The following is a 55,871-nucleotide window of genomic DNA, read 5'->3' as shown; positions in this document are numbered from 1 at the left end:
CAGCAAACCGTCTCAGTCGCCGCCCGGATTCCGACGGGCGATCATTCCGTGGGCGATCCAGGAGATGACGACGTCGCCGTCCTGGGTGATCCCCTCGAGACGGCTGTCGACGTACCCCCGATTCGGATCGCTCTCGGAGACCTGTTTGTCGATGATTTCCGTCCGGATCGAGAGCGTATCACCGGGTCTGACGGGCTGTTTCCAGCGAAGGTCGTCGACGCCGCTGGCACCCATGCTGGCCCGGTCTTCCAGCGGGCCGTCGACGAGCAGCCGCATACACATCGCGGCGGTGTGCCAGCCGGAGGCGACCAGTTCGCCGAACGCGGAGTCGCCCGCAGCCTCCTCGTCGACGTGAAACGGCTGGGGATCGTACTGCTCTGCGAACTCGATGATTTCGTCTTTCGTCACGTGATACTCGCCGAACTCCTGGGTGTCGCCGACCTCGATGTCCTCGTAGTACTGCATTGTCGTGTGGTGTGAGACGATCAATCAAGAACCTGTGGGACGGGGCAGGATCGACTGGCGACGGTGGGATTCGCTGCCGGGAGATGACAACACCTATGGATTGCCGAATAGGGGTTCCTGGTATGACTCTCGAGGCGCAATCCGTCCTCGTCACCGGGGGTGCGGGATTTATCGGGTCGAATCTGGCGAACCGGCTCGCCGAGGACAACGACGTGACCGTCGTCGACGACTGTTATCTGGGGACGCCCGAGAACCTGTCCGACGACGTCGAATTCGTCGATACGAGCGTGCTGGACGACGATCTCCCGACGGACGTCGACGTGGTGTTCCACCTGGCCGCGCTGTCGTCCTATGCGATGCACGAGGAGGACCCGACGACCGGTGCCAGGGTGAACGTGGAGGGATTCGTCAACGTGGTCGAGCAGGCTCGACAGGACGGCTGCGAGACGGTCGTCTACGCCTCGACGTCGTCGATCTACGGGAGCCGTACCGACCCGTCGCCCGAAGACATGGACGTGCACGTGAACACGGGATACGAGGCCTCGAAACTGGCCCGGGAACGCTACGGCGAGTACTTCTCGAACCACTACGACATGTCGATGGCCGGAATGCGGTTTTTCTCGGTTTATCAGGGCTACGGCGGTGCCGAGGAACACAAAGGCGAGTACGCCAACGTGATCGCACAGTTCGCCGACGACATCGCCACCGGCGAGTCGCCCGTCCTCTACGGCGACGGCACGCAGACGCGGGATTTCACGCACGTCTCCGACATCGTCCGCGGGCTCGAGGGCGCTGCCGACGCCGAACTCGACGGGATATACAATCTGGGAACGGGCGAGGCGTACGATTTCAATACGGTCGTGGAGATGCTCAACGACGAGCTCGGAACGGACGTCGAGCCCGAATACGTCGAGAACCCGATTCCCGATTCGGTGTACGTCCACGACACCTGTGCCGATGCCTCGAAGATTCGCGAAGCGATCGGCTGGGAACCACGGATCGATTTCGAGGAAGGGATCCGACGCGTCTGTGCGCAGTATACCGACGCGTAGCGTTCACAACGTCGATCTGCGATCGACGCAGCGCGAAGACGATTTTTGTACTCAGACGGCCGACGAACTCGAGCGCTATCGGACAACCGAGCGGACGAGCCGACAGTCACCGGCGTGGCTCGACCGTTGAAATAGTATTAATAGTCCCGTTTGCGGTCGAATATCCTACCGGGCTGCCCTCGGTGGACTGTCGCTCACCGTGTCGGCTTCGTCTCCCGCCTGTTCGGTCCTCGGGTCCGACCTGAGCGGTCGGAACACTCGTCCCCCACGAGGAGGCGAGGGTATTCGCCTCGAATTTCTATAACTATCACGGAAAACGATGTATGAGCCGTCAACTCTCCTGCGAGGGGTTTTTACCATGGCACACATATCCACAGATATGCGACTCCACAATCGGGAGGTCCGGCAGGACGTCCGAGAACTCGGAGCGCTGCTGGGAGACGTCCTCGAGAACCAGACGTCCCGCAGCGCGTTCGAGACCGTCGAATCATGTCGGCGAGCGGCGATCGAGTACCGGTCCGGGGAGCGCGATTCACGAGAGCCGCTGGTCACCGAACTCGAGGGGCTCTCGCCCCACCACCAGCGGATCGTCGCTCGCGGGTTCACGACGTACTTCGAGTTGATCAATCTCGCGGAGGAACGCGAGCGAGTCCGAACGATTCGCACGGCCTCCCACGAGGAGACCCTCGACGACAGTCTCGAGACCGCCGCCGAAGAACTCGGCGAGGCCGACATCGAGACCGTCCGACAGGTGTTAGACGACGTCCTGATCGAGCCGACCTTTACCGCCCACCCGACCGAAGCCCGGCGCAAGACGGTTAAATCCAAACTCAGAGAGATTTCGACCTATCTCGAGACGCTGGACGAACGACTGTTGACGGACAAAGAGGAGAATCAGGTCTGGCGGGACATCGACGCCGAGGTGACGAGCCTCTGGCAGACTCCACAGGTACGCAACCGCCAGCCCGAACCCGAGGACGAAGCCCGCAACGTCCAGTGGTACCTCGAGAACACCCTGTTCGACGTCGTCGGGGAGGTCTACGACGAACTCGACGACGCGATCGACGCCGAAATCCCCGGCGACCTCGAGATCCCGAAGCTCTTCGAGTTCCGCTCGTGGGCCGGCAGCGACCGCGACGGCAACCCCTACGTGACGCCCGAGGTCACCGCCAACACCCTCGAGCGCCAGCGCTCGGTCGTCCTCGAGCAGTATCGCGAGCAGCTCAAGCGCCTCTCGGGCGTGTTGAGCCAGGACGGCAGCCGGATCGACGCCGGCTCCGCCTTCCAGGCCACCCTCGAGGCGGATCGCGAGCGCCTACCGGGGAGTGCCCGAACCGCCGAGGAGCGCTACCCTGGCGAGCCCTACCGACAGAAACTCAAGCTCATGCGCGAGCGGCTCCGCCGCGTCGGCGACGTCCGCCCCGGCGGCTACGACGACGTCGACGACCTCCTCGACGATCTCGAGGTCATCGCGAAGAGCCTACGGAACAACGGGGCCGAGAGCGTCGTCGACGCCCACGTCGATCCGATCCGCCGCCAGGTCGCCACCTTCGGCTTCTCGCTTGCGAGCCTCGACCTGCGCGAGCACCAAGCGAAACACACCGACGCGATCGCCGAGGCACTCGAACGCGAGGGGATCGATTACCACGGGCTCTCGGAGGCCGAGCGCGTCGAGTTCCTGACCGACGCCGTCCTGCAGGAGGAAACCGTCATCGACCTCGAGGACACCGCGGAGCTTTCCGACGACTCCAGTCGGGTCCTCGAACTCTTCGACAGCCTCGCCGACTGGCAGACGGAGTACGGCAGCCACGCCATCGACACCTACGCCATCTCGATGACCGAGGAGCCCAGTCACGTCCTCGAGGTGCTCTTCCTGGCCGATCAGGCGGGCGTCGTCTCCCTGCCCGAACACGCCGGGATCGACATCGTCCCGCTCTTGGAGACCGAGTACGCCCTCTCGGGAGCCCGGCGGATCATGGGGACGCTGTTCGAGAACGAGGCCTACGCACAGGCCCTCGAGGCACGCAACCAGACCCAGGAGATCATGCTGGGGTACTCGGACTCGAACAAGGAGAACGGTTTCCTCGCCGCGAACTGGTCGCTGTACAAGAACCAGCGCCGGCTCGGGGAGATCTGTGCCGACCACGACGTGACCATGCGGCTGTTCCACGGCCGGGGCGGCTCGATTTCCCGCGGTGGCGGTCCGATGAACGAGGCGCTGCTGGCGCTGCCGAACTCGACGGTCACGGGCCAGGTCAAGTTCACCGAACAGGGCGAGGCGATCGCCGAGAAGTACGCCAACCCGCGCATCGCCGAGCGCAACATCGAACAGATGCTCAACGCCCAGCTACGGGCGCGCAAGCAGGCGATGGACCAACCCGAAGAGGAGGTCCACGACGAGTGGGTCGACGCCATGGAGACCATGGCCGACGCCGCTCGCCAGGAGTACCGCGACCTCCTCGAGAGCGACGGGTTCGTCCAGTACTTCGAACAGGCGACCCCCATTACGGTCATCGAAGACCTCGACCTGGGATCGCGGCCGGCCTCCCGGTCGGGCGAGCGAACCGTCGAGGACCTGCGGGCGATCCCGTGGGTGTTCTCCTGGACCCAGTCGCGGTGTATCCTGCCCGGCTGGTACGCCATCGCGACGGGCGTCGAGGCCTACCTCGAGGACGGTGGCTCGATGGAGACCCTCCAGGAGATGTACGACGAGTGGCCGTTCTTCCGGACGACGCTGGACAACGCCGCCCTCTCGCTGTCGCGAACCGAACTCGAGATCGCCGAGCGGTACGCCGACATGGCCGAGGAAGAGCTTCGCGATCGGTTCTTCCCCCGCATCTCCGGCGAGTACGAGCGAACGGCCGACCTGATCACCGAGATCGGCCAGCGCGACCAGCTGCACACCCGCGACTGGCTCGGCGAAAACCTCGAGCGGCGCAATCCCTACGTGGATCCGCTGAACATGCTCCAGGTCTACCTGCTCAATCGGACCCATCGGACGGACATCGAGGAACGAACCCTGCGACTGACGGTCAAGGGGATCGCGGCCGGCATGAAGAACACGGGCTGATCGAGCGCGCCGGCTCCGCTCGGGCCGGTCCGCTCCCGCGACTCGAGCGGGGCCGAAGCTGTCGGCCGATCGCGAGAGAACGAATCACAGTGGGAGCGAAAAATCGAAACGGGTAAAAACGTCTCCCCGATATATACGAGTGAGCCGAGATAGCCTAGCCCGGCCAAGGCGGTAGATTCGAAATCTACTGTCCTCACGGACTCGGGAGTTCAAATCTCCCTCTCGGCGCTTTTACAGCGACCTTACCCGACGAGCGACGCGTAGCGGCGCGAGTTGTTCGGTCGCTGTAAACGGCTACGGAGATTCGAATCAGGGTTACTCACGTGTGAATACCGGTTGCGGTAGTTCTTTCAGGCATTTCGTAATATCTGGAACTATGTCATATTACGATCCAGTTGAGTCCCCGGATGAAACGACCGTGTTTCCATACCATAAGCTGACCCCGCCGACGATCGCTGACGTCTTCCGCGCTCGCAACCGCATCAGTCAGCACCTCCCCAAAACGCCACTGATCAAAAGTGAAGCGTTATCTGCCGAGTTCGACGCTGACGTATACTTGAAACGGGAAGACACGCTGCCGACTGGTGCGTTCAAGGTCCGTGGTGGTGTCAACCTGCTGTCGACCCTCGACCCCGACTTTCACGATCCGGGTGTGATAGCTGCCAGCACAGGCAACCACGGACAATCCATCGCCTACGCCGGACGCCAGTTCGACGTCCCCGTAACTATCGTGGTTCCAGAGGACGCGAATCAGGCCAAGGTAGCGGCGATGGAGCGTCTCGGTGCTACGGTTCTGTTTTCCGGCACCGACTTCGATGATTCCCGTGTACACGCCGAAGAGTTGGCGTCCGAGGACGGCTATCGATACGTGCATTCGGCGAACGAGCCGGCACTCGTGGCTGGCGTAGGCACAGCCGGTCTGGAGGTCGCAGAAGAACTGCCAGACATTGATTATCTCTTTTGTCCGGTCGGCGGTGGCTCTAGTGCGTCGGGCTACTGTCTCACAGTTGGGGCACTGACCGACGCGACTGTGATCGGGGCTCAGTCCGAGGCTGCACCTGCGATGTATCGGGCGTGGGCGAACGACCATCTCGAACCCCACGACCGAATGGAGACCTTTGCCGAGGGAATTGCCACACGAGTGCCGTTCGCGCTCACAACGCGACTGCTTCGGGATCGCCTTGATGACTTCCGGCTTGTGAGTGAAGACGCCATCAGGAAAGGTGTTGGTGACCTCTACAGAGTGGAGAGGATTCCGATGGAAGGTGCGTGTGCAGCGAGTCTCGCGGCAATGCGACAGCGTGCTGATGAACTTTCGGGGAGTACTGTCGTTTTTCCGATTTCCGGTCGAAATATCGAGCTTGAGAAGCTTGAGGCGTTAGTTGCTGAGACTGTCTGACGATAGACTGTTTGTTTCTGATCAATCCGCACACGTATGTCTCGCTCGATTGACCGTAGACGTGGCTGTACTCGGAACCGAGAGAGGGCCTCTCTGACGCTCACCGATTGACGGTTACTCGACCGAGACCGTTTGGAGATCCTCGGCGAATCGGACGTCGCCGTCGTAGTGAGTGTCGATCGACTCGAGCATCTCCTCGTGTCGACCCTCGGTGTGGGGATAGAGGTGGGTCAGGTAGACACGGCCGATGTCGTGGCCGGCGAGCGCGCGGCCGAGGCTCTCGGGCGTGGGGTGGTTCGAGACGTCGACGTCGTCGGGAAACGAACAGTCGTGGGCCAGGATCGCCGAGCCCTCCGCGAAGTTCGCCAGCCCGGTAAAGGCCTCACTGTCGCCGCTGAAGGTGAACAGATCGCCGAACCGATAGGCCAGACACGGCAGCGAGTGACGCGTCTCGTAGGCGGTCACGTCGAACCCCGCGACCGAGAACTCCCCGGGAACGACCTCCCGGATCTGCACCTCGAGTTTGTCCTGCATGTACTCGTGGACCGAGAGGAGGCCGTCGACCAGTCCCTTGGTTCCCTGCGGGCCGACGATCTCGAGGTGTTCCTCGCCGGCGAGCCAGCGAGCCTTCATCAGGGGGAGCAGGTCGGTGACGTGGTCGAGGTGGTGGTGTGTCAGGAGGACGCTCGAGACGTGCTCGTAGCCGACGCCGGACTGCTGGAGCCGCTGGAGCGCGCCGGCACCGCAGTCGACCAGTAGCGTTCGACCGTCGTCCTGGAGGAGAATCCCCGCCTGAAAGCGTTCGCCGGTGGGCATCGCGCTGCCCGTTCCCAGAAAGGTGACACGCATACGCGAGTGTGGAACGCCCGTCCCGAAAAGGGTGTCTCTCGGCACCGCCGGAGCGCTGGTGGGAGACTGATCGGCGGTCGACCGCTGTACCACGCTCGTCGACAGTGCTCGAGTCGGTACAAAGATTCAAGCGGATTGATCCATCACTCTACGGTATCGCCTCGATGGAGTCACGCGTCACCGATCACGATCGAAACTCGGTTCCGAGCTCGGCGGGTCGTCCCGCCGTTGACGACACAGCGGGGGCGACCCGTAACGCCGACCGGACGGTGCGGGGATGAGTGGGCGTTTCCAAGCGTCGCTCCCGGCGTCGGTCACGAAGACGACGCTGTACCGCGCCGTCGGCTGGCTCTTTCGAGCGTACGTCGCGAGCCTGCTGGTCGTCGGCGGGTACAGCCTCCTCTGGATCCTCGAGATCGCCGGTATGCTCCCCGCACACCTGCTGTCGACGGCCTGGATCGGAATGGCCGCGATGGGGGTGGTATTTCTCGTCATCTCCCTCCCGCTTTACTACGCCGCTCGAACGGCGGATCGGTGAGGGAACGGCCGATCGGCGGTTTTATCGCCGTCTCGGCCCGAGTAGCGGGACGAACCAATGACTGTCGTTCTCGCCGGCGTCGGTGCGGACAGTACGAACCTCGGTGCGCTGGCACCGCTGTACGACGACGGCCGCTTCGAGTACGTTCCGATCCCGGAGAAAACGCGTGAGACGACCGAATCCGAAACGCTCGGCTCGTGGGAGCTCCGAGCCGACGACGGCACCGCAGCGGATCTGACGACCCGTATCACCCCCCAGCCGGTCCACGACGGGACCGAAACCGTGGCCGGCGACGCCCTCGCGTCCTGGCCGCTCCACCACGATCCGAACTTCGAGGCGCTGACGTACGGCGAACACCGAACCAGCGGCTACGTCTCGCGGCTCCGTGCGCTCGAGCCGGGCGATGTCGTCGGCTTCTACGCCGGCCTGCGACGGCCCGGCGGGGACCGCGCCCACAGGTACCTGATCGGTTACTTCACCGTCGACGAGGTACTCGTCGTCGGCCCCGACACACCGCGGGCCGAGCGGCAGGCCATTCTCGCCGCCCATCCGGACAACGCACACGCAAAACGGGCCCAGAACGGTGACCTCTACCTCGAGAAACCGGTCGTGATCGTCGACGGCCGCGAGCCGGGTGGGCTCTTCGAACGGGAGCCGATTCGTCTCAGCGAGTACTACGTCAGGGACGGAAACGAACGCCCGCAGTATTACTTGCGCGAGGAGATTGCGGACGAATGGAACGTACGAGCCGGCGGCGCGAATATGATGTTCAAGCCGGCCTACCGCTGTGCGCTCTCGGCGGATGCGTTCCGGGAGCTGGTCGGGACTCCCGACGCGTGACAGCGAACGCGAGGGTGGCGGTTGGGACCGTAAGGGAGGGATCGACGATCGGCGGGCCCGACGGCGAGCGTTCCCACAGGCGAACGGTATCGGGTCGACGACGAAACGAGAGTCGTTTCCGCATCGATCGGATTGATGTACCAACACGTCGAACGGGACAGCCAGTGACGGCTTCCGACGATACGACACCCCGACACGACCGCGTCGAGCGCCACGCAACGCCCGGCCCGCGAAACTCGCTGGCCCACTGGACCACCGCTCGCAACCCGCTCCGGATCGCGATCAACTACGTCGTGGTCTGGCTCGTCCGGATCTCGCCGAGCCTGCGGCTCAAGCGCTGGCTCCTGACCGCTATCGGTGTCACGGTCGGTGACGGCGTCTCCTGGGGACTCGAGGCCACGCCGGACGTCTTCTGGCCGGAGCTGATCACCGTCGAGGCAGACGCGATCGTCGGCTACGACGCGACGATTCTCTGTCACGAGTTCCTCCAGAACGAGTACCGGACGGGCGAGGTCGTCGTCGGCGAACGGGCGATGATCGGTGCCGGTGCGATCGTCCTTCCCGGCGTCGAAATCGGTACGGGGGCTCGCGTCGCGGCGAATTCGCTGGTGACCCGTGACGTACCGCCCGAGACGACGGTTGCGGGCGTCCCGGCCCGGCCGATGGGCGACGATAGCGACGCGGAGGCCGATTCCACTCGAGCCGAGTAACCGATCTACCCAATCGCTGTTGTTCGCCCACCCCGTATCCTTTCCTTCGTTTTACCCCGATCGTATCCGAAAGCAGAACACATATACAGCCGTGAACGAATCCTCGGCTATGTCGTATTGTCACGACTGTGATGAGGAGTTCGAAACAGGGACGATTCTCTGTCCCAACTGTGGGGGGAAACTGGCAGAAGAGGACGTCGGAGACGCATCGTCCGGGTGGTCAGACGGCAGTTCGGACGGGAGCGACACGACATCGGGCTGGTCAACTGACGATTCGGGGACCGACGATTCGGCGGCAGGCTGGTCGACCGATCGGAACCGGAATCCAGCGTCGGCAGCATCGGGCCCAGGATCGGCCGATCCGTCGGAACCGAAACACCACAGTATTGATATCTTTACGTTCTCGTTCAAATACCCCCTCGGGAAAGGTGGGAAACCGTTGGTGCTCGATTCCGTCTTCGCGTTCTTCTGGTTTCTCCTTTTGATACCGCTGATCGTCTCGTATGGCTACTCCTATCGAGTCGGTCGTGCCGCCGCACGCGGCGACGAGGAAGTCCCGTCGTTCGACGACTGGCCCGGTATGGGAAGGGACGGCCTGATTCTCGTGGGGGTCTATCTCGCTGTGGTGATCGCACTCGCCGCCGTGACAGCGGTCATCTCCCTGGCGGTCAGCGCAGTCGGGGAGTCATCGACGCTTGCGCTCCCGATCATCGGGATCGGAGCGATCGTCGTACTTGCTGGCAGTTATATCGCAGGCGCGATCGTACCGGTGTTGATCGGAACGGGAAGCCTCGGTAAGACGTTTTCCGACCGTCGAATTCTCGAGTTTGCACTCTCGGTGCACTATCTCAAGGGGCTCCTATTGCTGTTCGTGATATCTTTCGGCCTGTATATTGCGTTCGCGATCGGTGCGGTCATACTCGCGATCACGGTCATCGGCATCCCCCTGGTGCTCGTACTGTACATCGTGTTCCCGGTGTATCTCGTGAACCTGTCGTTTGCCTTGTGGGGCTACATCTACAACGAAGCAGCAAAAGCAGGCGACGTCGAACCTGTCGAGCCGGACGCATCACTCGGATTCGAGTGATGGCCGACGGTCCGTTTCAGACATCGGGGACGCACCGACGGGAACCCCGTTCGGCCGCTCGGAGCCACCCCCTCGAGTACTAATTTTGCGGCCCAGATCATCGCAGAGCATCGAGACAAAAACGGCGCTCGAGACAAAACCGGGTTACAGCGACGACCAGGACCGTCGGGCTTCGTTCCAGGAGGTAATGTCGGCGATCCAGCGGGCGGCGATCATCTTCTTCAGGTTCTGGGCCGGGAAGCCGCCGAAGGTATCGACGGGAAGGGAGATGCCGAACGCGGGTTTGACGTCGTGGGCGACGGCCTCCTCCCCGACGGAGATGACGGTCCCCTTGTCGTCGTACTCCCAGGTTTTCAGCGGGCGGTTCTGGATCGCACGAACGATGTTCTCGCCGGCGACCTCCGCGGCCTGCCAGGCGGCCTGTGCCGTCGGTGGCGCGGGCTGGTCGCCCTGATCGATGATCGCCGAGTCACCGATCGCGAAGACGCGCTCGTCGGAGGTCTGGAAGTTCGCACCGGTGTTGATTCGGTTGTGCTCGTTTTCGAGGTCGACATCGTCTATCGCGTCGCGGCCGGTGATCCCGCCGGTCCAGACCAGCACGTCGTATTCGAGCGGCTCGCCTTCGTCGAACTCGATGGCGTCGGCAGTCGCCTCGGTGATCGGGTCGTCCGTGTGGATGTGGACGCCGGCCTCCTCGAGCAGGTCGCGCAGGGCCTGTTGGATCTCCGGGTCGTTGCCGGGGAAGATCTCCTCGAGGGCTTCGACGAGGTGGATCTCGATCGGCGCACGGTGGTTGTCGCGGAACTCCGCGATCTCGCCGGCGGTCTGGATGCCCGAGAGGCCGGCACCGCCGATGACGACCTGTGCGGGGTCGCCGCGGGTCGCCGCCTGGCTGGCGTCGTTGACCGCGTCGTGGATCTCGAGGGCGTCGTCGAGGCTCTTCAGGGTCAGGGAGTGTTCCTCGAGGCCGGGAATGCCGTAGTAGGCGGTCTGGCTGCCGAGTCCGACGAGGACGTAATCGTACTCGACGTCGTCGCTGTCTTCGAGTTCGACGACCTGTTCGTCGACATCGAGGCCGGTAACCTCGTCCTGGATGAACCGGGTCGACGGGTCCGCGATCTGATCGATCGGGAACGTGATGTCGGGGCGGACGTTCGGATCGCGAATCACGCGGTGGGACTCGTGGAGAACGAGGTGGTAGTCGACGTCAGCGATCCAGGTTAGCCGCACGTTGCCCCCGAGCTCCGATTGCAGCTTGTTGATCGTACCGGTTCCGGCATATCCGGCTCCGAGCACGACGACGTTCTCAGTCATACCCCACACTGAGAATCACTATGATACAAAGGTGTTGAAACGCGAGTGAGTGTGCTCACCGTTCTCGTGCCACGATGGTGTGGCACACACTGTATGGAACGGGTTCAGAGGATGCGCTTGCCGAACGTACTCGCGGTCAGTTCGGCCGCCAGCGTCGCAGTCTCGTTTGCTTCGTCCAGAATCGGGTTTACCTCGACGACGTCCATCGATCGGAGCACCCCGTCGGCGTCGTGACGCCGAGAGAGGGTCTCGAGGGCGGCGTGGGCCTCCCGATAGGTGACGCCGCCACGAACGGGGGTACCGACACCGGGTGCCGCCTTCGGATCGAGCCAGTCGAGGTCGAGGCTGACGTGGACGCCGTCGGTCCCATCGGTCGCGACTGCGAGGGCGTCGTCGACGACTGCGGAGATGCCCCGTTGGTCGATGTCGGACATGGTAAAGGCGGTCATCTCGCTCTCTCGGATCAGTTCGCGCTCGCGGTCGTCGATGCTTCGGAGCCCGACGTAGGCGATCGAGGACTCTCGCAGTCGGGGAGCCGGTGCCCACTCTGTCTCGCCGAACGCGCCCCGACCCAGCGCCGCAGCCAGAGGCATTCCGTGGACGTTACCACTGGGAGAGGTTTCCGGCGTGTTGAGGTCTGCGTGGGCGTCGAACCAGATGGCACCGAGGTCGGCCTCGCGTGCCGAGCCGGTAAGCGAGCCGATCGCGACCGAGTGGTCCCCGCCCAAGACGAGCGGGAACTCGCCGTCCGCGAGCGTCGCCGCGACCCGATCGCTCACTCGCCGGCAGACGTCCTCGACTTCTCGGAGGAACTTCGCGTTCCCGCCGGTCGGTTGGTCGGCGTCCGGATCGCGCTCTTCCGCCCGCGGCATCGACAGATCGCCGTCGTCGACCGGTTCGACGCCAGCGCGCTCGAGGCCGTCCGCGAGGTCGGCATAGCGGATCGCGGACGGCCCCATGTCGACGCCACGGCGGTTCGCCCCGTAGTCCATCGGGGCACCGATGATTCTGACGGTCCGTTCCATACCTCTGGTACGCAGTCGGCCGGTTTGATCGTGACGATCCACGACGATTCGCTGGCGACAGCTTTAGGGTTAGACCGATCTAATTTCGCTACAGCATGATGCTGAGCGACGTGATGGAGGATTACCTGAAAGCGATCTATCAGCTCCAGCGTGAGACAGACGAGCGGATCAAAACCTCCGAAATCGCCGGAGAGCTGGACGTCACGTCGCCGACGGTCACCAGCATGCTCGACAAACTCGAGGAGCGCGAACTCGTCGACCGCGAGAAGTACCGCGGGGTGACCCTGACCGACGAGGGCGAAACGGTCGCCCTCGAGATCGTCCGTCACCACCGGCTGCTCGAGGCCTACCTCACCGAGCACCTCGACTACGACTGGTCGGAAGTCCACGCCGAGGCCGACCGGCTCGAACACCACATCAGCGAGGACTTCGAGGATCGCGTCGCCGATGCCCTCGGTGAGCCGACGGTCGATCCACACGGATCCCCGATCCCCAGTGCCGACCTCGAGCCGCCGGAACGACCCGAGGGCGAGGCCATCACCGAATTCGAGGCGGGCACCGTCGTAACCGTCGCCGAGGTCGCCGACCGCGATCCGGAGGTCCTCTCCTATCTCGCCGAGCACGGCGTCGAACCCGGCGTCGAACTCGAGATACTCGAAATCGCGCCCTTTGGAATGGTGACGGCTCGCTCGAACGTGGCTGCAGAACCCGTCTCGCTGCCCGAATCCGTCGCACACCACGTCCGAGTCGCACCACCCGTCGAACCCGAACCGTAGCCGGCGGCGTTGGACGGAGGACCCATCATCGTGTCTATCGGTCACTACCGGATTAAATCCGAAACGACAGCTGTCGTTAATTACCAACGGACGCCGCTTTCCCGCCGGAAACGGAAGAGAAACACCTTCCCGTACCCGCTTCGAAGGCCGGGATCCCACCACCCGGTCCGGTCTACCCGTCGGGTTTAAGGAAACCAAATACGAATAAATACCTATGTCATCCATCGAACTCACCCCGAGCCAGAAGAAAATTCTACGTGCACTGACGAATCTTCACAAAGAAACCGAAGACGCGATCAAAGGCGAGGATATCGCCGAGCAGGTCGATCGCAATCCGGGGACGATTCGGAACCAGATGCAGAGTCTCAAAGCCCTCCAACTAGTAGAGGGCGTCCCCGGGCCCAAAGGGGGCTACAAACCCACGGCCGCTGCCTACGAAGCACTCGAGATCCAGCAGATGGACGAGCCGGCGGCCGTACCGATGCAACACGAAGGCGAACCCGTCGACGATACGATTATCGAAGAGATCGACCTCTCGAGCGTCCATCACCCGGAACTCTGTCGCGCGGAGATCCACATTCAGGGCACGCTCGGCGACATTCACGAGAACGACGCCGTCACCGTCGGCCCGACGCCGCTCTCGAAACTCGTCATCGAGGGCACCGTCGACGGGAAAGACGACACGAACAACATTCTCATCCTGCGGATCGACGACATGGTTGCGCCCGCCGAAGAACCGGCCCACTGAGGGACGGTCGCCGCGTTTGCTTCGATTCTCTCTAGCGACTGCCCTCCTGATCAGCGAACGAATCCACTTCGAGTAGAGGCCGTGCCGAAGCCGACCGACTCAGTTCCCGTCGTCGGCCGCGTCCGTAGCGTCGGCGGTCGCCGACGCCGGAACGTCGTCGACTGCGGCGACCGCGTCGCCGTCTTCGACGTCCATGACGATCACGCCCATCGTGTTCCGACCGACGGTCGAGATTTCGTCGACTCGGGTCCGGACGATCTGCCCGCGCTCGCTCATCATCACGAGCTGATCGTCGTCGGAGACCGCCTTGACGGCCGTCACGGGACCGTTTCGCTCGCCGGTCTTGATATCGATCAATCCCTTCCCGTACCGGGACTGCGTGTTGTACTCCGAGAGGGGAGTCCGCTTGCCGTAGCCGTTCTTCGTGACCGTCAACAGCGCCTGCTCGTCGCCCTCGTCGGTCGCGACCAGCCCTGCGACGGCGTCGCCCTCTTGGAGTTTGATGCCGTTGACGCCCCGGGCGTTCCGGCCCATCGCACGGACTTCGTCCTCGTCGAAGCGGATCGTCATCCCGCCCTCGGTCGCGATGACGAGGTCCTGCGAGCCGTCGGTGACCTCGACGTCGACGAGTTCGTCGCCCTCTTCTAGGTCCGCGGCGATGATTCCCGTCGAGAGGATGTTGTCGAACTCCTCGCCAGCGGTGCGTTTGACGTAGCCGTTCCGGGTCGCCATCGTCACGAACTCGTCGTCGCCGAACGCGTCGGTGTCGACGATGGCCGTGATGTCCTCGCCGGGGTCGAGATCCAGGATGTTGACCGCGGATTTACCACGCGCAGTACGTCCCATCTCCGGGATCTCGTAGGTCTTGAGTCGGTAGACCTCGCCCTGATTCGTAAAGCAGAGGAGATAGTCGTGGGTGTTCGCCCGGAAGACCGCCGAGACGCGGTCGTCTTCCTTGACGTCCGCGCCGATGATCCCCTTCCCACCGCGACCCTGGGGGTCGAACTGCTCGATCGGCATTCGCTTGACGTAGTCGTCTTCCGTCATGACGACGAACACCTCCTCCTCGGGAATGAGGTCCTCGTGGGTGACCGTCCCCTGGTCCTCGATAATCGAGGTCCGGCGCTCGTCGCCGTACTCCTCTTTGATCTCGCGGAGTTCGTCTTTGATGACCGAGAGCAGTTCCGACTCGCTCTCGAGGATCGTGGTCAGGCGCTCGATCTCGGCCTGGACCGCCTCGTACTCGTCTTCGATTTCGGCGGCCTCCATCGAGGTGAGGCTGCCGAGTTGCATCCGAACGATGTGGGTGGCCTGCTCCTCGGAGAAGTCGTAGGACTCCTGTAGCGCCGCTTTCGCCGCCGACCGATCCTCGCTGTTGCGGATCAGTTCGACGACGTCCTCGGCGTTCTCGACGGCCGTCAGCCGTCCCTCGAGGATGTGTGCCCGATCCTCGGCCTCCGCGAGGTCGTACTCGCTGCGTCGGCGGACGACCTCGCGGCGGTGGGAAATGTACTCCTCGAGCGTCTCCTTGAGCGAGAGCACGCGCGGTTGGCCGTCGACCAGCGCGAGGTTGATGACGCCGAAGGTTCGTTCGAGGTGATTCTCGAGCAGTTTGTTCTTGACGACCTCGGCGTTCGCGCCGCGTTTGAGTTCGATGACGACGCGGACGCCGTCGCGGTCGGACTCGTCGCGCAGGTCGGAGACCCCCTCGATCTCGCCCTCGTTGACGTCCTCGGCGATGCGTTCGACCAGTCGAGCCTTGTTGGCCTGGAAGGGCAGTTCCGTGACGACGATCCGTTCGCGACCCGACTTCCACTCCTCGACCTCGAACTCGGCGCGGACGCGGATGCGCCCGCGGCCGGTCTTGTACGCCGAGTAGATCGCGTCCCGGCCGACGATGTTCGCACCCGTCGGGAAGTCCGGTCCCTTGACGTGTTCCATCAGGTCGTCGACGGTCGCGTCGGGGTCGTCGATCAGTTCGATCGTCGCGTCGACGACCTCGCCCAAATTGTGGGGCGGGATGTTCGTCGACATCCCGACCGCGATCCCCGAGGAGCCGTTGACCAGCAGGTTGGGAAACGCCGCCGGAAGCACGTCGGGCTCTTGGAGGCGGTCATCGTAGTTCGCCGAGAAGTCGACCGTATCCTTGTCGATGTCCTCGAGCAGTTCCTCGGCGACGGAGGCCATCCGAGCCTCCGTGTATCGGGGCGCAGCGGCCGGGTCGCCGTCCATCGAGCCGAAGTTCCCCTGGCCGTCGACCAGCGGATACCGCATCGAGAAGTCCTGGGCCATCCGGACCAAGGTGTCGTAGATCGCGCTGTCGCCGTGGGGATGGTAGTCACCCATCGTCTCCCCGACGATCGAGGAGGACTTACGGTGGCTGCTCCCCGAGGAGACGCCCATCTCGTGCATCGCATAGAGGATGCGCCGGTGGACGGGTTTGAGCCCGTCGCGGGCGTCGGGGAGTGCGCGACCGGCGATGACGCTCATCGCGTAGTCGATGTAACTCTGCTCCATTTCGTCCTCGATGCGGACGTTCTCTACCGCTCGCGCCTCGATGTCAGTCGGATCGGGTACGTCTGAACTCATGTCTTCATCTGGTTTCGTGGGATATATCGGTCAGTTCTCCAGCGCTGTATCCGTGAGCGAGTTCGTTTCACGAACTCGCGAGCGGGCCGACGAGCGACCATCGGGAGCGAGGAGCGCTTTTCATCGACGTTTTGCCGAGGGTGCGCCGAAGGCGCACCCGCAGAGCAAACGGTCGTTAGATGTCGATCCACTCGGCCTCGGGCGCGTGGTCCTTGATGAACTGCTTGCGGGGTTCGACGGCGTCGCCCATCAGGACGGAGAACATCTTGTCCGCCGCGGCCGCGTCCTCGATCGTGATCTGTTTGAGGATGCGGTTGTCGGGGTTCATCGTCGTCTCCCAGAGCTGTTCGGGGTTCATCTCGCCGAGTCCCTTGAACCGCTGGACCTGCGAGGGATTGCCGTCGCACTTCTCTTCGACGATCCGATCGCGTTCGGCGTCGGTCATCGCGTCGTAGGTCTCGCCGCGATAGCGGATGCGGTACAGCGGCGGCTGGGTCGCGTAGACGTAACCGCCCTCGAGCAGCGGGCGCATGTGCCGGTAGAAGAACGTCAACAGGAGCGTCCGGATGTGTGCCCCGTCGACGTCGGCGTCCGTCGCCATGATGATCTTCTTGTAGCGGACGTCCTCGACGTCGAACTCGTCGCCGATCCCCGCGCCGATCGCGGTGATCATGTTCCGGATCTCGTCGTTCTCGAGGATGCGATCGAGCCGGTGTTTCTCGACGTTCAGAATCTTCCCCTTGATCGGCAGGATGGCCTGGAAGTCGGGGTTTCGGGCCTGTTTCGCGCTCCCTCCCGCGGAGTCACCCTCCGCGATGAACAGTTCGGCCTCCTCGGGGTCTTTGGTCTGGCAGTCAGCCAGTTTCCCGGGCAGCGAGGTGGACTCGAGGGCGGACTTCCGTCGGGTCAGCTCCTCGGCCTTCTGGGCGGCCATGCGTGCCTTCGCGGCTTCGACCGCTTTGTTGACGATCGCCTCGGCGGTGTCGGGGTGTTCCTCGAAGTAGGTGCCAAGCCCCTCGTGCATGGCGCTCTCGACGATGCCTCGTACTTCCGAGTTGCCGAGTTTCGTCTTCGTCTGGCCCTCGAACTGGGGATCGGGGTGTTTGATCGAGATGACTGCGGTCAGCCCCTCGCGGATGTCCTCGCCCGTGAGGTTGTCGTCGAGGTCCGAGAGGAGATCGTTGTCGTTGGCGTAGTCGTTGACACACCGCGTCAGCGCGGTCTTGAACCCGGTGAGGTGGGTCCCCCCCTCGCGTGTGTTGATGTTGTTCGCGAAGGCGTGGATCGAACCCTGCAGTTCCTGGGTGGCCTGCATCGCGACTTCGATCTGGATGTTCTGTGCTTCGTCCTCGAAGTAGATGACGTCCTCGTGCATCGCCGAGCGCGTCTCGTTGAGGTAGTCGACGAACTCGCGGATGCCACCGTCGTACTCGTAGGTCTCGGTAACGGCCTCACCCTCGTCGTCGTCCGCGCGCTCGTCGCGGAGCGTGATGCGGACGCCCGAGTTGAGGAAGGCCAGTTCCCGAAGCCGGTTCGACAGCGTCGAGAACGAGACGTCGCCCGTCTCGAAGATACCCGTATCGGGCCAGAACCGGATTTGGCTCCCCGTCTCCTCGTCGGGCCGCATCTCGCGAACGCGTTCCATGTCGCCGATGGGTTCGCCACCCTCGAACGCGTGGCGGAAGACGCCGCCGTCGCGTTTGACCTCGGCCTCGAGGCGCTCGGAGAGGGCGTTGACGACGCTCACCCCGACGCCGTGGAGGCCGCCGGAGACCTGGTAGGACTTGTTGTCGAACTTGCCGCCGGCGTGGAGGACGGTCAGAATGACCTCGAGTGCAGGGCGGTCGTACTCCTCGTGTGTGTCGACGGGGATACCACGGCCGTCGTCAGCGACGCTCACCGACTCGTCCTCGTGGATGGTGACGGTGATGTCGTCGCAGTGGCCGGCCAGTGCCTCGTCGATCGAGTTGTCCACCACTTCGTAGACCAGATGGTGGAGGCCTCGAGAATCGGTAGAGCCGATGTACATCGCCGGTCGCTTTCGGACGGCTTCCAGGCCCTCGAGGACCTGGATCTGCCCGGCTCCGTACTCGCTTTCCTGGGACATGTAAAACCTGCTTTCGGATAGCAGTCCGGCCCTAATAAAAGTCACGTGTACGCGCGCGAGCGCGAGTCAGATTACCCCGGTAAACTGCCGCATACCCGGACAAACGGCCGCATCGTTCCGATAACCGGCCAACCGCGGTCTAGATGACCGCGTCGAACTCGTTGTGGCCCTGAATGTCGACGCCCTCGTCGGTCACTGCCGCGAGGAAGACGCCGTTTCCGGAGCCGGTGTCGCGCTCGACGGCACTTTTGACGGCGCGAGCCGCGACCGACGTGGCGTCCTCGAGCGAGAGGTCGTCCTCGTGCTCCTGTTCGAGGAGGCCGTAGGCGAGTTGCATCCCGCTGCCGGTGACGGTGTAGTCGTCGGCCATGACCCCGCCGGCGGGGTCGATGCTGTAGACGTGGCTCCCCTCGGCGTCGACGCCACCGAGGATGGGATTGATCGCGCGGAACGGCCCGCCGCGGGCGAAGTTACCCGCCAGCGTCGCCAGTGCCTCGATGGGCATCGGCTCGCCGCGACGGGATTCATAGAGGTTGACTTCGGCCCGCAGCGTTCGGATGAACGACTGTGCGCCGCCGACCGAACCGACGAGCGTGAGCGCGCCGGTCGGGTGGATCTGCTCGACCTTCTGGACGTCTTTGTTCGAGACGAACCGGCCGCCCAGACTGGCGCGCATGTCCGTCGCGATGACGACGCCCTCGTCGGTCGTGATACCGATGGTCGTCGTCCCCGTGGAGTTGACGTTCTCGCCGTAGTCGTCGCCCCTGTTCCCGTCGGGAAGCGAGCCCAGTTCGGGCTCGTACGGCGAGGGCTCGCCGTTCCCCTGGGGCGTCGACGGCTGGGTCCAGTTATTCATCGGTCTCCTCCGTGTCGATCTCCGCGAGGATCGACTCGAGTCGGCTCTCCTCGACCGAGTGGAACGATTCGTCGTCGGTCGTGATCGTGGCGACGTCGACCGCTTCGGCGTCGACGACCTCCTCCTCGGGCTCGCTGAGTGCGCTCACGGCGAGTTCGATGCCACCGTCGACGTCGAGATCTTCGCGATAGTGGTCCTCGAGGTAGCCCTGAATGGTGTCGCGATCGCCGCCGATGGCGGCTGCCTTCCACTCGTAGTCCGTCCCCGACGGATCGGTTTCGAACAGTTTCGGTTCGCCCTCGTCGATGCCGCCGACGAGGAGCGCGACGCCGAAGGGGCGCGCGCCACCGGTCTGGGTGTACTCCTGAATGTGGTCGGTGATCGATCGCGTCAGGGTTTCGACGCCGACCTCCTGACCGTATCGGAGCTGTTCGCCCTGTGCGCGGCGACGCGCGAGGTCGACGAGCTGGCGGGCGTCGGCGACGTGCCCGGCGCTTGCGACGCCGATATGCTCGTCGGCTTTGTGGATTTTCTCCACGCTCGAGCGCTCCATGAGCGGCGAACTGACCTGTCGGTTGGCGGCGAGGACGACGCCATCGGGCGTCCGGAGTCCGACGCTCGCGGTCCCACGCTTGACGGCCTCGCGTGCATATTCGACCTGGTAGAGGCGTCCGTCCGGGGAGAAGATCGTGATCCCCCGATCGTAGGCCTGCTGTTGGGATTGTCCTTGCATTTGGTCTTCACCTTGGGTAAGGGATAGAAATATATATGCCTTCTTCTGAAGGCAACTTCCTCTCCATCGGTGCGTTCGCCCTGGAGTAGTAAGAGCGTACTGCCGGCAGCCTCCCGAGTGCGTCCGCTCTCAGTGACCACTCAGTATTCGTCGCCACTCGAGTTCGCTCGTCGCTCTCGTACCGTACTCGCGTCAATTCCATCTTACTCGATCCAGCTCTCTGCAGGGTAGGCTGCGATCTCAAGCTTTCCGCTGAAACGAATCCCGTTCCTTGGGTCAGCACGGGATTTCGGACTCCAGTAAACAGCATACCGGTGGCAGTCCCCCAGTCCTCGCGGTCGGTCGCGGGCTCGAGGGGCTGAGACGCCCGAGCTTTTCGGGGCACGATTACATATGGAAGAACACAGTACCGCGGTCGACATTCCTGTCGAAAAGGCAAAAGAAACAATTCACCAATACGGGCTCGGGCTCCTTTTTGCGGCGAATATTTTCGGAGCTGGGTCCGTCTATATCCTGACGCAGGCCGGAACCAGTTTCGGCTTCGGACTCCTGTGGGTCTTGCCGCTGACGCTCGGCGTCGGTCTGACGATGCACGAGATGTCCGCTCGATTGGCAGCGAAGAACGAACCGCTGATGAACTACATCAGGGACGTGATCGGACCGGGGGCCGCGAAACCGTTCGCGTTCGGCATCGCGTTCATTATGCAGTTCTGGAGTGTTGCCAACTACGCACTCGCGGGAGCTGCGCTGGTCTTTCTCACACCGGTTTCGAATCTGTACGTGGGGATCATCATCACGGCCGCACTCGGTATCTCGCTCGTCGAACTTCGCGTCTATAGCCGTATCGAGGGAGTCATCGCAACGCTCGTGCTGGCGATCTTCGCCTCCTATCTGGTCATCGTCGCGAACCTCCAGCCGTCGCTCGGCGGCGTCGCCCTCGGGTTCGTTCCGACGATCTCCGCCGACCTCAACTACCTGACGATGATTATCGCACTGCTGGGGACGACGGTCTACTACCCGAACTTCTTCATTCAGACGAGCATGCAACACGAGAAGGACTGGACGGACGTCTCCCGATATCGGAAAGACCACACGGTCGGACTGGCCGCCGTCGTCGCCCTCAGTGCGACGGTTGTTATCGCGGCCGCGATGGCCGTCCCTGACGAGACGCTCACGCTGACCGCACCCGCAGAACCGCTCACCGATATGATCGGCCCGTGGGTGCTCGGCGTGTTCGTCCTCGCCGTCGGCGCTGCGGCGTTCACGAGCGCGACCGGAACGCTGTTCGCTGCCGGCTTCATGGTGCCACAATCCTACGAACTGACGACCCACTTCGGCGACATGCACTTCCGGCGGACCGTCCACCTCCTGATCGGACTGTCGGTCCTTCTCGTCATCCCGATCCTCGCCTTCACCGACTTTACGCCAGTGAGGCTGGCGCTACTGATGCCCGCGGTCAACGGCGTCATCGGCCTCCCGATCACGGCACTTGCACTGTTCGCCGCGATCAACCGGTACTTCGAGCCGACTCGACTCGAGCGCACGCTCTTCCTCGCGGTCGTCGTCTTGATATTCCTCACGTCGCTCGTGACGGCGGAATCGCTGACTCGTTCGATCCTCGAACTCCTCTGAGACCGGACCGGGTCCGACCGGAAGAGCCAGGCGCGCTGGGACGGACACGTGAATAACACCGCTCCTCCATGTTCGAACTGCCCTTCCAACTCTCACTGGTGCTGTTGCTCGTTTCGATCGCCTTCTTCTCGGGCATCGGAATCACGACCATCGGTCCCGGCGGTATCTTCGTGACGATCGCCCTCTACTCGCTGACGCCGCTGACCTCGAGTCAGGTCGCCGGAACCGCTCACGCGACGTTCATCGTCACCGGTCTCGTCGGGAGCGCCGCCTACGTCTACTCCGGCGAGATGGACACCGGGGAGGGCCGTGCCATCGCGATCATCCTCAGCGCGACGAGCGTCTTCGGCGCGCTCGTCGGCGCGTACGTGAACTCCTTCGTTTCGCGCTCCCTGTTCGGACTCCTGCTCGGCGGCGTCGCGATGGCCGTCGGCGGCATCGTTCTCTACCGCGAGCGTCGGGGCTTTCGACCGAGCTACGACCTCGAACCGCTGACTCGGTCCGGCCGGATCGTTCTGGGAGCGCTGGGGTTCGTCCTCGGAGTCTGTAGCGGCCTGCTCGGGATCGGTGGCCCGGTGCTGGCCGTCCCCGCCCTAGTGCTCGTCGGGGTGCCGATGCTGCTCGCCGTCGCCGCGGCACAGGTCCAGTCGATCTTCATCGCGACGTTCGCGGCGTCGGGCTACTTCCTGCAGGGGAACGTCTCCGTTCCGCTCGCGGTCGTCATCGGTACGCCGCTCCTGCTTGGCGTCGTCATCGGCTGGCGGGTCGCCCACACCATCGACCCAGAGCGACTGAAAGTCGTTCTCGGGGTCGTCCTGCTGGGCGTCGGCCCTTATCTCGCCCTCTGATCGCCGAGCCGATCACCGGTTTGCGGATGGTCGTTTCCGACCGGTCCTCGGCGACGGTGACATCGCCTGACACAGACTGAAGGGGATACGGATAGACGGAGGTAGCTATGGTTCCACGGGTCCTCGTTCCGTTCGACGATTCGAAGCCCGCCGCCGACGCCCTCGAGTACGCATTCGACCTGTTTCCCGACGGCGACATCGTCGTTCTGACTGTCGTCGATACGACTTCGCTGCCGTTCGTTCCGAACGCTGCGGACGATGCCAGATCGAGCGACGACGCCCGAACGTTTCTCGGCGAAGCCACTGATCACCGAAACGCGGCCGAGACCATCGCGGACGAGCACGGAACGGCGGTCGAAACGCGGACTCGCATAGGGATCCCGGCCCAGGAAATTCTCGAGTACATCGAACGGAATCCCGTCGATCACGTCGTCATCGGTAGTCACGGTCGATCGGGCGTCGTGCGGATCCTGCTCGGCAGCGTCGCGGAAGTCGTCGTCCGCCACTCGCCGGTACCGGTTACCGTGGTTCGGTGAGAGGCTGCCGTGGCGAATTCCGCGGTGACGACGAGCTGACCGGCCCCGACAGAACGCCCTTCGAACCGAATCCGAGCGAACGCGGGACGTGGCTACAGCGCCTACGCGATCCGCGATTGCTGTCGCCGGGTCGACGTGCGACGAACGACGACTTGACCCGCCGATTCCCGTCGACGGACCGATCCACGCCCCTTCCTCTCCACAATCCTGAAAGTGGCATACTCCGGCCCAATCGACTTATCCCCCGTTCTGGTATGGTGGTCCGATGCTTCCGCTCGTCGCGACCGCACTCGCTCTCGTCGTCGGCGTGGTGGTTCTCGAGGTCGTGTCGTACCGGGCCCTCGAACGGATTCCGTCGGTTGCGACCGAGGAGTTTCCCGAGATCGACCGCGAATTACTGGGGAAGTTCAGCAGCTTCGACCCCGAACTGGGCTGGTGTCCGCAGCCGAGCCGGGAGAAACAGAAGGACACCGGCGATCACCTCCCCGGTGAGGAACTCCGCAGCGTCGTGACGTACTCGACCGACGAGTACGCGAGTCGAGTTTGCCCTGCGAAAGAGCGCGACCCCGACGCCGAGTTGACGGTCTCGACCTACGGCGACTCCTACTGTTTCTGCCGGGAGGTCGACGACGACGAGACGTTCCAACACTACCTCGCCGAAGAACTCGACACCCACGTCGCCAACTACGGCGGCGGCAACTACGGCCTCGATCAGGCGCTCATGCGACTCGAGCGCCGGTATCCCGAGGACCCGACCGATCACGTCTTCGTGGTCGTCACTGCCTCCTCGATCGCGCGCATCCTCAGCGTCTGGAAACACTACCAGGAGTTCGGCAACGTCCTCGCCGTCAAACCCCGGTACGTCCTCGAGGACGGCGAACTCGAGCGCATCGAGAGCCCCGTCGACGAGAAAGAAGAGTTGCTCGATCTCGAGTCGAAAGCCGACTTCCTCCGGGAATACGACTTTCACTACGAACACTGGTTCGAGCCACACGTCGCGTCGCGGCCGTACACGGCGGATTTCCTCGAGAAAAGCGAACACGTCCGCTACGCCGCGTATACCGCCGGGAAGGAACTCGAGCGCCGACTCGAGCGCTCGATCCCGGGGATCGACTTCGATCTGGCCCAGACACAGTCCGCACTGCGGTTAGAACAACCTCGCGTTCGATACCACGAGCGGCTGTTCGAGACTCACGAATACCTCTTGGACGCGCTCGTCGAGAAGTTCGTCGACTACGCGGACGAACAGGGCTTCGAGGCGACGTTCGTGATGGTCCAGCAGCTCCGATACGCGAAGTACGAGTCCGAGCACGGCCCCATCTACGGCGATCTGATGGATCGGCTCGACGAGCGCTACGACGACCTGACGACGATCGATATGGCCACTCACCTCTCACCGGACGACGGCGAGGTCGAGTCCCTGTACGTTGAACGCGGAGAAGGGGGCCACTACAGTCCCGAGACGAACGCGGAGATCGCGCAGGTGCTAGCAGACGTCGTCGAAGAGCGGGCAGTCGCAGAATGAATCCGTTCTATCTCGTCGCCGGGATCGCCATCCTCGTCGCTGCGATCGTCGACATCATCTGGACGACCCTCTGGGTCGACGGGGGTTCCGGACCGATTTCCGGCCGGCTCACGACCGCCGTCTGGCACGGACTCCGGATTGGAAGCGGTGACCGCGACAGGGTACTCAGTATCGCCGGGCCGCTCATTCTCATCCTCACCCTCGCGATGTGGATCGGCCTCATCTGGCTCGGGTGGACGCTCGTCTTCGCCAGCTATCCGGCCTCGCTCATCAGTACGCGCACCGGCGCAGTCGCCGACTGGTCGGGGCGGTTCTACTACGTCGCGTACACGATGTTTACCGACGGTAACGGCGATTATAGCCCCCTCGGCGACGTCTGGGAGATCGCCAGTTCGTTCACGACGGCTACCGGAATGGCGTTCGTCACGCTCGGTGTCTCCTACATCCTCACCGTCCTCGGAGCGGTCTCGGATAAGCGTTCCTTTGCCAGCACCGTCACGGGACTGGGAGAGCGAAGCGAATCGCTCGTCCGAACGGGGTGGACCGGCGAGGACTTCGAGGGACTGGACCTCGCCCTCGAGTCGCTCGCGTCGGAGTTGAGCCTGCTCGCCGAACAGCACAAATCCTATCCGATCTTGCACTACTACCACAGCGAACGGGCCGATCGAGCCTCGGCCGTCGCGGTGCCCATCTTCGACGAGGCGCTCATGCTCCTTCGATACGGTGTTCCGGACGAGCACAGCCCCGATCCTGCGGTCGTCGAGTCCGGCCGCTCGAGTGCACAAAGTTACCTCGAGACGCTCGATACGGCGTTCATCGAACCCGCGCCGTCCGTTCCGCGAGCCCCGGACCTCGAGCGCTTGCGCGACGACGATATCCCGACCGTCTCGGACGACGCGTTCGCCGAGGCCCTCGCGGACCTGACCGACCGACGACGGCGACTGCTCGCCGTGGTCGAAGCCGACGCGTGGGAGTGGCCCCCCGTCGAGGAGTGAGGCAGGACGTTCGGCGATCCGATCAGGTTCCGGTCACGTATCGGGTGTATTCATCCCGACAGCTCCGGAAACGGGGAACGGTATTCATTGCGCTCCGGCCCCACTCGTACCCATGGAGGAGTACGACGTTCTGGTCATCGGCTCCGGATCGGGGCTCGACGTGGCGAACGCGGCGGCGAATCAGGGCCAATCGGTCGCGATCGTCGAGAAGGGGCGACTCGGCGGCACCTGTCTCAATCGGGGCTGTATTCCATCGAAGAAACTGCTGTACCACGCCGACGTCATGGAGACGATCGAGCGCGCAGACGAGTTCAAGATCGACGCGACGGTCACCGACGTCGACTTCGCCGAGATCGTCCGGGAGGTAACCGAGGACGTCCACGGGAGTTCGGACTCGATCCGGCGCGGTCTCAGTTCCTCGGACCGCCACGACCTCTACCAGGCGGAGGGGCGATTCGTCGACGAACGCACGCTCGAGCTAGCCGGCGGGGACCACGACGGCGAGCGCCTCGCTGCCGAGACGGTCCTCGTCGCGGCGGGGACCCGTCCCGCGATTCCGCCGATCGACGGCATCGAGACCGTCGACTATCTCACCAGCACGGAAGCACTGCAGTTGCAGGCCCCACCGGACCACCTCGTCATCGTCGGCGGTGGCTACATCGCCGCCGAACTGGGTCAGTTCTTCGGGACGTTCGGCAGCGACGTGTCGATCATCGGTCGGCGACCGACCCTGCTCCCCGACGCCGACGAGGAGGTGGCCGCCGCGTTCACCGAGCGCTACGCCGACCGGTTCGACGTCTACACCGGCTACGAGGCCACCGCAGTATCGGAATCGGACGGATCGATCACCGTCGAGGCACGCCCCTACACGTACTCCGACGGGGGCGACGCGAACTCGGACGATCCGGTCTCGGTCACCGGCGACGAGCTACTCGTCGCGGCCGGTCGGGTTCCAAACACCGATACGCTGAACCCCGAAGCCGCCGGTATCGAAACCGACGCGGCCGGGTTCGTCGAGACCGACGAGTACCTGCGGACGACCGCCGACGGCGTCTGGGCGCTGGGCGACATCGTCGGCGAGTACCTGCTGAAACACAACGCCAACCACGAGGCGCGGACCGTGACGCGGAACCTCTTTCGCGACGACCTCGAGCCGGTCGACTACTCGGCGATGCCCTTCGCCGTCTTCGCCTCCCCGGAGGTCGCCGGCGTCGGACTCACGGAACAGGAACTGCGAGCCGCCGACCGCGAGTACGCCACACGAACCTACCGCTACGAGGAGACGGCTCGCGGAAGTGCCATGAACGCCGAGGGGTTCGTCAAACCGATCATCGACCTCGAGGGCGAGATTCTGGGCTGTCACATCATCGGCCCCGAGGCCTCGGATCTGATTCAGGAGGTCGTCGTCGCGATGACGGCTGGCTCCGGAACGGTCCAGGACATCCGCCAGTCGGTCCACATCCATCCCGCCCTCTCGGAAGTCGTCCACCGAGCCTTTTCCGGACGGTTCACGCGCGGTGACGGGCACGATCACAGCCACAGTCACTGAGGGGAGACGCCGATTCGACTGTCACGCACCCGTCAGCCGGGTCGCCCCTCACGACGGGTTCGCTCGACGGAATCTCGTCGCCGGCGACGGGTTTGCGTTGGCCACACACGACCGCAGTCTCCTTTTGATCTCCCGCGGTGTACTACTGTCCGTAATGACGAACGCAGCGATTATTATTCTGGCAGGAACCGAGTCCCACAGCGACACCGGCCGTCTCGTAAACGGCCTCGAAGCGGCCAAGGAGTTCGCCGACGATCCCGAGGCCGACCTCGAACTCATCTTCGACGGTGCTGGGACCCAATGGATCCCGGAACTGGAGGACGAGGACCACGACTATCACGAACTCTACCAGTCTGTCAGCGACGATGCCGCGGCCTGTGACTTCTGTGCTGGTGCGTTCGGCGTCGACGAAGCGATCGACGATGCCGGCGTCGTCACCGTCGACGACAACGACGGCCACCCGAGCATCCGCTCGCTGGTGGGCGACGACTACGAGGTTATTACCTTCTGAGCGGGAGTGACGACGGCCAGCGGGCCGTCGAACGCACATCGCCCCATCGAAATCGGGGTGTGCATTCACTTTCACTCCGGTAGCACACACCTTTTAGCCTCCCCGTTAGTACAGGGAGACGATGACGTCGTTCCAGTCGACACTCGGTGAGGAGGAGGGGATCGCCGAGGAGTTGGCAGCGAGCCAGCAGTCGATCTCCATCGCCGAGTTCTTCGAGAAGAACAAGCACATGCTCGGCTTCGACAGCGGCGCTCGAGGCCTCGTCACGGCCGTCAAGGAGGCCGTCGACAACGCCTTGGACGCCGCCGAGGAGTCGGGCATTCTCCCGGATATCTACGTCGAAATTCAGGAAGCCGGCGACTACTACCGCCTGATCGTCGAGGATAACGGCCCGGGATTGACCAAGGAATCGCTCCCGAAGGTTTTCGGGAAACTACTCTACGGCTCTCGCTTTCACGCACGCGAACAGTCCCGCGGTCAGCAGGGGATCGGTATCTCTGCCGCCGTTCTCTACGCCCAGCTGACCAGCGGGAAACCCGCCAAGATCACGAGCCGAACGCAGGGCTCGAGCGAGGCCGAATACTTCGAGCTCATCGTCGATACGGACGACAACGAGCCCGAGATCAGCGTCGAGGAGACGACCACCTGGGATCGGCCCCACGGGACGCGCATCGAACTCGAGATGGAGGCGAACATGCGCGCCCGCCAGCAGCTCCACGACTACATCAAGCACACGGCGGTCGTCAACCCCCACGCCCGCCTCGAGTTGCGCGAACCACAGGAGCACTTCAAGTTCGAACGCGCGACCGACCAGCTCCCAGCGGAGACCGAGGAGATCCGCCCCCATCCCCACGGCGTCGAACTCGGCACCGTGATGAAGATGCTGGCGGCGACGGACTCCCAGACGGTGTCGGGATTCGTACAGGAGGAGTTCACCCGCGTCGGGAAGAAGACCGCCGACTCGATCATCGACGCGTTCCGCGATCGCCACTACGGACGGGAGATGCGCTGGCGGCCGCCGGCCACACACGAGGACGTGGATCTCGAGGCCGCCGTCGCCGACGCCACCGCGAACAAGGGCCCCGAGGCGACGGCCGCGTTCGCCGAAGCCATCGCCGACGGGGTCGACGATCACGACCGTATCGCCTACCACGAACTGATCGAGACGGTCGAATCGGCCGCCGAGGCGGTCGAGGACAACCACGGAACGACGTTCGGCGACACCGTCCGCGAAAACGCCGTCGAGGCCGTCTGGTTCGAACTGATCGACGCCGGCAACGGAGACGCGGAACCGGCGGAGAGCGACGATCCCGAGGGAGACGGCGACTCTCGGCTGGTCGCCGATCTCTACGAGCTCGCGGACGATGCGACGAGTACCCGCAAGGACGACGAAATCATCACGGCCTTCGCGGACCGGCTCGCCGCCAAGTTCGAGGACGAACTCGAGAGCGACGACGAGAGCGACGGGAACGTCCGTCACCGGCTCACCCACCGGCGACTTCGGGACCACGTCGATCGGGTCGCCGACCTCACCGAGGAGTACGACGACGTCTCCTTCGGCGAGACAGCCCGCGAGAACGTCACCGAAGCGATCTGGGACGTGATGGCAACCGTCCCCGACGACCCGCCGCTCGTCCGTGAACTCGACGGCGACCGCGACGCCACCAGCAACCTCGTCGACGCCATGCGCGCGACCGACATCATGGCACCGCCGACGCGGTGTCTCGCACCCATCTCCGAGGACCTGATCACCGCCGGCCTCGAGAAGGAGTTCGACGCCGACTTCTACGCCTCGGCGACACGGGACGCCGGCGTCTCCGGGGGCGATCCGTTCATCGTCGAGGCAGGGATCGCCTACGGCGGCGAGTTGCCGGCCGAGGGAACCGCCGAGGTCATGCGCTTTGCCAACCGGGTCCCGCTGGTCTACCAGCGGGGTGCCTGTGCGACGACCGACGTCGTCAAATCGATCGGCTGGCGCAATTACGGGCTCGACCAGCCGGGCGGCTCCGGGCTCCCGAACGGGCCGGTCGTGATCATGGTCCACGTCGCCTCGACGAACGTCCCCTTCACGAGCGAATCGAAAGACGCGGTCGCCAACGTCCCCGAGATCGAAGACGAGATCGAACTCGCGGTCCGGGAAGCGGCTCGGGAACTCAAGAGCTACCTCAACAAGCGCCGCTCGATGCAACAGCGCCGGAAGAAACAGAACGTCCTCGGGAAGATCCTCCCGGAGATGGCCACGAAGGTCGCCGAGGTCACCGACCGCGAGGAACCCGACATCGACGACGCGATCGCCCGCATCATGAACAACGTCCTCGTCGAGCGAACCGTCGAGGCAAACGGCGACGGAAAAGCGGTCTCCGTCGTCGTCGAGAACAACTCGAGTACGAACGAATCACTGGAGATCACTGACATCGTCTCGGCCGAGCCGACGAGCCTCTCGGATGGCGCGTCCGTCGTCGAGATGGACGGCGAGTGGTTCGTCAAGTGGGAACCCGACGTCGGAAGCGACGACGAGGCGGCCCTCGAGTACGAGGTATCCGACGACGCGACGTTCGATCTGGACGTCAAAGGCGTCGAGAGCGAGAAACTGACTGTAAACCAATGAGCGCAGACGACAACCAGCAGGCACGAGAACAGTTGATCGATCTCGCGGCGCAGTTCTACGACCAGTTCGAACTGGGCGAGATCCCCCACATGTCCGTGCCGACGCGGACGAAGAACAACATCGAGTACGACGAGGAGATGGACGTCTGGGTCTACGGCGACCGCGAGTCGACCCGGTCGGCCAACTCCGTCCGCGGCGCACGAAAACTCCTGAAGGCGGTCTACACGATCGAGTTCCTCGCCGACCAACTCGAGGAGGACCGTTCCTCGACCCTGCGTGAACTCTACTACCTCTCGGAGAGCTGGGACAACGACGAGGCCCAGTTCAACGACCAGGACGAGTCCAACAGCATGGTCGAGGACCTCGAAATCGTCTCGGGTGTCACCCGCGAGGACTTCCACATGCGCCCCGAGGAGTCCGGAGCCACCCTCATGGGGCCGCTGCATCTCCGCGAACAGACCCGACGCGGCGAACGGGAGATCCACTGTCAGGAGGACGTCGGCGAGGGCGGCTACCAGATCCCGAACAATCCGGACACGATCGAGTTTCTGGACTGTGACGCCGACTTCATTCTCGCCGTCGAAACCGGTGGCATGCGCGACCGGCTCGTCGAGAACGGCTTCGACGAGGAGTACGACGCCCTGATCGTCCACCTCAAGGGCCAACCCGCGCGGGCGACCCGCCGGATCACCAAGCGTCTGCACGACGAACTCGGGCTTCCGGTCACGGTCTTTACCGACGGCGACCCGTGGTCGTACCGCATCTACGGCTCCGTCGCCTACGGCTCGATCAAGTCCGCCCACCTCTCGGAGTACCTCGCGACCCCCGAAGCGGACTTCATCGGCATCCAGCCCGCCGACATCGTCGAGTACGAACTGCCGACCGACCCCCTCTCGGATTCGGACATCAACGCCCTGGAGAGCGAACTCGAGGACCCGCGATTCCAGACCGACTACTGGGAGGAACAGATCGAACTGCAACTCGATCTCGGGAAGAAATCCGAACAGCAGTCGCTGGCGTCTCACGGACTGGACTTCGTGACGGATACCTATCTGCCCGAGCGACTGGACGACATGGGCGTCCTCTGAGATCGCGACCGGGCCGCTCCGACGCTCCGTGGCGGACTCGAGTCTCTCCCGCCTTTCAGACCCGGTCCGGGTCCGATTCTCGGTCCGGGTTCGAATCCGTCGGCGAGTCGTCCACCCGCGGTTCCGCGACCGCTGTGCGATCGCTCGCGCCGGTCGCGGTCGACTCCGCGTTCGCACACTGCCGGCAGTAGTAGTTGCGGCCGCCGGTGGCGGTCACCGGCACGCCGAGCACGCATACCTCCGAGCGGTAGCTCCGCTCGAGCCCGCAGTCGACGGGGCCGGCACACGCGGCACACGGTTCCTCGGGAGCGGCGACGGTTCGTTCGTCGACCGTGTGGGTCCGTCCGTTCGTCAGCACCGAGTGGCGAGCCTCGAGACGGCGACTGACAGAGGGGAGGACGATCGTCCCCGCAACTGCGAGGGCGAGGGCGAGCGCGAACAGGACGAGCCCCACAGCTGACGGTCCCAGTTGGACGCCGAGCGCGACGGTTAGCCCCGCCAGCAGCCACGCGAAGGCTGCGGATGCCCGCGGAAGCAGGTTCGAGTCGGTCGTGACGTCGTCGGGTTCGTCCCTGCCGACCGGCTCCGCTCGCAGGACCGTCCGCTCGGCACCGTCGACGTATCGGTACGCGCCGTAGAGGACGTTCCCGACCCCCATCGTCCACCAGACGGTGAGCAGCGCGATCAACAGGTGATCGGCTACGCCCCCGAACGTTCGTCGGACCAACACCGCGTGATCGCCGAAGTCGCGCTCGAGTCGCCAACCGTCCCGCGAGGCGGCGGCGATTCGGCGCTCGAGTCGGTCGCGATCCGACGCCTCGGTCGCGTCGCGGCCGGTCGTCCTCGCTGCGTCGCGACTCGTGTTCGTTCGCAGTCGCCTCTCGGAAGCCGACCGCGATTTCGGTACCGAAGCCGACCGCAAACGTCCGCTCGGGCGGTCGATCGGCACGCCACAGTTCGGACAGTAGTGCATCGAGGCCTCGAGGGGGGCACCACAATCAGTGCAGTACAGCGACCCGGTTCGGCCGTGACGCCGGCGTCGAGGACGGTCACTGCGCATAGTCGACCGTCGCCGACTGCGACACTAACTCTTTGGAGCTATCGACATTCCAACCCGAGCGGCAGGGAGTGGCGCGGCGTCGGTCGATCGCGGTCCGCCGTTCGACGACCGCCGGGCGGGCACGATGTCGGTTCGAGGGCCGAATCGAGAATTCGGGCAGCGTTAGCCGAGGAACCCGAGTCGAACCGCCGCTCCCATGGCCCCGAAGACCAACACCAGGAGCAGGCTGACGACGTAGTACGCGTGCCAGGCCCGCGAGGGGCGGAACGGTTCGGGCAGGTTCTTCTCGACGACGTACCAGTTGGCCGGATAGAAGAAGATCTCGGTGACTGCCAACACCGCGGCGACGTAGAGCAACAGCGTCACCGGGACCTCGCCGAGCGCGATGACCATCGCGCTGCTGACGGCGACGACGCCGACGACGACCAGCTTCCGCACCCGTTCGCTGTCGATGTCGTCGTTCTCGAGGGCCATCGGCAGGATGTCACCGGTGGCGCGGGCTGCGCCGTCGAGCAGCGTGATGACCGTCGAATACAGCGCGGCGAACCCGCCCAGCAGCATGGCGTAGTACGACCACTCGCCGAACGAGTCGCTGAGGATCGAGCCGATCGCGACCGCGAGGTTCGCGTCCGTCGGCGGTTCCGGATAAAGAACGTTCGACGCCAGAACCACCATCGCGACGATCAGCAGGAAGCTGAACAGGTAGCCGATGTTGAAGTCGCGCCGACCGGTCCGGATCCACGCCCGGATGTAGTCGTGGTGTTTCGGGTCCTCGGGATCGAGGTCTCGCTCCTCGAGTTCGCTCGCGCCGTCGCCTTTCGCCATGCTCCAACTACCGATCAGGATGCTCGTGCTGAAGCCGGTCGGCGCGAAGCCGGCGGCGGCGGCGAACAGTCCGATAAAGACCGGACCGGTCAGATCGGGCACCGCAAAGGCCGTCCCGAGGACGACGTCGCCCGACGGCGGGCCGACGATCACGCCGAGCAAGACGAGGAGACCCAACGCGATGGTGAAGGCGATCAGGGCCGTCTCGAGCAGGCTGTACCGCGACACGACGACGAGTAGCCCCGCGCCGCCGACGAAGACGACGTACGCGATGGTTGCGGTGAACCACTCGGGGGTCAGTGCGGCGACGAACGCCGCCGTGCTCATCCCGACGCTGGCCGTGATGAACGTGTACATCCCGGTGAACACGAGGATCGTCACCCAGAGGGCCCAGTTCTTGGGACCGGGGAGCTGGTCGTAGGCTTCGATCGGGTTCGCGCCGACGCCGTAGTTGTACCGAATGCCGAGCTCCCAGGCCCCGTACTTCGCGGCGTAGATGAGCCCGAACATCCAGATCGCGACGAGCCCGAACGTTCCGCCGAGGGTGGGCGCGAGCACGATGTGGCTCCCGCCGATGCTGATCAGCGCCCACAGCATCGACGGACCGAAGTGTTCCCTGAAGAAGCCGCGCCAGTCCCGTTCCGGATACTCGAGGTCCGCGTTGGAAACGTCCGTGGCCCCCTCACCGGCCATCGCGATCACCGATCGTGGCTGCCGTCATCCCGCCGCCCGAAACCGGTGAGATGGGGGATTTCGTCGTTTTTACTGTGGGAATACGAATCATGGGTGTCGAAGAATTCCGCAGGGGCCACTTATATCGTGCGAATCGCCGGGAGGCGACCGCTCCCGCCAGGGGGTCCAACGCTCACGTCAGCGGGACCACCGCGTCGACGTCCCCCACTGTCGCTTTCGTCGCGGAACGCGACCGGTTCGCCGGCAATGGCCTGTGACTGCAGGTACAATCGGTACCCGTCTGTGGCGGGTCCAATTCGCTAGACTGGTGACATGGGGGACGAAAACGATAGCGAACGGCCGTTGCACAGTGACCCCGACGAGGAGGCGATCGACGAACCCACGACCTCGAGCGCACAGGAGGCCGACGAGACCGCGTGGATGATGAAGGAGGGAATCACGGTCGGCCTCGTCGCGATCGGTGCGATGGTCCTCCTCGCGCTCGGGCTCTTGCAGGGGACCGGGCTCGTCGACATCTTCGCGCCGATCGCGGATACCGGTCTCGGACAGTGGGCCGCGTTCGGGGGTCTAGTACTCATCGCTATCGCAGTGTTCGCTTGGTCGCGAATTGGCGTCTGAGTTCCGTCGACTCGCCGCCGTTTCGACCGCTACTCGTCGAGGACGACTGGAACCCCGCGTTTCGCGACGTCGACGACGAACGCTTCCTCGTCGGTGTCGATCGCGTCGAAGGTATCGTAGTGGACGGGCAAGACGAGGTCGGGACCGATGGTTTCGGCCAGCGACGCCGCCTCGTGGCGATCCATCGTGAACGTGCCCCCGATCGGCGGGAGGAAGAGATCGACGTCCATGCGCTCGTGGAACGGGAGGGCGTCGGTATCGCCGGGCCAGAACGCGGTGATACCGTCGATAGTGACACCGAATCCACAGCCCTCTCCGTCGAAATGATAGGGAGTATCGTCCTCGTCCGTGTGGGGGCCGTCGGGATCGTTGTACGCCGGCGTCGTAACGAGATCGAGCGGCCCGAGAACGAACGATTCGTCCGCACGGACGCGTTCGACGTCGAACGGCAGGTCTTCCGGCTCCTCGTCGGCGTGATCGATCTCGGTCGCGTCGACCGATTCGTGGACGACGACCAGCGCGTCCTCGTGTGCGACCCGTCGAATCGACGCGGGGTCGTAGTGATGGCCGTGACTGACGAGAACGAGGTCACCGTCGCGGGCCTCGAAGCCGTCCAGAACGCCGTACCGTTCCGGACCCGGATCGGTATAGACGACCGCGCCGGTCTGTCCCTCGAGTCGAACGGTTCCGAGGCCGAACCAGTCGACGGTCACTGCATCGAATCGAACAGTCATGGCTGGCCTATTCCTCGAGCGGGCCGAAAAGTGTTGACGCTCGGTCGCCTGGGACGCGAGTCCGGCTCAGGGGATCCGGACCGAGTGCTCGAGCGTGCCCACGCCCTCGATTTCGATCTCGACTTCGTCACCGTCGGAGAGGGGGCCGACACCCTCGGGCGTGCCAGTCGCGATCACGTCACCGGGCTCGAGAGTGAGGTAGGTGGTGATCTCGGCGATGAGTTCCGGAACCGAGAACACGAGTTGGTCCCGGGAGCCGTCCTGTCTCGTCTCGCCGTTGACGCGGGTCCGGACCGCGGCATCGGCGGGGACTTCCTCGGGCGTCGCGAGCACGGGACCCATCGGCGCAGCGCCATCGAAGGCCTTCCCGCGCACCCAGTTTTGTTCCTGACGCTGGTCGTCGCGGTTCGAGAGGTCGTTGACGCAGGTAAAGCCCTCGACGACGTCCATCGCGTCCCCTTCGGAGACGTGGCGACACTGCTCGCCGATAACGACACCGAGTTCGGCCTCGTGGTCGATTCGTTCTTTGCCTGCCGGGAGAGTTACGGTATCGCCGTGGGCCGCGAGCGCGTTCGGTGGCTTCAAGAAGAGCAGCGGTCGGTCGGGGACGTCGGAGTTCAGTTCCGCAGCGTGGTCGGCGTAATTGCGGCCAATACAGACGATTTTCGAGGGGTCGGCTGGCGGAAGCACGTCGATGTCATCGTCGAGCGCGTAGCTCTCGTTTCCGAAGTGGACGTGCCCGTTCTCGTACTCGCCGCGGCGGACTGCACCGGCCGGATCGCGAAAGCGGACGTATTTCATCGTCGATGGATAGTCACAGGGGAGTAAAAAGGGTTGAGAAGACGGCGTGTACGGGGATCGGCGACTCGAACCCGACAATTAACCCGTCACACGTCCTACGGTCGGGCGATGGCCGAGCACGACGATTCCGCATCCGAGGACGACCCAGCGGCGATCCGCTCGATCGCGCTGTCGCCGGACGACGCCGTCGACGCGTTCATCTACAGCCGGGAAAACCCCGGAGAGGCCGTGCTTCGAGTTACCCCGCCGTTCCACGGTCGAATGCGGGCCCGCCTTCACGTCTACCACGTCGACGACACCGAACTGACCGGTGCGGTCCACCTCTCGCCGTCGGCGATCATCGCGACCGACCTCATCGACGCGTACCCCGACCTCGAGTCGACCCTCGACGCCGAGAACTCGACCGAGGCCGATCGGATCCGCGAGCGCCACGCCGACGCCGTCGACGACTGGCGAGCGCGCGCTCGTGACGGGATCGTCGACTCGGTCGCGCTCGAGACCGACGACGGGACACATCGGGTCGAACTCAAACCGCTCGGTTAGGCCGGTGTCGACCGAACGGACTCCCGATCACCGAGCCCCATCGGCCACGTTCGGTCGAACCGGACGCGTTCCCGCACTTTCACTTTCACTCCGGGCGGATCGGTTTGACGTACTGTCAGTCCAACTGAGACGTATGCCTCTGATCGTCGAAGCCGCCGACGAACGGACCGATCGCAACGAACGCGAGCGTTCCGACGCTCGATCGACCGTCGAACCGACGGCGACGGACCACGGCCAGCGCCGACGGATCGACGTCACCGACCTGGACGCGGCGGGACTCGACGAGTTCGTCCGCACGAACGTCGAAACCGACGCCGTCTCGCTCGAGCACCGCGGCGGCCGAACGTATCTGCTGATCGCGGACTGAACGTCGGGCGATGAGCGTCCCCTCCGAACCCCGTCCGTCGCTCGTGGGACACTCGAATCCGGGCTGTCACCGAAACGATTTCCGACGGGCCGTATCGTTCACCACCGTCACCACAATACAGGTCCGCTGCAGTCGACCCAGGGCAGTGTGCTCACGTTTCGAAAGCGAGATGCTCAACGGCCGCGAGCGATCCGCCACAGAAAATAGAGGACGAACACGACAGCTCCACACCGAGTGTATCGATGAGAAACCCACCGGCGGGGACAGGAGGAAACGACGCTTGGAAAAGTGGGATGCTCCGACAGGGATTCGAACCCTGGTCATTGCCGTGAGAGGGCAATATGATTGGCCGGACTACACCATCGGAGCGCGGTGCTTCGCACTCAATCGTAGCAGCGTACGATGTTTAAGCATTCCGTTTCGTCCCGGGAGTGGTGTCCCTTCCCACGTGAGAATCAGTCACCGACGCGTGGCTATCGGGATCGTCACTCGTCGAACGGCGACTTCGTCGCTTCGGGTTCGAACCCCTCGAGACTGATGATGTTTTCGCGGCCGACGCGGAGTTTGCTGATGGTTCCGTCGTCTTCCATCTCCGAGAGCAACATGCTGACCTTGGATTTCGACCAGCCGGTCGCGTCGACGATGTTGACCTGCTTCATGCGGCCGCCGTTCTCCTGGATGAGAGCGACGACGCGATCCTCGTCGGACATGAGTTCCTCGTCGGCGACGGCGGTCGCCCCATCGCTCGAGTCGGCCGTCTCCGCGACGGTTCCGGGTTCGCCGTCGCTATCGGCTCCAGCTGCCGGTTGTGCCGACGGAGCTGCGGAATCAGTCACTCCGCGTACAGCAGTATCGTCAGCGCCGGGACCGTACCGCCGGTACCAGATCACGGCTGCGATACCGAGTCCGGTTAGCAGGGCGGCCCCGGCAAGATACCGAGTCGTATCGGCGGTGTCCGTCGGTCCAACCCCTCCGGTATCACCGCTTCCGACTGCAGCACTGTCGGGACGCTCGAGAACCGCACGTGGCCGGCCGTCGACGAACTCCTGTTGGCCGTTCCACTGGACCGAATCCGCGTCCTCGAGCGAGGAGCCGGCGTACTCTCCCTCGGGTTCGATCGTACGGAACGTGAGATCGCCACCTGCCTCGAAGACGATCGCCTGATCGGCGGCCAGATAGATGTCCTGAAAGACGTCACCCGCGACGATAGTCTCGTCGGTAACGTTGGCGAAGCCGTCCCACAGGAACGACATTTCGACTACCCCTCGCTCGTTTGGCCACCCGTCGATCCGCGCCGACCGGTCGAAGTCCGTCGCTTCCATCTCACGGCCGGTCTCCTGCGATCCAGCCTCGACCAGTAACCGGGACTGATTGATGAATCGGTCGTACAGGCCGGTTTCGTTCGCTTCGAACTCCTCTTTGAACGCTCTGAAGTTCGCTTTCGCCTCCGTTTCGTTGTCCTCGTTCGCGAACTGCCGTTCGTATCGGAACGTCCACGTCGCGCTTCCGTTTTCGTGAATCGTAATCTCGAAGGTCCGATTGTCGAACCGCTGTGTCTCCTGTGAGACGAACGGGCTGGTACCCGCAGCGTCGGTCACCTGTTCGGCCCGGGGCTCGACGGCAGCGGGCTCCGGTGCTGACGGATCGGCCGGCCCGTCCGTCGCGAGAACGATCGGCCCGCTGACACTCGCGACCGACACGAGGAAGACGAGAGCGACGATTCCGACAGGGGCCGACCGATTCATTCGTCTACCACTACGTGCCGGAGCTAAAAATGGTTGTGAATACACGAGTCGACGGGACCGGATACCCTTCCGTGTCGACACGTACAAATCGATCGACGGCGTATCGATTCTCGTGATAAGCAATCTCGCACAGGGCGTGCAGGCGTTCACGAGCAACGTCTTCCTCGTCTCCGGCGATCGGCCGGTCCTCGTCGATACGGGAGCGAACTTCGACGTCGTCGATGCCGTCCGCTCCCGCGTCGACGACCTCGACGCCGTGATCCTCACGCACACACACCGCGACCACGTGGGCAATCTCGCGGCGGTCACGGACGCCTTCGACGTCGACGCGTGGGGGTACGATACGTCGATCGACGGCGTCGATCACGCTATCGCGGACGAGGAACGGGTCCAGCTGGGCGACCACGAGTACGTTGCGCTCCACACGCCCGGCCACAAGAACGATCACCTCTGCTTCCACTCCGAGGCGGCCAGCGTACTGTTCGCGGGCGATCTCGTCTTCCAGAACGGGAGCTTCGGGCGAACCGACCTCGAGGAAGGCGACCGCGAGGCACTGATCGAAAGCATCGACCGCGTGCTCGAGTGGATCGATCCGGGGCTCGAGGAGATGCATACCGGACACGGACCGAGCGTGACGACCGACCCCTACGACCACGTCGAACTCTCGGCGCGGATGGCCCGGCAGGCGTGATCTCGTTCGGGTTCCAATCGCGCCGGACGAGGCGAGGCTACACCCCTCCGGCGGCGTCGAGAACCGCCTCGTAGGCGTCCGCGTACGCACGGGCGATCCGAGCGGGGTCGTCCCGTTCGGGACCGGAAAGCGCCGGAAGTGATACCCGCTCGAGCGGGTCGAGATACTCGATGACGTCGGGGACGCGTTTTTCGATGGCCCCGTCTCTGGGGCTCGAGCTGGCGACCTCGCATGCGCGGCAGTAGCGATCGCCCCGATAGATCCGTACGCGTCCCGGCTCGACGGCCGCGACGGCGGCGATCGACGCCGGATCCAGGGTCTCGAGTGGCTGTGCGATGTCGCTGTAGGATTCGACGACGGCGATGTCGGTCGCCTCGATCTCCGCGGCAACTCCCTCGAACGCGGGAACGTACCGCGCTCTCGCGAGGTCGTTGAACTCGTCGACGGTCTCGACGGGGACGGCCTCGGCGAGTGAAAGCGCGTCGGCGACCGCGTCCGGGACCGTGGCGGTCGCGTTGCGAACGAACAGCGGGTCGTCGGCGTCACGACCGACACGGTCGACGACGAACTCCCTGTCCGCCCGGCCGAGCAGGCCGGTCCCACCGCCGGGTGCCGGCTGCCACAGCCGGTGGACGGGATTGAGGCGCTCGGGCGGACGCTCGCGACCGTCGGCAGCCGAGAGACGCGCCGCATCCTTTCCGTAGAGCCGTCCGTCGGCGAGCGCGCGTCGACAATCGTCGTGGTCGAACCAGAAGTCGTTCCCGGCGCGGGGTTTGTAGCCGACCGCGCCGGTTCGCTCGAGCAGACCGGCCGAGAACGTGGTCTTGCCGGCGTCGACGCGATCCGCCCCGACCACCAGGAAGATCATTCTTTCAGACCGTAGTAGCCGGGTTCGTCCTCGTCTCGTGGTTCGGCGACCACGAGGTCGTCGGCGTTGGTCATGATCCACGGGATCGCCCAGTCGAGCAGGATGTCCTCGGTCTCGCGGTCGATATCCGCGTCGGGTTCGACCCCCTGTAGCATGCGGGCGATCTCGTAGACGGTATACATCTGGTCGTCCTCGAACAGTTCCGCCGGCGTGTAGAAATCACACGGCGGAAGGGTCTCGAACTCGGATTTCGGGACGGGCATACGCTCACGTATCAGCGGCCGACGCGTAAATGGTTCGTTCGCGTTCGCCTGCAGGACGGACCGAGCGATCCGTGGCGGAAACGGCCAGTGAATTTTACAGCGTTGCTACTCGAGTAGGGGTAATGGCTTTCGGGACGGGTATCGCACCCATTCAACTGGTTTACCTGATCGTCGTCTTCAACAGCGTTGCCCTCGCTGGGGTCCTCTGGCGACATCGCGACCGACCCGGTGCGGTGCCGTTGCTCGTGAACGTCCTGTCGACCGGACTGTGGGCCGGGTCGTTGCTCGCTCGAACCGTCGTCGACCGTGGCCTCGTGGCTCGCGTGTTTCTAGTGATCGTGTTTCTCAGTATCGGGCTGTATTTGCTGACGCTACTCGTGTTCACGCTCGAGTATACCGGTCGGGAGCGCTTTATCAGACCGTCGATAGTCGCTGCGCTCTCGATCGAGCCGATTCTGGTGATCATCTTCGTCGCCGTCAATCCCGATGGGCTCTTTTTCACCGTCGTCGATGGCACCGTCGAGTGGGGAATCGGGTTCTGGATCCACACGGCCTACGCCTACACGATTCTGGCCGTCGTCACGATGTTGATCTTCGGACTGCTCTATCGGTCCCAGGCAGTCTACCGGGGACAGATCGCCGTCATGCTCGTCGGAACGATCGCGGCCTGGACCGCCAACAGTGTGTACGTCTTCGATCTGGTCGACGTGGAAGTCTCCCCGGTTGGCTTCCTCGTAACCGGGATTCTGTACGCGATCGGAATCGTTCACTACCGACTGACCGATCTCGTCCCGATCGCTCGAGATCGCGTCCTCGATAACGTCTCCGACGGGATCTTCGTCGTCGACGAACAGGATCGGTTGATCGACCTGAACCCCGCTGGACGGGCCCTCCTCGAGGACATCGATTCCGCACCGATCGGCAAGCGTCTCGAGTCACTGCTGGCCGACTACCCCGAGTTACGGGACGAGTATCGAGCGCTGACCGCGACTCGGACCGACGGAGACAGCGAGGTCGCGGTCGCTGGCGGCCACTATCACCTCCGGACGACACCGCTCGAGGACGGCCGTGATCGCCACATCGGCTGGTTGTGTCTCATCCGCGATATCACCGACCGAAAGCGCCAGGAAGCACAGGTAGAACGGCAAAACGAACGCCTCGAGCGCTTCGCCAGCGTGGTCTCTCACGACCTGCGGAACCCGCTGAACGTCGCCGAGGGATACCTGGATCTTGCCCGCGAAGCCGACGACCCCGAGCCGTCTCTCGACGAGATCGAACAGTCACACGACCGAATGGCTGCGATCATCGAGGACGTCCTCGCGTTGGCTCGCGATGGGACGACGATCACCGATCCGGAACCGGTCTCACTGGCCGCTCTCGCCGAGCGTGCATGGGAGAACGTCGACACCGGCGACGCCGCCCTCGTGATCGCATCGGAGACGACGATCCTCGCGGATGCCGATCGGGTAACGCGCCTGCTCGAGAACCTGTTTCGGAACGCCATCGAACACGGCGCGAAAGAACCCACTTCGCAGGCGAGTCACCACGCTGTAGAACACGGTCCGGCCGACGGCCCGGAGGACACGACGGAGACCGAGGCCTCGGGCCGGTCGTCGCTCACTGTCGAAGTGGGGACCATCGGGACGGATGGGGCCGACGGTCCGGCGGGGTTCTACGTCGCCGACGACGGCCGTGGACTGCCGGACGATGGAGACGTCTTCGAGGACGGCTACACGACCAATCCGGACGGGACGGGATTCGGGCTGAGTATCGTCTCCGGGATCGCCACCGCCCATGGCTGGACCGTCGAAGCCGGCGAGAGCGAGCACGGCGGTGCCCGATTCGAGTTCCGCCGGATCGAGACGGGAGACGACGCGACCGGTTCCACACCCCGGCAGCCAGCGGACGCGAATCCGAACGGTGAGTCGTGAAACCGGACGGGAGAGACGCTATAGGAGACGCTCACGGCACAAGCGGCGTCGATTCGACGCGCATTGAGCCGCCAAAAAATCAGGGTTCGACTGAGTCGTCTACTCGAAGTGGTCGAGGCACTTCTCGTACTCTTCCGTGGCCTTCTCCCAGTTGACGACGTCGAAGAAGGCATCGATGAAGTCCCCGCGGTCCGGACCGTAGTCGTAGTAGTAGGAGTGTTCCCAGACGTCCAGCGCGAGGATGGGGTGGGAGCCCCAGAGTGCGCCCTGGTCGTGCTTGTCGACCGCGACGTTGCGAAGCTGTTTCGCAACCGGGTCGTATACCAGCAGTGCCCAACCACCGGCAGCACCGGCAGCGGCCTCGAACTCGCCCTTCCAGCCCTCGTAGGAGCCGAAGTCCGCTTCGATGCGATCGGCGAGGTCGCCCTCCGGCTCGCCGCCACCGTCTGGCGACATGTTCTCCCAGAACAGCGTGTGGAGATAGTGGCCACAGCCGTTGTGAGTGACGTTGCTGAGGGCTCCGGGCGTCGAGCCGAAGTCGCCCTCCTCGCGGTTCTCGGCGAGGGTCTCCTCGGCGGCGTTGAGGCCGTTGACGTACCCTTGATGGTGGGTGTCGTGATGCCAGGTTAGTACCTGTTCGGACAGTGATGGTTCGAGCGCGTCGTAATCGTACGGGAGTGGTGGAAGTTCGTGATCAGTCATAGTATGCACCTCACGTTCTGTATCGGTATCTCGCCTGTTAAGTTTTGAGGAGTGGGACGATATCACACCACATAAGTCTCGACCGCCCCGTCCGGCGATTTACCGACACTCCGCTTGTTCCACCACGAACTGAGTAGTAAACCTTTCGGCGGTTCCGATCGCCGTTCAGTACGGCCACGAGTAGGGCACCGTTCGCGTCGAGCTATCCGATTTCCTTGTACCGTGCGTGTTCGAGCCACTCCTCGAGGGAGGGCTGGCCCCAGTACCGGACCGTCTCGCTTCGCCGGTCGTGTTCGAGGATCCCCGCGTTCTCGAGTTTCGGAAGGTGAGTGTGCTGGAGTTCCATCCGTACCGTCGTCCCGTCGTCCGACGAGTCGTGAGTGTCGTCGAACTCCGAACCCCCGTTTGGCTCCGCTCCCACGTCGTCGTCTGCTGCCGTCCGCTCAAACGCGATGACGGCCTCCGTGAGTCGTTCGATCGTTGCGACGCCATCCGACTGATCGGCGAGAGCGTAGAGCACGTACCGCCGTCGGCGGTTCGAAAGGAGATCGAAAACGAGATCGAGTGATGGCGTCCCCTCCGCCCTCCCTATCGTCACGCCCTCCGTATCACGCATTCACGAACCACCTACCGTGTATTACCATTCCAAACCACCAACCACCTCTACTACAGCCGCCACATTAGACTTTACGTATCCCTAGAAAAGTACATATATGTGATAGAATACGAATTGTCGGTGGCGAGACGGGTACTATCGCCGTCACAGCCGATCACCGCAATCGGCACCTCGTGGCGATACGACGACTGAGACGGACCGCTGTCAGTGCCGGCGACCCCGAGACGGATCGTGGGGCCGCCGGTCACTCGGGACAGGGAACCGTGTGAAACGACGCGAGGAAACCGATACCCGACGTCGTGTCTCCTTACTCGTAGAGCCACTCGGCGTCGTGTTGATCGTAGTCGATCAACTCGTCGTCGTCGAAGTGGATCGCGATTTCGCGTTCGTTCGCGCCGTCGTCCTCGTGGTCGGCGGCGTGAACGACGTTCCGACCGAGATCGAGCGCGTAGTCGCCCCGGATCGTTCCGGGTGCAGCCTCGAGGGGATCGGTCTCGCCGATCATCTGGCGGACCTGACGGGTCGCGTCCTGGCCTTCCCAGACCATCGGGACGACCGGTCCCGAGGTGATGAAGTCCACGAGGTCGTCGTAGAACGGCTTGTCCTCGTGTTCGCTGTAGTGTTCTTCTGCCCGTTCGCGGGGCATGTTCTCGACCTTGATACCGACGAGTTTGAGCCCGCGGTCCTCGAGTCGAGAGACGACTTCGCCCACGAGCCCGCGTGCGAAGGCGTCGGGCTTGACCATCACGAAGGTGCGCTCGTGATCGCTCATTGTTCGGCTTCCTCGGCTTCCTCGGCTTCCTCGGCTTCATCGGCTTCTTCGGCTTCCTCAGCCGCTTCGGCCTCTTCCGTCTCGTCGACGGGTTCGTCCCCGGCGGACACGTCGTCCTCGTCGTCGCCGGCCTCGACCGCCTCGGTCTGGTCGGCTTCCTCGTCGGCAGGCGTGTCAGCCTGTGCGGGACCCTTGCCGCGACGACCTTCTTCGGTCCACTCGAGATCGCGGGGTTCGCGCCCGAGCTTGAAGTTTTTCTCCGCCTTGGAGTCGACGAAGTGGAGCACGGTGCCGTCCGTCTGGACGTACATGATGCCCGTGCCGGGTTCGATCTCTTCGCCCGTGTAGTCGCAGGTTCGTTTCTCGACCATTATTGTCCTCCGATGGAGTCGGCCTCGCGGGCGGTCTCGCGAAGTTGGAGTACGTCCCCTTCGCGGACCGGCCCGAGGCAGTTACGGGTGATGATGCGTCCCTGATTCTCGCCCTCCTTGATTCGGCATTTGACCTGCATGGCTTCGCCGTGCATGCCGGTCTTGCCGACGATCTCGATGACCTCGGCGGGCGTGGAGCCGCTTTCTTCCTCTTCAGCACTCATCTCTGATCACCTCAGTCGAGGTCCTCGACCTTGTCGGCGATGTCCTCGACGTCGTCTTCGGCTTCGCCAGCGTCGACGATCGCCGCAGCGGCCGAGCCGACCTCGAGACCGGCTGCGTGGCCGACGTCGTCCTGGGTCTCGATAAAGACGACGGGAATGCCCTTCTCGTCGGCGAGCTCCGGGAGATGCATGACGATCTCTTCGGGGGAGACGTCTTCGGCGACGTAAACGAGATCGGCGTTGCCGCGCTCGATCGCCTTCGTGGTTTCGTTCGTTCCTTTCTTTACTCGTCCGGTGTCTCGTGCGACCTCGAGCGCCTCGAGGGCGTCGTCGGCGAGGTCTGCTGGGATGTCGGTGGTTACGTAAACTGACATTGGTTGTTCACCTCTCCTACACGTGGGCTCGCGCTCCCCTGCCGTCCGGGCACTGGGTACCCGTACCGGGTCGATCCCGGCGAAAGTCCTGTGAAGCTAGGAGCATCATCAACCCCGCGTAGGGTGTACACCTGAATAGCGTTGCCCCCCTTAAAAGCGTGTTCAAACGCGTGACGCCGTGGGATGGCACCGCACGGCGGGCCGGTCTCCCGTTCGCGTCCAGCTATAGTAGTCACTGAAAGTCAGTGCACACCTGCTCGCACGGCTGCGTTGTGACCAGTGTGCAGCGACTTGCAGGGGTTACGAGACTGACCGTCGGTCGGGACATCGCGGACTGACTCGAGAGGGGCCGTTTACACACCGATCGGACAACCGTCGTCCGATCGAGTGTGCGGTGGCGACGAGAGCCGGCCCGCCCCGAGCCAACCGAGACCTACCTGAACGCGGCTTTCGCGGCGTCCACGAGGACCTCGGGTTCGTACTGATGCGTACTCACGGCCGGAACCTCACGATCCACGTCCATGAGGTCGTAGACTGCCATCATCGCGGATCGCACCGAATACTCGACTGTGAAGACCACGTCCCGTGGTACCTCGGCGAACTGTCCGATAAACGCCAGGTTGTTCGATCCCGGCGGAACGACGTCCGGTCGATCGCCGGGGGTTCGGGGCATGAAGTGGCTCGTGATAAACGGCATGTTGCAGGGGATACAGTTCGCGTCCTCGAGAACCGCCGGGAGTTCGTCGAGGTAGCCGAGGTGGTAGCAGAGTTCCTCGAGGATCTCTTCGCCGGTACAGTTCTCCATCTTCTTCTCGACGTGGTTCCCCTCCTCCTCGGGGAACAGTCCGTATCCCCAGAAGACCTTCACGTCGTCGGGCTGGTTCGCGAAGTGGGGCTGGGCGGCGACGACGATGGACATCAACCAGTTCGACTCGGTGAAGGTGATCAATCCGTTTCCGGGCGCTTCGCCGGTGACCTCGACGATGTGCTCGAGCAGGTCCGGTTCGTCCAGCGTGACGGTGTAGGACGGCCACTTCGTCTCCTGAACGTGGTCGGCGAAGGCCGACGGCGTCCCGAACTCGGGGTTGTCCTCGACGATGTTCTTCCACAGTTCGAAGGACGCCCCCGTCGTGTTCAGTTCGGGCGCTTCGGTCATCGATCCGAGATCCGAGCCATCGGTCATCGACCCGTTGGTCACGAAGACGAGATCCGTCGGCTCGACGTCGATCGTCTCGGCCGTTCCGTCGGCCTCGTAGTGGATCGTTTCGACGGTCTTGCCGTCTCGGCCGGGCACGATATCCATATCAGTCACTTCACAGCCGCCCCGGAACTCGACGCCGTGGTCTTCTAGCCACCGTCGAATGGGTCGCACCATCGAGTCGTACTGGTTGTACTTGGTCCGGTGGATGCCCTCCATGGTGTTCAACCGGGGGAACTCGTGCATGAAGCGGTGCATGTATCGGCGCATCTCCGCGACGCTGTGCCAGGGCTGGAAGGCAAACGTCGTGGCCCAGATGTGCCAGAACGGCGTCTCGAAGAACGACTCCGAGAACCACTCTTCGATCCGCGTGTCGCCGAGTTGCTCCTCGGGCGTCAAGACCAGTTGTAATAACGAGAGCCGATGCTCCATCTCGAAGTCGTACGACGAAACGTCCAGCACGTCCTGATCGTCGCCCAGCAGCCGTGCGATCGCGTACGTCTGGTGTGCTTCGTTGAACTCGTCCATCACGTCCTTGATCGACTTGTCGCGGTCTTCGAGCGAGGGGATCGTCTCGAGCAGGTCCCAGGTACACTCGTACGTCGGGAAATTCATCATCCGGCCGCCACGGATAACGTACCCCTCTTCGGGCGAGCCGGCCCCGTCGAGTGCCCCGCCCATCACGTCCAGTTTCTCCAGTACGTGAACGTTCTCGCCGGGCAGTTCGCTGTCACGAACGAGGAACGCAGCCCCGGCGAGGGACGCGATGCCGCCGCCGACGAAGTACGCGTCCCGTTCCGAACCGTCCTGTCGTGGGGTACTCTCGTTACTCATATGACTCACGCTCCGTACTCTCGAACGTCGTCTCGTTGCTCCGGTGTGGCCGGTGCAGCTCCGTGTCGATGTCCATTTCCGATCACGTTCAGATTTTTGATACGAACGGTATTGAAAGTATAGAGTAATTCTCGTGGCTCGAAAATAATAAACTAGTTATATGTTTTTAGATATCGCCCACAGCAATCAGAAGCGACTGTGGGAGCCACTGTACACGCTCAGCGTTCGGAAGAACGGACGTCGCTGTCTCGACGGGACGCGCATGCGAGATTATTCATATTCGAGCCCACAAAGCGGCCGTATGAACGCGGACGCGGATGTCGTTACACTCGCACGAACGCTCCGCACGGAAGCCACGCGAGCTAACGAGCGACGGGTGCTGGTTCTTGCAGGAGGCCGGAACCGTGGGTACGACCGTCTCGAGTCGATCCTCGACGCCCTCTCGGTCCCGATCACCGGCACGACGCTCGTCGGTCCCGAGGATCGGCTCCGGTGTGAACACCGCCGGCAGGTCAACGCGAGCGACCTCCTCGGAACCACACGGGCTGTCATCGCCGTCGACGTCCACGAGGGGCTCCAGCCGAACGCGCTCGGCACAGTCACCGGCGCGGTCGACGGGGGTGGCCTCCTCGTTCTTCTGACGCCTTCCCTCGAGACGTGGCCCGACCGCCGCGGTGCGTTCGACGAATCGCTCGCGGTCCCGCCGTTCGAACCGGACGACGTCACCGGCCGATTCAAACGCCGTCTGGTCGAGACGCTACGGGCACACCGCGGTATCGCGATCGTGGACCTCGAGGCCGATCGCATCGAGGCCGACGGCCTGACGGACCCGGCTCCGCGGCTTGCAGCGGCCGCGCCGACACCACCCACGGACCATCGGTTTCCGGCCGCTGCCTACGAGGCCTGCCTGACGGCCGATCAGGTCGACGCCGTTGCCGCCTTCGAATCGTTGTTCGCGGACGATCGGGCCGTCGTCGTCGATTCCGACCGCGGCCGGGGCAAGTCGAGCGCCGCAGGCCTGGCCGCAGGAGCGTTCGCCGCTGACGGAAGAACCGTGCTGGTGACCGCCCCCGCCGCCCGGAACGTGGCGGAACTGTTCGAGCGGGCGGGGGAGCTCTGCGAGCGACTCGAGGGGGGCGACGCCACCGTCGACACCCGCCGAATCGAGACGGCTGCCGGTGGCTCGGTCCGATACCTCGAGCCGTCGGACGCCATCGAGGACCTCGAATCGGCGGACGTCGTTATCGTCGACGAGGCTGCCGCGCTTCCGGTCGCGACGCTCGAGTCGCTGCTCGGAGCCGACAGGGTCGCGTTCGCGACGACGATCCACGGCTACGAGGGCGCGGGGCGGGGTTTCTCGGTCCGCTTTCGGGATCGACTCGCCGAGAGCGACCACGAGGTGACCGACTGTACGCTGGTCGAACCGATCCGGTACGCGGCCGGCGATCCCGTAGAGGTGTGGGCCTTCCGCGCACTGTTGCTCGACGCCCGGCCGCCGGTCGACCAGCTCGTGACCGACGCCACGCCCGGAACGGTCGAGTACCGACGACTCGAGCCCGAGGACCTCCTCGCGGACGACCGACTGCTCCGGGAGGCCTTCGGCCTACTCGTCCTCGCCCACTACCGAACCGAGCCAAACGACCTCGCGCGACTACTCGACGCCCCGAACCTCGCGGCTCGCGCGTTACTCCACGACGGCCACGTCGTCAGCGTCGCCCTGCTCGCTCGCGAGGGGGGGCTCCCAGCAGAGACGCGGGCGATGATGTACGAGGGCGGCCGCGTCCGCGGCAACATGCTGCCGGACGTGTTGACGAGCCAGTTGCGCGACGAGGCGGCGAGCGAGCCCGTCGGCCGCCGCGTCGTCCGGATCGCGACCCACCACGCGGCCCGTTCGCGCGGGCTCGGCTCGCACCTGCTCGAGCGCATCCGCGCGGAGTACGAGTCCGCGGTCGACTGGCTCGGAACCGGTTTCGGCGCGACGCCCGGCCTCCTCGAGTTCTGGCGCGAGAACGGCTATCGAACGGTTCACGTCTCGACGACGCGAAACGACGCCAGCGGCGAGTACTCCGCGCTCATGCTCGCGCCAACCGGCGACGACGGCCGTGCGCTCCACGACCGCCACGCCGACTGGTTCGTCCGCCGGGTCGCCGCACTCAGTTCGGACGCGCTCGACGACCTCGCGCCCGACGTCGCTCGAGCACTCCTCCGAACCGTCGACGCCGACGCCGGCCCGCCGCTGGCGGTGACGGACCACGAGTGGCGAGTCGTCGCCGGTGCCGCCTACGGTCCGGGGCTGTTCGACGTCGATCCCGGGCCGTTCAGGGACCTCGTCGTCCGATACCTCGTCGACGATCCCGACACCGTCGCCCTGACGGACCGCGAGGAGCGGTTGCTGGTCCTGCGTGCCCTCCAGGGCCACGGCTGGGAGACGGTCGCGGACCGCCTCGAGTACCACTCCACGGGACAGTGTATGCGGGCGCTCGGCGACGCGTTCTGTCCGCTGGTCGACCACTACGGAACGGACGCCGCACTCGAGGTGCGAGCGCGATTCGTCGACGAGTGATCACCATGGCCGTCCGAACTGGAACACGGCAGGCGGTGGCGTACGCTGGGCCGTGGTGAGCCGGTGGCTCCATATCGAGAGGCGACTCAGAAAAGCCGTCGGAGCAACCACTCCGGAGCGAGATTCACGAGCCACGCGATGGCCCGCCATCGCCGCGTCACGTAGGCGTGGTCCCGCTCTTTGCGGATCGCTCGAGCGATCTGTTCGGCCGCCGTCTCGGGTGAACACTCCCAGAAGCCGCCCAGCGAAAGCTTGGTATCGACGAATCCCGGTTCGATGGTCGTGATCGTCACGTCGGCGTCGCGATCGTCCCCTCGATAGCGAAGCCCCTCGAGATACGTCGAGACGTAGGCCTTCGAGGCGCTATAGGCCGGCGCGTCGCCGTTACCGATGTGAGCCGCCACGGACGAGATCCCCACGAGGTGGCCGTCGCTCGCGTGTTCCGGAGTGTCCTCGAAGTACTCCATTGCGGCCGTCGCGATCGCGGTGAAGCCGCGGACGTTGACGTCGATCGTCCGTCGTTCGGGCTCCCACTCGAGGTCCCGATTGACGGTCGCGATCCCGGCGCTGATGACGACGAGATCGACTGCCGTCATCGCCTCGGCCAGTTCGAAGAAGCCGTCTCGAGCGTCGTCGACGTCGGTAACGTCCATCGTCGCGACGTACGATTTGGTCGGCAGTTCGGCTCCGATCGATTGGAGCCGCTCCGTTCGACGGGCCGCCAGACCGATTTCGTACCCCTCCGCCGCGAGTCGCCGAGCCAGTGCTTCGCCGATACCCGAGGACGCGCCGACGATGATCGCACCGTCAGTCATGCGTGAACGTTCTATCACTGGCCCGTAATGGTATCGGGTCAGTATGAGTGCTCGACTTCGACCCGTCCCGTCGGTCAGTATCAGTGTATGGGACGGGAGACACCGTTATTTACCGTTCACACTGGAAGGTCGGACAACTGGATGGCACCGTTGACGACTGGTGCGTTGCTGGTCTTTCTGATCATCGCCGCCGCACTCGTGTTGTTCGTTACCGAGCCGGTCCCGATCGATGTCACGGCACTCGGGATTATGGTGAGCCTGATGTTGCTCGGCCCGTGGACCGGCGTCTCGCCGAGGGACGGCGTCGCCGGGTTCTCGAACCCCGCGACGATCACGATCCTCGCGATGATGATCCTGAGCGAGGGCGTTCGCCGAACCGGGGTCATTCAGCGTCTCCAGCAGACCGTCGCGTCGTACACCGGGACGGACGAACACAAGCAACTCGGCGCGACGATCGGCATCGTCGGGCCGCTGTCGGGACTGATCAACAACACGGCGGCAGTCGCCGTGTTGATGCCGATGGTAAACGACCTCGCTCACGAGAACGGCACCTCTCCCTCGAAGCTCCTCTTGCCCCTGTCGTACGCCTCGATGTTCGGCGGGATGCTCACCCTCATCGGCACGTCGACGAACCTCGTCGCGAGCAGCCTCTCCGCGGAGTACCTCGGCCGCCCCTTCTCGATGTTCGAGTTTACCCACCTCGGCGTCGTCGTGTTCGCCGTCGGCTCGGCGTACCTGCTTACCGTCGGCTACTGGCTCACCCCGGCACACGTGACGGCACGAAGCGAGCGAGAGACGGCGACGAAAGAGGAGTACCTCACGGAACTCGTCGTCCGAAAGCACTCACCGGTGGTCGGCATCACGCTTCGGGACGCCCTCGAGGAGGTCAATTTCGAAGCCGACGTCACCCAGCTCGTTCGGGGCGATCGGTATACGTTCAACCCATCGCCATCGACCACCGTCGAGCCCGACGACGTCTACACGGTTCGGCTGACGGACGACGCGCTCCAGACGCTACTCGACGTCGACGGGATCGATCTCGTTCCAGGCGTGACGGCCGAAACGGACCTCGAGACGCTCGCTCCGGACCAGACGCTCGTCGAGATCGTCCTCACGGCGGGCTCGGACCTGATCGGCGAGACGATCGACTCGGCGGGCTTTTCGGATACCTATCAGGCGCGAGTGCTCGCCGTTCGACGCGGCGGCAAGATCACGCACGAACGGTTGACCGAGTTCACGTTCCGACCGGGCGACGCGCTCCTCGTCGAGTCCGAGGCCGAAACGGTCGACCGGCTGGCCGACAATCCGAACGTCATCGTCGCCGGCGACCTCGCGCTCCAGCAGTTCCGGGGATCGAAACTCCCGCTCGCTGTCGGCGTGGTCCTCGCCGTCGTGGGACTGGCCGCGCTCGGGCTGGTACCGATCATGGTCTCGGCGCTGGCCGGCGTCGTCGTCATGCTGGCCGCGGGCGTCCTCAAACCCGCCGAAGCCTACGAGGCCGTCCAGTGGGACATCATCTTTCTGCTCGCGGGCGTCATCCCGCTTGGAAACGCGATGGCCGAGACCGGCGGCGCGGACGCCCTCGGCGCGCTCGTCGTCTCGAGCGCGGATTTCCTACCCGCCGTCGCCGTCCTCGGCGTATTCTACCTGTTGACGGCCCTGATGACCAACGTCGTCAGCAACCAGGCCAGCGTCGTGTTACTCGTTCCGGTGGCAGTCGACGTGGCCTCGAGGCTGGACGCGAACGCCTTCGCGTTCGTCCTCGCGGTGACCTTCGCCGCCAGCACGGCCTTTATGACGCCCGTCGGCTACCAGACCAACCTCTTCGTCTACGGGCCGGGAAAGTACCAGTTCCGGGACTTCATCCGTGTGGGCGGCCCGCTCCAACTGCTACTCGCGATCGTCACCACCGCCGGAATCGTCGCCTTCTGGGGACTCTAAGTCCGTGGATCGGCTCGAGAGCGCCGGCGGTACGGCTTTGTCGCTCGCGGCCCTCGAGGAAATATGGTCGACGCAGTGCTGGTCCTCGCGATCGCGTTGCTCGTGGGTGCAATCGTCGGCGCGGCCGTCCCGATGGTCCCCAGCGGCCTGCTCTCGCTGGCCGGCCTCGTCGTCTACTGGGTCGGAGCCGGATCCGCGGAACTGAGCGCGCTCACCTTCACCGTCCTTGCCCTCATCGCCGTCATCACCGCGCTCGTCGAGTTCTTCGGCGGCTCGATCGCCGCACGGGCCGGCGGGGCGTCGTGGCTGACTACCGCCGTCGCCGCCGTCGTCGGTCTCCTCCTGATGGTCGTCACCGGGCCGCTGGGACTGCTCGTCGGCCTCTTCGGGACCGTCTTCGTCCTCGAGTTCGTCCGCGGCGAGGAACTCGAGGGAAGCGCGCGCTCGGCGGTCTACACGACTATCGGGACGCTCGCGTCGACGGCGGTCCAGGTCCTGCTGACGACGTCGATCCTGCTGGGATTCCTCGTGGCCGTCTTCGTGCTGTGACCTGGGAAACACTGAAGCCGTGGGTGTCGTTATCATTCGTGAATGGAGTGTTCCGAGTCGGACTGTGATCGGCCCGCTGCGGTCGAGTTACACATTCCCTGGGCGGACAACCGCTTCGTCTGTGCCGCTCACGCCCGCGTCCTCGGTCGGCAGGACGGCGTCGTCGCCGATCCGGATCCGGAACTGAGTGACGACCTACTCGAGTGAGATCGCACGGCGAGCGAGCCAGCGTCGCCGCGTTGGCGGACGTGACTTATGGATGCGCGTAGTATGCGACCGTCTCTCCGTCTTCCTCGTCGGTTTCCTGCCGGTCGATTCTCGCGAACCCGACCCGCTCGAACTGGACCAGCTCGTCGGGCTCGAGGTCGCCGACCCCCGGTTCCGCGTGGCCGATCACGTCGCCGTCCATCGTTCGCAGACGGACCGGGACGCTCCCGTCTGCGGGCACCCAGTGGATCACGTCGACGCCACCCTCGCGGACCACGTCGATGTCGTCGCCCGTGTATCGCAGGACGCCGTCGTCGAACCGGAAACAGCCCAGCCCCTTCAGCCAGATTCGCTGATCGTCTTCCTCGTCTCCATCGTCGGGAATATCTCCGACCTCGAGCATGACCGAATCGCCGACGGGGATCTCGCGGGCCCCACGCTCCTCGTGGTTGGGATGCAGCGGCGGGTTCGCTTCGGCGGGCGGGTCCCCGGCGAGAGGGAGCTGGTTGCCGTCGCGGACGAAAAAGCGGCGGTCGGTCTCCTCGTCGATCAGGTCCCGGTTGTTCGCGTAGATCGAACTCATCGCGAGGTCGACGTCGGTCGTCGAGGTGCCGAGGCCGGTCATCGCCTCGACGATGGCCTCACCGCGGATACCGCGCCGGCGCAGACTCTTGAGCGTCGGCGCTCGCGGGTCGTCCCAGCCGTCGAGCGCGCCGTCCTCGATCAGTTCGGCGATGGTCGACGTACTCATCTTGACGTCGTAGTCGTCGAGCTGGACGTGTCCCCAGTGGATGACCTCAGGGTAGTCCCACCCGAAGTAATCGTAGACGAACTGCTGGCGCTTCGCGGAGTCCTGCAGGTCGATCCCGCGGATGATGTGTGTGACCTCGAGCAGGTGGTCGTCGACCCCCGACTGGAAGTCGAGCATCGGCCAGCAGCGGTACTCGCTCGCCTCCTCGCGGGGATGGGGCGTGTCGATCATCCGGAAGGCGACCCAGTCGCGCAGCGCCGGGTTCTTGTGTTCAATGTCGGTCTTGACCCGCAGGACCAGTTCGCCGCTGCTGTACTCGCCGTCGACCATGGCCTCGAACTCCTCGCGGACGGTTTCCTCGTCCTTGTGGCGATGCGGGCAGGGCTCACCGGAGTTTTTCAGCTCCGAGAACGCCTCGCCCGAGCACGAGCAGGTGTAGGCTCCGCCCATCTCGATCAGCTCGCGGGCGTGATCGTAGTAGGTCTCGAGGCGGTCGCTGGCTCTGTAGGTCGCGTCGGGTTCGAAGCCGAGATAGTCGAGATCCTCGAGGATCGCGTCGTAGGCGTCGAGATCCGGCCGCTTGGTCTCGGGATCGGTGTCGTCGAATCGGACACAGAACCAGCCGTCGTAGCGCTCGCGATAGGTACCGATGACGGCGGGCATCCGGGCGTGGCCGACGTGCCAGGGCCCGTTCGGGTTCGGCGCACACCGCATCCGGATCTCGTCGTACTCCTCGGCGTTGGGCAGATCGGGGAGGTCGTGTTCGTCCTCCTCCTCTTCGGCCTCGATCTCGGCGAGTGCCTCGGGTGCGAGGTCCTCGAGCCGGGCCCGCTTTGCCTCGTAGTCGAGGTCGTTGACGCGACTCACGACGCCGCCGACGACGCCGGGGACGGCGTCGGAGTGCTCGCGGAAATCGGGGTTGTCACCCATCAGCGGCCCCATGACGGCACCGACGGCGGCGTCGCTCTCGTGTTTGACGGCGTTCAACAGCGCGTGCTTCTCGGCTTCGCGCTCGACGCGCTCGCGTAACTCGTCGTTCATTACGACGGACTAGTCGTGCCCATCCCAAAACCCTCGCGGTTCCTCGCGATTCGGCGTCTCGACCAGCACCGTGTTCGCCGTCCGGAGAGACGGCCGGTCACCGGCCCGAGCGTCGTCCGATTCGAAAGCGACGCTCGAGGTGACTCATACGGTGAGTTGTCAGTCAGTGTCGGCGAACCCACGGCCCGTTCGTGGGGTCGCGGTCACTCGGGACAGCGGCCCATCTCAGTAGCCGCGTTCGATCAGGTAATCCGCGAGGTCACAGAGCAGCGCGCGTGCTTCGTTGTCCGGCAGAACCTCGAGTCGGTCCTTGCCCTGCGCGAC

General features: G+C 64.3%; 52 protein-coding genes and 2 tRNA genes (1 of these 54 running past the window's edge). 28 read left to right on the top strand and 26 right to left on the bottom strand.

Features of this window, described 5'->3' with window-relative positions; genetic code table 11:
- Positions 1–12 precede the first annotated feature (12 nt).
- Positions 13–465 (bottom strand): MaoC family dehydratase, encoded by a 453-nt coding sequence (locus tag J0X27_RS14950; RefSeq protein ID WP_207269950.1) that lies wholly within the window; start codon positions 463–465, stop codon positions 13–15.
- A 122-nt stretch (positions 466–587) separates the two neighbouring features.
- Here J0X27_RS14950 and J0X27_RS14945 point away from each other — a divergent pair, with 122 nt between their 5' ends.
- The 4 genes from J0X27_RS14945 to J0X27_RS14930 all read left to right on the top strand — a co-directional run bounded on the left by J0X27_RS14945 (position 588) and on the right by J0X27_RS14930 (position 5,986).
- Positions 588–1,517: an NAD-dependent epimerase/dehydratase family protein gene (locus tag J0X27_RS14945; protein ID WP_207269949.1), complete on the top strand. Its 930-nt coding sequence runs from the start codon at positions 588–590 to the stop codon at positions 1,515–1,517.
- 379 nt (positions 1,518–1,896) lie between these two features.
- On the top strand, positions 1,897–4,587 hold the full coding sequence (gene ppc / locus J0X27_RS14940) for a phosphoenolpyruvate carboxylase (RefSeq protein ID WP_207269948.1): 2,691 nt from the start codon (positions 1,897–1,899) through the stop codon (positions 4,585–4,587).
- A gap of 143 nt (positions 4,588–4,730) precedes the next feature.
- Positions 4,731–4,815, top strand: a tRNA-Ser gene (locus J0X27_RS14935).
- Between the two features lie 148 nt (positions 4,816–4,963).
- Positions 4,964–5,986 (top strand): threonine ammonia-lyase, encoded by a 1,023-nt coding sequence (locus J0X27_RS14930; protein WP_207269947.1) that lies wholly within the window; start codon positions 4,964–4,966, stop codon positions 5,984–5,986.
- A gap of 114 nt (positions 5,987–6,100) precedes the next feature.
- Here J0X27_RS14930 and J0X27_RS14925 read toward each other — a convergent pair whose 3' ends face one another.
- Positions 6,101–6,835, bottom strand: coding sequence for an MBL fold metallo-hydrolase (locus J0X27_RS14925; protein WP_207269946.1), 735 nt, complete (start codon positions 6,833–6,835; stop codon positions 6,101–6,103).
- A 277-nt stretch (positions 6,836–7,112) separates the two neighbouring features.
- Here J0X27_RS14925 and J0X27_RS14920 point away from each other — a divergent pair, with 277 nt between their 5' ends.
- From J0X27_RS14920 to J0X27_RS14905, 4 genes are all read left to right on the top strand, one after another.
- A complete protein-coding gene (locus J0X27_RS14920; RefSeq protein ID WP_207269945.1) occupies positions 7,113–7,373 on the top strand; it encodes a hypothetical protein in 261 nt (86 codons plus the stop codon).
- A 57-nt stretch (positions 7,374–7,430) separates the two neighbouring features.
- Complete coding sequence (locus J0X27_RS14915; protein ID WP_207269944.1) at positions 7,431–8,213, top strand: Nmad3 family putative nucleotide modification protein; 783 nt, start codon at positions 7,431–7,433, stop codon at positions 8,211–8,213.
- A gap of 164 nt (positions 8,214–8,377) precedes the next feature.
- A complete protein-coding gene (locus J0X27_RS14910; protein ID WP_207269943.1) occupies positions 8,378–8,923 on the top strand; it encodes an acyltransferase in 546 nt (181 codons plus the stop codon).
- A 442-nt stretch (positions 8,924–9,365) separates the two neighbouring features.
- Entirely contained in the window at positions 9,366–10,010 is a 645-nt protein-coding gene (locus tag J0X27_RS14905; protein ID WP_242634229.1) for a DUF4013 domain-containing protein, read from the top strand.
- A 144-nt stretch (positions 10,011–10,154) separates the two neighbouring features.
- Here J0X27_RS14905 and J0X27_RS14900 read toward each other — a convergent pair whose 3' ends face one another.
- Together J0X27_RS14900 and rocF are read right to left on the bottom strand one after the other, a co-directional pair.
- A complete protein-coding gene (locus tag J0X27_RS14900; RefSeq protein ID WP_207269942.1) occupies positions 10,155–11,324 on the bottom strand; it encodes an NAD(P)/FAD-dependent oxidoreductase in 1,170 nt (389 codons plus the stop codon).
- Between the two features lie 104 nt (positions 11,325–11,428).
- Entirely contained in the window at positions 11,429–12,349 is a 921-nt protein-coding gene (gene rocF / locus J0X27_RS14895; protein WP_207269941.1) for an arginase, read from the bottom strand.
- A 95-nt stretch (positions 12,350–12,444) separates the two neighbouring features.
- Between rocF and J0X27_RS14890 the strand changes: the two genes are divergently transcribed.
- Together J0X27_RS14890 and J0X27_RS14885 are read left to right on the top strand one after the other, a co-directional pair.
- Positions 12,445–13,125 carry a metal-dependent transcriptional regulator gene (locus tag J0X27_RS14890; protein WP_207269940.1) on the top strand — a complete coding sequence of 227 codons (681 nt, stop codon included), beginning with the start codon at positions 12,445–12,447 and terminating at the stop codon, positions 13,123–13,125.
- 214 nt (positions 13,126–13,339) lie between these two features.
- Positions 13,340–13,873, top strand: a complete 534-nt coding sequence (locus J0X27_RS14885; protein ID WP_097379917.1) for an Rrf2 family transcriptional regulator — start codon at positions 13,340–13,342, stop codon at positions 13,871–13,873.
- Between the two features lie 99 nt (positions 13,874–13,972).
- Here J0X27_RS14885 and gyrA read toward each other — a convergent pair whose 3' ends face one another.
- The 4 genes from gyrA to psmA form a co-directional block, all read right to left on the bottom strand.
- A complete protein-coding gene (gene gyrA / locus J0X27_RS14880) occupies positions 13,973–16,462 on the bottom strand; it encodes a DNA gyrase subunit A (protein WP_207269939.1) in 2,490 nt (829 codons plus the stop codon).
- A 175-nt stretch (positions 16,463–16,637) separates the two neighbouring features.
- Positions 16,638–18,569, bottom strand: coding sequence for a DNA topoisomerase (ATP-hydrolyzing) subunit B (gene gyrB / locus J0X27_RS14875; protein WP_207269938.1), 1,932 nt, complete (start codon positions 18,567–18,569; stop codon positions 16,638–16,640).
- Between the two features lie 139 nt (positions 18,570–18,708).
- Complete coding sequence (gene psmB / locus J0X27_RS14870; RefSeq protein WP_207269937.1) at positions 18,709–19,425, bottom strand: archaeal proteasome endopeptidase complex subunit beta; 717 nt, start codon at positions 19,423–19,425, stop codon at positions 18,709–18,711.
- Positions 19,418–20,158, bottom strand: coding sequence for an archaeal proteasome endopeptidase complex subunit alpha (psmA, locus tag J0X27_RS14865; RefSeq protein WP_097379921.1), 741 nt, complete (start codon positions 20,156–20,158; stop codon positions 19,418–19,420). Before psmA ends, psmB begins: the two co-directional genes overlap by 8 nt.
- A 393-nt stretch (positions 20,159–20,551) precedes the next feature.
- Here psmA and J0X27_RS14860 point away from each other — a divergent pair, with 393 nt between their 5' ends.
- From J0X27_RS14860 to J0X27_RS14820, 9 genes are all read left to right on the top strand, one after another.
- Positions 20,552–21,790, top strand: a complete 1,239-nt coding sequence (locus J0X27_RS14860) for an NRAMP family divalent metal transporter (RefSeq protein WP_207269936.1) — start codon at positions 20,552–20,554, stop codon at positions 21,788–21,790.
- Positions 21,791–21,858: 68 nt separating this feature from the next.
- Entirely contained in the window at positions 21,859–22,638 is a 780-nt protein-coding gene (locus J0X27_RS14855) for a sulfite exporter TauE/SafE family protein (protein ID WP_207269935.1), read from the top strand.
- A gap of 107 nt (positions 22,639–22,745) precedes the next feature.
- Positions 22,746–23,174, top strand: a complete 429-nt coding sequence (locus tag J0X27_RS14850; RefSeq protein WP_207269934.1) for a universal stress protein — start codon at positions 22,746–22,748, stop codon at positions 23,172–23,174.
- 265 nt (positions 23,175–23,439) lie between these two features.
- On the top strand, positions 23,440–24,699 hold the full coding sequence (locus J0X27_RS14845; RefSeq protein ID WP_207269933.1) for a hypothetical protein: 1,260 nt from the start codon (positions 23,440–23,442) through the stop codon (positions 24,697–24,699).
- Entirely contained in the window at positions 24,696–25,694 is a 999-nt protein-coding gene (locus J0X27_RS14840; protein ID WP_207269932.1) for a potassium channel family protein, read from the top strand. The genes J0X27_RS14845 and J0X27_RS14840 overlap by 4 nt, the downstream gene beginning before the upstream one ends.
- A 112-nt stretch (positions 25,695–25,806) precedes the next feature.
- Entirely contained in the window at positions 25,807–27,243 is a 1,437-nt protein-coding gene (locus J0X27_RS14835; RefSeq protein WP_207269931.1) for a dihydrolipoyl dehydrogenase, read from the top strand.
- A 154-nt stretch (positions 27,244–27,397) separates the two neighbouring features.
- On the top strand, positions 27,398–27,754 hold the full coding sequence (locus J0X27_RS14830) for a DsrE family protein (protein WP_207269930.1): 357 nt from the start codon (positions 27,398–27,400) through the stop codon (positions 27,752–27,754).
- A gap of 121 nt (positions 27,755–27,875) precedes the next feature.
- Positions 27,876–30,362 carry a DNA topoisomerase VI subunit B gene (locus tag J0X27_RS14825; protein ID WP_207269929.1) on the top strand — a complete coding sequence of 829 codons (2,487 nt, stop codon included), beginning with the start codon at positions 27,876–27,878 and terminating at the stop codon, positions 30,360–30,362.
- Positions 30,359–31,450 (top strand): DNA topoisomerase IV subunit A, encoded by a 1,092-nt coding sequence (locus J0X27_RS14820; RefSeq protein ID WP_207269928.1) that lies wholly within the window; start codon positions 30,359–30,361, stop codon positions 31,448–31,450. The genes J0X27_RS14825 and J0X27_RS14820 overlap by 4 nt, the downstream gene beginning before the upstream one ends.
- 55 nt (positions 31,451–31,505) lie before the next feature.
- Here J0X27_RS14820 and J0X27_RS14815 read toward each other — a convergent pair whose 3' ends face one another.
- Positions 31,506–32,423: a DUF8108 domain-containing protein gene (locus J0X27_RS14815; RefSeq protein WP_425491922.1), complete on the bottom strand. Its 918-nt coding sequence runs from the start codon at positions 32,421–32,423 to the stop codon at positions 31,506–31,508.
- 249 nt (positions 32,424–32,672) lie between these two features.
- Positions 32,673–34,028 carry an Nramp family divalent metal transporter gene (locus J0X27_RS14810; protein ID WP_207269926.1) on the bottom strand — a complete coding sequence of 452 codons (1,356 nt, stop codon included), beginning with the start codon at positions 34,026–34,028 and terminating at the stop codon, positions 32,673–32,675.
- Positions 34,029–34,340: 312 nt separating this feature from the next.
- Here J0X27_RS14810 and J0X27_RS14805 point away from each other — a divergent pair, with 312 nt between their 5' ends.
- Entirely contained in the window at positions 34,341–34,646 is a 306-nt protein-coding gene (locus tag J0X27_RS14805) for a hypothetical protein (RefSeq protein WP_207269925.1), read from the top strand.
- A 29-nt stretch (positions 34,647–34,675) separates the two neighbouring features.
- On the opposite strand, the gene J0X27_RS14800 is transcribed toward J0X27_RS14805, so the two are convergent.
- Positions 34,676–35,380 (bottom strand): MBL fold metallo-hydrolase, encoded by a 705-nt coding sequence (locus tag J0X27_RS14800; RefSeq protein ID WP_207269924.1) that lies wholly within the window; start codon positions 35,378–35,380, stop codon positions 34,676–34,678.
- Positions 35,381–35,446: 66 nt separating this feature from the next.
- The gene (locus J0X27_RS14795) at positions 35,447–36,181 is read right to left on the bottom strand and encodes a fumarylacetoacetate hydrolase family protein (protein WP_207269923.1); all 735 of its coding nucleotides are present in this window, start codon (positions 36,179–36,181) and stop codon (positions 35,447–35,449) included.
- Positions 36,182–36,289: 108 nt separating this feature from the next.
- On the opposite strand from J0X27_RS14795, the gene J0X27_RS14790 reads away from it, so the two are divergent.
- A complete protein-coding gene (locus J0X27_RS14790; protein WP_207269922.1) occupies positions 36,290–36,724 on the top strand; it encodes a DUF8009 family protein in 435 nt (144 codons plus the stop codon).
- 133 nt (positions 36,725–36,857) lie between these two features.
- Complete coding sequence (locus tag J0X27_RS14785; protein ID WP_207269921.1) at positions 36,858–37,091, top strand: hypothetical protein; 234 nt, start codon at positions 36,858–36,860, stop codon at positions 37,089–37,091.
- 294 nt (positions 37,092–37,385) lie between these two features.
- On the opposite strand, the gene J0X27_RS14780 is transcribed toward J0X27_RS14785, so the two are convergent.
- Positions 37,386–37,460 (bottom strand) — tRNA-Glu (locus tag J0X27_RS14780).
- Between the two features lie 116 nt (positions 37,461–37,576).
- Positions 37,577–38,836 carry a DUF7343 domain-containing protein gene (locus J0X27_RS14775; protein WP_207269920.1) on the bottom strand — a complete coding sequence of 420 codons (1,260 nt, stop codon included), beginning with the start codon at positions 38,834–38,836 and terminating at the stop codon, positions 37,577–37,579.
- 112 nt (positions 38,837–38,948) lie between these two features.
- Here J0X27_RS14775 and J0X27_RS14770 point away from each other — a divergent pair, with 112 nt between their 5' ends.
- Entirely contained in the window at positions 38,949–39,527 is a 579-nt protein-coding gene (locus J0X27_RS14770) for an MBL fold metallo-hydrolase (RefSeq protein WP_207269919.1), read from the top strand.
- Positions 39,528–39,564: 37 nt separating this feature from the next.
- On the opposite strand, the gene J0X27_RS14765 is transcribed toward J0X27_RS14770, so the two are convergent.
- Positions 39,565–40,395, bottom strand: a complete 831-nt coding sequence (locus J0X27_RS14765; protein ID WP_207269918.1) for an ATPase — start codon at positions 40,393–40,395, stop codon at positions 39,565–39,567.
- Positions 40,392–40,658: a DUF5827 family protein gene (locus tag J0X27_RS14760; RefSeq protein ID WP_207269917.1), complete on the bottom strand. Its 267-nt coding sequence runs from the start codon at positions 40,656–40,658 to the stop codon at positions 40,392–40,394. The genes J0X27_RS14765 and J0X27_RS14760 overlap by 4 nt, the downstream gene beginning before the upstream one ends.
- Positions 40,659–40,780: 122 nt before the next feature.
- Between J0X27_RS14760 and J0X27_RS14755 the strand changes: the two genes are divergently transcribed.
- The gene (locus J0X27_RS14755) at positions 40,781–42,589 is read left to right on the top strand and encodes a histidine kinase N-terminal 7TM domain-containing protein (protein ID WP_207269916.1); all 1,809 of its coding nucleotides are present in this window, start codon (positions 40,781–40,783) and stop codon (positions 42,587–42,589) included.
- A gap of 99 nt (positions 42,590–42,688) precedes the next feature.
- On the opposite strand, the gene sod is transcribed toward J0X27_RS14755, so the two are convergent.
- From sod to J0X27_RS14720, 7 genes are all read right to left on the bottom strand, one after another.
- The gene (gene sod / locus J0X27_RS14750; RefSeq protein WP_207269915.1) at positions 42,689–43,291 is read right to left on the bottom strand and encodes a superoxide dismutase; all 603 of its coding nucleotides are present in this window, start codon (positions 43,289–43,291) and stop codon (positions 42,689–42,691) included.
- A 202-nt stretch (positions 43,292–43,493) separates the two neighbouring features.
- On the bottom strand, positions 43,494–43,907 hold the full coding sequence (locus tag J0X27_RS14745; RefSeq protein ID WP_207269914.1) for a DUF7344 domain-containing protein: 414 nt from the start codon (positions 43,905–43,907) through the stop codon (positions 43,494–43,496).
- Positions 43,908–44,214: 307 nt separating this feature from the next.
- Positions 44,215–44,679 carry a nucleoside-diphosphate kinase gene (gene ndk / locus J0X27_RS14740; RefSeq protein ID WP_207269913.1) on the bottom strand — a complete coding sequence of 155 codons (465 nt, stop codon included), beginning with the start codon at positions 44,677–44,679 and terminating at the stop codon, positions 44,215–44,217.
- Positions 44,676–45,050, bottom strand: coding sequence for a 50S ribosomal protein L24e (locus J0X27_RS14735; RefSeq protein ID WP_207269912.1), 375 nt, complete (start codon positions 45,048–45,050; stop codon positions 44,676–44,678). The genes ndk and J0X27_RS14735 overlap by 4 nt, the downstream gene beginning before the upstream one ends.
- Positions 45,050–45,274, bottom strand: coding sequence for a 30S ribosomal protein S28e (locus J0X27_RS14730; protein WP_006064297.1), 225 nt, complete (start codon positions 45,272–45,274; stop codon positions 45,050–45,052). Before J0X27_RS14730 ends, J0X27_RS14735 begins: the two co-directional genes overlap by 1 nt.
- Positions 45,275–45,285: 11 nt before the next feature.
- Complete coding sequence (gene rpl7ae, locus J0X27_RS14725; protein ID WP_097379947.1) at positions 45,286–45,648, bottom strand: 50S ribosomal protein L7Ae; 363 nt, start codon at positions 45,646–45,648, stop codon at positions 45,286–45,288.
- 433 nt (positions 45,649–46,081) lie between these two features.
- Positions 46,082–47,680 carry an oleate hydratase gene (locus tag J0X27_RS14720; protein ID WP_207269911.1) on the bottom strand — a complete coding sequence of 533 codons (1,599 nt, stop codon included), beginning with the start codon at positions 47,678–47,680 and terminating at the stop codon, positions 46,082–46,084.
- Between the two features lie 301 nt (positions 47,681–47,981).
- Here J0X27_RS14720 and tmcA point away from each other — a divergent pair, with 301 nt between their 5' ends.
- Positions 47,982–50,243: a tRNA(Met) cytidine acetyltransferase TmcA gene (gene tmcA / locus J0X27_RS14715; RefSeq protein WP_207269910.1), complete on the top strand. Its 2,262-nt coding sequence runs from the start codon at positions 47,982–47,984 to the stop codon at positions 50,241–50,243.
- Between the two features lie 86 nt (positions 50,244–50,329).
- On the opposite strand, the gene J0X27_RS14710 is transcribed toward tmcA, so the two are convergent.
- On the bottom strand, positions 50,330–51,058 hold the full coding sequence (locus tag J0X27_RS14710; protein ID WP_207269909.1) for an SDR family NAD(P)-dependent oxidoreductase: 729 nt from the start codon (positions 51,056–51,058) through the stop codon (positions 50,330–50,332).
- A gap of 141 nt (positions 51,059–51,199) precedes the next feature.
- Between J0X27_RS14710 and J0X27_RS14705 the strand changes: the two genes are divergently transcribed.
- The 3 genes from J0X27_RS14705 to J0X27_RS14695 all read left to right on the top strand — a co-directional run bounded on the left by J0X27_RS14705 (position 51,200) and on the right by J0X27_RS14695 (position 53,755).
- Positions 51,200–52,999: an SLC13 family permease gene (locus J0X27_RS14705; RefSeq protein ID WP_207269908.1), complete on the top strand. Its 1,800-nt coding sequence runs from the start codon at positions 51,200–51,202 to the stop codon at positions 52,997–52,999.
- A gap of 63 nt (positions 53,000–53,062) precedes the next feature.
- Positions 53,063–53,548 carry a DUF456 domain-containing protein gene (locus J0X27_RS14700; protein WP_207269907.1) on the top strand — a complete coding sequence of 162 codons (486 nt, stop codon included), beginning with the start codon at positions 53,063–53,065 and terminating at the stop codon, positions 53,546–53,548.
- 42 nt (positions 53,549–53,590) lie between these two features.
- Positions 53,591–53,755: a DUF8014 family protein gene (locus J0X27_RS14695; RefSeq protein ID WP_169924371.1), complete on the top strand. Its 165-nt coding sequence runs from the start codon at positions 53,591–53,593 to the stop codon at positions 53,753–53,755.
- Positions 53,756–53,801: 46 nt separating this feature from the next.
- Here the strand turns inward: J0X27_RS14695 and J0X27_RS14690 are convergent, their stop codons facing one another.
- Positions 53,802–55,547 carry a glutamate--tRNA ligase gene (locus J0X27_RS14690; protein ID WP_207269906.1) on the bottom strand — a complete coding sequence of 582 codons (1,746 nt, stop codon included), beginning with the start codon at positions 55,545–55,547 and terminating at the stop codon, positions 53,802–53,804.
- Positions 55,548–55,772: 225 nt separating this feature from the next.
- A protein-coding gene (idsA3, locus tag J0X27_RS14685) for a geranylfarnesyl diphosphate synthase (RefSeq protein ID WP_207269905.1) crosses the window boundary here: on the bottom strand, positions 55,773–55,871 show its 3' portion. Its footprint extends 954 nt past the window's final position; 99 of the gene's 1,053 nt are visible here — the last part of the coding sequence; its start codon lies off the right edge, out of view — the gene reads right to left on this strand; it ends in the stop codon at positions 55,773–55,775.

The sequence above is a fragment of the Natrinema longum genome (assembly GCF_017352095.1).
Taxonomy (GTDB): domain Archaea; phylum Halobacteriota; class Halobacteria; order Halobacteriales; family Natrialbaceae; genus Natrinema; species Natrinema longum.
Note: the sequence above shows the minus strand (reverse complement) of the source record. Positions and strands in the feature narration are given on the sequence as shown.

What these genes read in the sequence shown, in the direction of transcription:
- J0X27_RS14950 (WP_207269950.1), bottom strand. Translation starts at nt 465, where the DNA reads ATGCAGTACTACGAGGACATCGAGGTCGGCGACACCCAGGAGTTCGGC.
- J0X27_RS14945 (WP_207269949.1), top strand. Translation starts at nt 588, where the DNA reads ATGACTCTCGAGGCGCAATCCGTCCTCGTCACCGGGGGTGCGGGATTT.
- ppc (WP_207269948.1), top strand. Translation starts at nt 1,897, where the DNA reads ATGCGACTCCACAATCGGGAGGTCCGGCAGGACGTCCGAGAACTCGGA.
- J0X27_RS14930 (WP_207269947.1), top strand. Translation starts at nt 4,964, where the DNA reads ATGTCATATTACGATCCAGTTGAGTCCCCGGATGAAACGACCGTGTTT.
- J0X27_RS14925 (WP_207269946.1), bottom strand. Translation starts at nt 6,835, where the DNA reads ATGCGTGTCACCTTTCTGGGAACGGGCAGCGCGATGCCCACCGGCGAA.
- J0X27_RS14920 (WP_207269945.1), top strand. Translation starts at nt 7,113, where the DNA reads ATGAGTGGGCGTTTCCAAGCGTCGCTCCCGGCGTCGGTCACGAAGACG.
- J0X27_RS14915 (WP_207269944.1), top strand. Translation starts at nt 7,431, where the DNA reads ATGACTGTCGTTCTCGCCGGCGTCGGTGCGGACAGTACGAACCTCGGT.
- J0X27_RS14900 (WP_207269942.1), bottom strand. Translation starts at nt 11,324, where the DNA reads ATGACTGAGAACGTCGTCGTGCTCGGAGCCGGATATGCCGGAACCGGT.
- rocF (WP_207269941.1), bottom strand. Translation starts at nt 12,349, where the DNA reads ATGGAACGGACCGTCAGAATCATCGGTGCCCCGATGGACTACGGGGCG.
- J0X27_RS14890 (WP_207269940.1), top strand. Translation starts at nt 12,445, where the DNA reads ATGATGCTGAGCGACGTGATGGAGGATTACCTGAAAGCGATCTATCAG.
- J0X27_RS14885 (WP_097379917.1), top strand. Translation starts at nt 13,340, where the DNA reads ATGTCATCCATCGAACTCACCCCGAGCCAGAAGAAAATTCTACGTGCA.
- gyrA (WP_207269939.1), bottom strand. Translation starts at nt 16,462, where the DNA reads ATGAGTTCAGACGTACCCGATCCGACTGACATCGAGGCGCGAGCGGTA.
- gyrB (WP_207269938.1), bottom strand. Translation starts at nt 18,569, where the DNA reads ATGTCCCAGGAAAGCGAGTACGGAGCCGGGCAGATCCAGGTCCTCGAG.
- psmB (WP_207269937.1), bottom strand. Translation starts at nt 19,425, where the DNA reads ATGAATAACTGGACCCAGCCGTCGACGCCCCAGGGGAACGGCGAGCCC.
- psmA (WP_097379921.1), bottom strand. Translation starts at nt 20,158, where the DNA reads ATGCAAGGACAATCCCAACAGCAGGCCTACGATCGGGGGATCACGATC.
- J0X27_RS14860 (WP_207269936.1), top strand. Translation starts at nt 20,552, where the DNA reads ATGGAAGAACACAGTACCGCGGTCGACATTCCTGTCGAAAAGGCAAAA.
- J0X27_RS14855 (WP_207269935.1), top strand. Translation starts at nt 21,859, where the DNA reads ATGTTCGAACTGCCCTTCCAACTCTCACTGGTGCTGTTGCTCGTTTCG.
- J0X27_RS14850 (WP_207269934.1), top strand. Translation starts at nt 22,746, where the DNA reads ATGGTTCCACGGGTCCTCGTTCCGTTCGACGATTCGAAGCCCGCCGCC.
- J0X27_RS14845 (WP_207269933.1), top strand. Translation starts at nt 23,440, where the DNA reads ATGCTTCCGCTCGTCGCGACCGCACTCGCTCTCGTCGTCGGCGTGGTG.
- J0X27_RS14840 (WP_207269932.1), top strand. Translation starts at nt 24,696, where the DNA reads ATGAATCCGTTCTATCTCGTCGCCGGGATCGCCATCCTCGTCGCTGCG.
- J0X27_RS14835 (WP_207269931.1), top strand. Translation starts at nt 25,807, where the DNA reads ATGGAGGAGTACGACGTTCTGGTCATCGGCTCCGGATCGGGGCTCGAC.
- J0X27_RS14830 (WP_207269930.1), top strand. Translation starts at nt 27,398, where the DNA reads ATGACGAACGCAGCGATTATTATTCTGGCAGGAACCGAGTCCCACAGC.
- J0X27_RS14825 (WP_207269929.1), top strand. Translation starts at nt 27,876, where the DNA reads ATGACGTCGTTCCAGTCGACACTCGGTGAGGAGGAGGGGATCGCCGAG.
- J0X27_RS14820 (WP_207269928.1), top strand. Translation starts at nt 30,359, where the DNA reads ATGAGCGCAGACGACAACCAGCAGGCACGAGAACAGTTGATCGATCTC.
- J0X27_RS14815 (WP_425491922.1), bottom strand. Translation starts at nt 32,423, where the DNA reads ATGCACTACTGTCCGAACTGTGGCGTGCCGATCGACCGCCCGAGCGGA.
- J0X27_RS14810 (WP_207269926.1), bottom strand. Translation starts at nt 34,028, where the DNA reads ATGGCCGGTGAGGGGGCCACGGACGTTTCCAACGCGGACCTCGAGTAT.
- J0X27_RS14805 (WP_207269925.1), top strand. Translation starts at nt 34,341, where the DNA reads ATGGGGGACGAAAACGATAGCGAACGGCCGTTGCACAGTGACCCCGAC.
- J0X27_RS14800 (WP_207269924.1), bottom strand. Translation starts at nt 35,380, where the DNA reads ATGACTGTTCGATTCGATGCAGTGACCGTCGACTGGTTCGGCCTCGGA.
- J0X27_RS14795 (WP_207269923.1), bottom strand. Translation starts at nt 36,181, where the DNA reads ATGAAATACGTCCGCTTTCGCGATCCGGCCGGTGCAGTCCGCCGCGGC.
- J0X27_RS14790 (WP_207269922.1), top strand. Translation starts at nt 36,290, where the DNA reads ATGGCCGAGCACGACGATTCCGCATCCGAGGACGACCCAGCGGCGATC.
- J0X27_RS14785 (WP_207269921.1), top strand. Translation starts at nt 36,858, where the DNA reads ATGCCTCTGATCGTCGAAGCCGCCGACGAACGGACCGATCGCAACGAA.
- J0X27_RS14775 (WP_207269920.1), bottom strand. Translation starts at nt 38,836, where the DNA reads ATGAATCGGTCGGCCCCTGTCGGAATCGTCGCTCTCGTCTTCCTCGTG.
- J0X27_RS14765 (WP_207269918.1), bottom strand. Translation starts at nt 40,395, where the DNA reads ATGATCTTCCTGGTGGTCGGGGCGGATCGCGTCGACGCCGGCAAGACC.
- J0X27_RS14760 (WP_207269917.1), bottom strand. Translation starts at nt 40,658, where the DNA reads ATGCCCGTCCCGAAATCCGAGTTCGAGACCCTTCCGCCGTGTGATTTC.
- J0X27_RS14755 (WP_207269916.1), top strand. Translation starts at nt 40,781, where the DNA reads ATGGCTTTCGGGACGGGTATCGCACCCATTCAACTGGTTTACCTGATC.
- sod (WP_207269915.1), bottom strand. Translation starts at nt 43,291, where the DNA reads ATGACTGATCACGAACTTCCACCACTCCCGTACGATTACGACGCGCTC.
- J0X27_RS14745 (WP_207269914.1), bottom strand. Translation starts at nt 43,907, where the DNA reads ATGCGTGATACGGAGGGCGTGACGATAGGGAGGGCGGAGGGGACGCCA.
- ndk (WP_207269913.1), bottom strand. Translation starts at nt 44,679, where the DNA reads ATGAGCGATCACGAGCGCACCTTCGTGATGGTCAAGCCCGACGCCTTC.
- J0X27_RS14735 (WP_207269912.1), bottom strand. Translation starts at nt 45,050, where the DNA reads ATGGTCGAGAAACGAACCTGCGACTACACGGGCGAAGAGATCGAACCC.
- J0X27_RS14730 (WP_006064297.1), bottom strand. Translation starts at nt 45,274, where the DNA reads ATGAGTGCTGAAGAGGAAGAAAGCGGCTCCACGCCCGCCGAGGTCATC.
- rpl7ae (WP_097379947.1), bottom strand. Translation starts at nt 45,648, where the DNA reads ATGTCAGTTTACGTAACCACCGACATCCCAGCAGACCTCGCCGACGAC.
- J0X27_RS14720 (WP_207269911.1), bottom strand. Translation starts at nt 47,680, where the DNA reads ATGAGTAACGAGAGTACCCCACGACAGGACGGTTCGGAACGGGACGCG.
- tmcA (WP_207269910.1), top strand. Translation starts at nt 47,982, where the DNA reads ATGAACGCGGACGCGGATGTCGTTACACTCGCACGAACGCTCCGCACG.
- J0X27_RS14710 (WP_207269909.1), bottom strand. Translation starts at nt 51,058, where the DNA reads ATGACTGACGGTGCGATCATCGTCGGCGCGTCCTCGGGTATCGGCGAA.
- J0X27_RS14705 (WP_207269908.1), top strand. Translation starts at nt 51,200, where the DNA reads ATGGCACCGTTGACGACTGGTGCGTTGCTGGTCTTTCTGATCATCGCC.
- J0X27_RS14700 (WP_207269907.1), top strand. Translation starts at nt 53,063, where the DNA reads ATGGTCGACGCAGTGCTGGTCCTCGCGATCGCGTTGCTCGTGGGTGCA.
- J0X27_RS14695 (WP_169924371.1), top strand. Translation starts at nt 53,591, where the DNA reads ATGGAGTGTTCCGAGTCGGACTGTGATCGGCCCGCTGCGGTCGAGTTA.
- J0X27_RS14690 (WP_207269906.1), bottom strand. Translation starts at nt 55,547, where the DNA reads ATGAACGACGAGTTACGCGAGCGCGTCGAGCGCGAAGCCGAGAAGCAC.